This window comes from Streptomyces sp. CA-288835 (assembly GCF_050936385.1).
Lineage (GTDB): Bacteria > Actinomycetota > Actinomycetes > Streptomycetales > Streptomycetaceae > Streptomyces.
This window is the reverse complement of the sequence record NZ_JBNJMW010000001.1, coordinates 7678263-7735933: the sequence shown is the minus strand read 5'-3', so window position 1 is coordinate 7735933 and position 57671 is coordinate 7678263. Positions and strand designations below refer to the sequence as shown.

Here is a 57671-nt window from a genome sequence, read left to right as displayed (position 1 = left end):
CCGGTGGTGTTCCTGGCGATCGTGATCGTCATCAGTACGGCGGCGCACCTGGTCCTGCAGTCCCGCTCGGCCCGCTCGTCCGTCCTGGTCCCGCTGGTGGCGGCCGCCGCCGTCGGCGTCGGCGTCAACCCGGTGTCGGCCGCGATCGCCTCCACCGCCGCCGCGGGCTTCTGCCACACGCTCCCCGCCTCCGCCAAGCCGGTCACGCTCTTCTCCCAGATCCCCGACGTGCCCACCTACACCCCGCGCGACCTCCTGCGGCTGTCCTCCTTCCTGGCGCCGCTGACCGCCGCGCTCGTCCTGCTCTTCGCCGTCGCGGTCTGGCCGCTGCTCGGCGTATCCGTCACCCGCTGATCCGTCACCTGTTCCCGCTAATCCGTCACCCGTTAAAGGAGCCCTCATGCTGACCCGTGTAGTCGTAGCCCCCAGTGGTTTCAAGGAGTCCCTGTCCGCGGAGGCCGCCGCCGACGCCATCGCGGCCGGCGTACGCCGTGTCCTGCCCGACGCCGAACTCGACCTCGTCCCGCTGGTGGACGGCGGCGAGGGCACGGCCGCCGCCCTGGCCGCCGCGACCGAGGGCCGGGTGATCACCCTGTCCGCCACCGGCCCCGTAGGGGAGATCCTCGGCACCCACTTCGCGCTGCTGGGCGGCGGGGACACCGCGGTGGTGGAGATGGCGGCGGTCGCCGGCCTCTCCCTGGTCCCGCGCGATCTACGCGACCCGGGCGCCACCACCACCTACGGCGTCGGCGAACTGATCGGCGCCGCCCTCGACATGGGCGTACGGCGCATCCTGGTCGGCTGCGGCGACTCGGGCACCTCGGACGGGGGCGCGGGCGCGCTCCAGGCACTCGGGGCCCGGCTGCTGGACGAGGACGGTCTCGAACTCGGCCCCGGCGGGCTGGAGTTGAACCGGCTCCACCGTATCGACCCGTCCGGTCTCGACGCCCGGCTGAAGGACGTGGAGCTGCTCGTCGCCTGCAACCCGTACAACGTGCTGTGCGGCGAGCGCGGCGTGGCCCGGGTCTTCGGCCCGCAGAAGGGCGCGACGCCCGAGCAGGTCGAGGAGCTGTCGGCGGCCCTGGAGAACTGGGCCTTCGTCCTCACCCGCGACGTGGCCGTCCCCGACACCGACCTCCGCAACGGCCCCGGCACCGGAGCCTCCGGCGGCCTGGGCGCCGGCCTCGCCGCCCTGGGCGCCCGGCTCCTACCCCGCTTCGAGGTCCTCCTCGAACGCCTCGACCTGGACGCCCGCCTGGCCCGCGCCGACCTGGTGATCACCGCCGAGGGCGCGCTGGACCTCCAGACGCCGCGCGGGAAGGTCCCGGCCGAGGTGGCCCGCCGCGCCAAGCAGTACGGACGGCCGGTCCTGGCCCTCGCGGGCACCCTCGGCGAGGGCGCCCACAACGTGCCGGGCGTGGACGCCTACCACGGGATCATGCCCTACCCGATGCCCCTGGCCGAGGCCATGGACCGAGCCACCGAACTCCTCACGGACGCCACCGAACGCGCCCTGCGGATGATCGCCCTCGGGGCCCGGCTACCGGTGGCTGACGGAGAGGTGCCCGCTCAGGCCGAGGTGTCGGGAACGCAACGCCCGTCCTCCGTACGGTAGTTCCACTTCGCGCCGTCCCGCACGAGCTCCTTCACGGCCTGCACGAACCGCTCCACGTGCTCGTCCGGCGTCCCCGCACCGAAGCTGACCCGGATCGCGTTGAGGGACTTCTCCCCGGGTGCGGCCTCGGGGGCCCCGCACTCGCCCTGCGACTGCGGGTCGCTCCCCAGCAGCGTGCGCACGAGCGGATGGGCGCAGAAGAGCCCGTCCCGTACGCCGATGCCGTACTCGGCGGAGAGCGCGGCGGCGAAGTGCGAGCTGTTCCACCCCTCGACGACGAAGGAGATGACGCCGACGCGGGGAGCGTCATCGCCGAACAGGGAGAGAACCCGCACCTCGGGCACGTCGGCGATGCCCTCCCGCACCCTGCAGATCAAGTACTGCTCGCGGGCCACAAGCGCATCGAACCCCGCCTCGCTGAGCGCCTTGCAGGCGGAGGCGACGGCGTAGGCGCCGATGACGTTGGGCGACCCGGCCTCGTGGCGGGCGGCACTGTCATGCCACTCCACATCGACGCCGCCGTCCGTACGCCGGGTCACCTTGCGGCTGGCCCCGCCGCCCGCAAGGTACGGCTCGGCCGCACGCAGCCAGTCGGAACGCCCCGCCAGCACGCCCGTCCCGAACGGCGCGTACAGCTTGTGCCCCGAGAAGGCGACCCAGTCCACGTCCAACTCCCTTACGGAGACCGGGTGATGAGGCGCCAGCTGCGCGGCGTCGAGCACGATCCGCGCACCGTGCGCATGCGCGGCCGCCGCAAGCTCCTGTACGGGCCACAGCTCGCCGGTGACGTTCGAGGCGCCGGTGACGCAGACGAGGGCCGGTCCCTGGGGCTCGCGTTCGGCGAGCGCGCGCTCGAGGGTGGCGACGGCCTGCGCGGGCGTGCGCGGCGCGTCGAGATACGTGACGCGGGCTTCCCGCCAGGGCAGCAGTGAGGCGTGGTGCTCGGTCTCGAAGACGTAGACCTGGCAGTCGGCGGGGAGGGCGGCGGCGAGCAGGTTCAGCGAGTCGGTGGTGGACCGGGTGAAGACGACCTGGTCCTCGTCGCGGCAGTCGAGGAACTCGGCGACGGTGTTCCGGGCGTTCTCGAACAGGTCCGTGGACAGCTGGGACAGGTAGCCGGCGCCGCGGTGCACGCTTCCGTAGTACGGCGCGTACGCGGCCACGTCGTCCCATACGCGCTGCAAGGCCGGGGCGCTGGCGGCGTAGTCGAGTGCGGCGTACGTGACTTCGCCGCCGGTTACGAGCGGGACGGTGACGTCCCGTCCCAGGACGGCCAACGGCTCGGCAACGGACTGCTCGGCGACGGCGGTGTTGGCAGACATGACACTCCCTCAAGACCAGGACCCCTGATCTGTGCGAGGGGTCCGCGCTTGTCGTAGGCCTTGCTGCCTACGACCTGGTCTTCACCCGGGGCACCCCGCCACGGACGGAGGGTTGCCGGACAGCCGGCCGGGGCCTTTTGGCTGTCACTCATGACCTGGTGTCGAACCTAAGCGGTCTGATCGTCCGCCCGCAACTCGGGTCCGGATCCCGGACGGTGCCGTTAACGAGCGGGCGGTTCCTTTCCCCAGCCCCGCCCCTTCCCGAAACTGGGGGCTCCGCCCCCAGGCCCCCTGCCTCCGGCGGGTGGGTGGGGTGCCTTCGGCGGGTGGGCGGGGGGTCTGTCGCGGGTGGGTGGGGTGCCTACCGGGGTGGGGGGTGACAGTCGTGTCGCGGCTGCGGGTGCGTTGTGGCTGGTCGCGCAGTTCCCCGCGCCCCTAAAAGCAAAAGCCTGCGACTGCCGGCACCCGGAAGGCGCCTGCGCCCCGAGCAAGCCCGCGGCTTGGTAAGCCCGCCCGGAGGGAGCCCGCACCCCCATGGCCCCGCGCCCGCCCACGGCGGCAAGGGGACGGGGCGGGGGTGTGCGCCCGCAGCGGCCGGCGCGCCAACACCGGCACCCTCTACCAGCCAACAGCAACGCGCGCCGGTCCGAGGACGGACACCCCCGACGCGGCCCCGCACCCACCACCCACCCAAGCGGCGCGAGGCTGTCACATATGCGGCTCCGCCGCGTGGGCGCGAGCAACCACAACGAACCGTCAGCTGTTGCTGACCGCCACCCAGCGGTCAAGCGTCCGCTTCGCCGCGCCCGAGTCAATCGCCTCCGCAGCCCTGCCCATCCCCGCACGCAGCTGGTCCGCCAGCGGGCCGTCGCCCGGTGACAGAGCCACCAACGCCGCCGCCGAGTTCAGCAACACAGCGTCCCGTACAGGACCCGTCTCCCCACCCAACAGCCGTTGCGCGACATCCGCGTTGTACGACGCGTCAGCGCCCCGCAACGCCTCCACCGGTACCAACTCGATCCCCACATCCCGCGGATCGAAGGTCTCCTCGTGGACCTTGCCGTCGCGGACCACCCACACCCGCGACGTGGACGTCGTCGTCAGCTCGTCCAGGCCGTCGTCGCCGCGGAACACCAGCGACGAGTTGCCGCGCTCGGCGAGGACGCCGGCCATGATGGGCGCCATCCGTGCGTCGGCGACCCCGACGGCCTGCGACCTCACACGGGCGGGATTCGTGAGCGGCCCAAGGAAGTTGAAGGTCGTGCGGATGCCCAACTGCCCCCGCGCGGCCGCCACATGCCGCAGCGCCGGATGGAACTTCACCGCGAAGCAGAAGGTGATCCCGGCCTCCTCGGCCACCTCGGCCACCCGCTTCGGTGTCAGCTCCAGATTGACCCCGAGCTTCTCCAGCACGTCCGAGGCACCGGACGCCGACGAAGCCGCCCTGTTGCCGTGCTTGACGACCTTCGCCCCGGTCCCGGCGATGACGATCGCCGACATCGTGGAGATGTTGACCGTCTTGGCCCCGTCACCACCCGTGCCGACGATGTCGACCGTCGCTCCTGGCACCTCGATCACGTTCGCGTGCTGGTACATCGTTCGCACGAGTCCGGCGAGCTCGTCGACGGTCTCCCCCTTGGCCCGCAGCGCCACCGCGAACCCGGCGATCTGCGCGTCGGTCGCCTCGCCGCGCATGATCAGGTCCATCGCCCAGGCGGTGTCGTCCGCGCTCAGGTCACGCCCGTCGAGCAAGCCGTTCAACAGCGCAGGCCAGGAACGACCCGCCGCGGTGTCGCCTCCAGCGGGGATCACAGCGCTCATAAGCCGCTCCTGGGTTCCGTCCCGGATCAGGGACTCCATACAACGATGGGAAACACCCTATCCAGCCCCGGACACGGCAAAGAGCCCCGTCCATGCAATGGACGGGGCTCTTTGGAACCGCGTGGCGAACGATCGGAGATCAGTGGTGGCCGTGACCGCTCGTAATCTCCCGGTACTCCTCAGCCGTCGGCTTGGGGATCTGGCTGTCCTCCCCGTAGTACGCCTTGCTGAGCTTGGACCGCAGCTTCTGCGGAGCCTTCACCTTGCGCTCGACGCCGTTCTCGTCGACCGTCGGGCCGATCTCGGCCGGCTGGTACTGCTCGTGCGTGGTGAGCACGTGCAGCTGCTCCTGACTGAGCGGCTCGTGGATCTCGATGAACTCACCGTGCGGCAGGCGCTTGATGATGCCCGTCTCGCGGCCGTGCAGCACCTTCTCCTTGTCGCGGCGCTGCAGGCCGAGACAGATCCGCTTCGTGACGATGAACGCGATGACCGGTCCGACGAAGAACCCGATCCGGACGAACCAGGTGACCGCGTTGATCGACAGATGGAAGTGCGTGGCGACGATGTCGTTGCCACCGCCGATCAGCATGACCATGTACGCGGTGATCCACGCGACACCGAAAGCCGTCCGGGTCGGCGCGTTGCGCGGCCGGTCCAGGATGTGGTGCTCGCGTTTGTCCCCGGTGATCCAGGACTCGATGAACGGATAGAGCGCGATCACTCCGAGGAAGAGACCGAAGAGCACCAGCGGGATGAACACGCCCAGGACGAGCGTATGGCCGGCGAAATTGATCTCCCAGCCGGGCATGGCGCGGATCAGTCCCTCGGCGAAGCCCATGTACCAGTCGGGTTGAGCACCCGTGGACACCTGATCCGAGCGATACGGCCCGAGCACCCAGATCGGGTTGATGGTCGCGACCGCGGACAGCATGGCGATGAAACCGAAGACCAGGAAGAAGAAGCCTCCGGCCTTGGCCATGTAGACCGGCAGCAGCGGCATGCCGACGACGTTCTTGTTGGTGCGGCCGGCCCCCGCGAACTGCGTGTGCTTGTGGTAGAAGACCAGGATCAGGTGGCCGACCACGAGTCCGAGCATGATGCCCGGCAGCAGCAGGATGTGGATCGAGTAGAACCGCGCGACGAAGTCGCCGCCCGGGAACTCCCCGCCGAACAGGAACATCGAGATGTACGTGCCCACGATCGGCGTGGCCAGGATCGCACCCTGGGTGAAGCGGACACCGGTGCCGGAGAGCAGGTCGTCCGGGAGCGAGTAGCCGGTGAAACCGGTGAACATGCCCAGGACGAACAGCAGGAAGCCGAACAACCAGTTGATCTCACGCGGCTTGCGGAAGGCGCCGGTGAAGAAGACGCGCATCATGTGCACGAACATGCCGGCGAGGAAGATGATCGCCGCCCAGTGGTGGATCTGCCGGATCAGCAGACCACCGCGGACGTCGAAGCTGATGTCCAGCGTGGAGGCGTACGCCTCCGACATCAGCTGGCCCTGCATCGGCACGTAACTGCCGTGGTAATGGACCTCGTTCATCGACGGGTGGAAGAACAGCGTCAGATACACACCCGTGAGGATGATGATGATGAAGCTGTAGAGGCAGATCTCACCCAGCATGAAGGACCAGTGGTCCGGGAAGATCTTGCGCATATTGGCCTTGGCCAGGCCGTAGATGCCGAGTCGGCCATCAGCCCAGTCGGCGACCCGCTCGCCCGCGGGTGCCTTGCGGCGGTCGTCAGATGCAGTGCTCATCCGCGCTCCCAGAAAGCAGGACCGACGGGCTCTTCGAAGTCGCCGAGCGCCTCGAGGTAGCCCTCGTCGTTCACGGCGATCCGCAGCTGCGGAAGGGCGTGACCAGCGGGGCCGAAGATCACTCGGGCACCGTCGGAGAGGTCGAAGGTGGACTGGTGACAGGGGCAGAGGACGTGATGCGTCTGCTGCTCGTACAGGGAGATCGGGCAGCCGACGTGGGTGCAGATCTTCGAGTACGCGACGATGCCCTCGTGGGACCACTCGAGTTCGCGCTTGTCCTTGATGTCGTCCGGCTGGATCCGGACGATCATCAGGGCCGCCTTGGCGATCTCGACCTGGAACTCGTGGTCGTCCTCCTCCAGGCGCTCGGGCTTGGCGAAGGTCAGTGAACCGACCGCGATGTCGGAGGGACGCAGCGGCTCGTTCGTGTTCATGTTGACGAGCAGCTCGCCCTTGCGCCACATCGTGTGCCGCAGCTTGGTCTCAGGCAGCGGACCGAGGTCGCGCAGCAGGACGACGCCGGAGAGCGGGAACAGGGCCAGCGCGCCGAACATCGTGTTGCGGATCAGCTTGCGGCGGCCCAGGTCGGAGTCCTTGGCACCCTGCCGGAAGTCCTCCATGACCTTGGCCTTGACCTCGGGCGTGGCCTCGATCGCGTGCCGCTCGTCGACGAGTTCCACGTCGGACATCAGGGTGCGGGCCCAGTGGACCGCGCCCGCGCCGATGCAGAACAGCGCGCTGCCGAGGGTCATACCCAGCGCGAAGTTCAGCGCGCTGATGTGGCCGAGCGGCCAGATGTAGACCGTCTTGTCGACCGGGATCGTCACGAACGCGGCGATGAAGCCGATCGTGGACAGCATCGACACCGTGAACAGGAAGGCGACCGTACGCTCGGACCGCTTGGCGGCCCGCTCGTCGATGTCCTGGATGCGGTGTTCGTGGGGCGGCAGCCCCGGGTCCGCGAACGGGTTCTTCTCGCCGGGAACGGCTACTTCGCCGTTCTTGTCGGCGGCCTGCTCAGCGGGCAGGTTCTCTTCTGGAGTTTCTTGGCTGCTCATGACTTCCTGGCCTTTGCGGTCCGGGCGGCCACCCACACGGCGACGGCGATCAGTCCACCGAGACCGAAGATCCAGCCGAACAGGCCTTCACTGACCGGCCCGAGGCCGCCCAGCTCGAGTCCGCCGGGGCTCTTCGACTTGTCGCTGTTGACCTCGTCCAGGAAGGCGATGATGTCCTTCTTGTTCTGCTCCGTCAGCGTGGTGTCCGGGAAGGACGGCATGTTCTGCGGGCCGGTCTGCATGGCCTCGTAGATGTGCTTCGGATCGACGTCTTCCAGCGTCGGGGCGTACTTGCCGTTGGTCAGCGCGCCGCCCTTGCCGGTGAAGTTGTGGCACTGCGCGCAGTTGGTACGGAAGAGCTCGCCGCCCTTGGCGATGTCCGCGCCCTCCGGGCTGTACTGGTTCTCGGTCGGCACGGAGGGACCGGCACCCAGCGAGGCGATGTACGCCGCGAGCTGGTCGATCTCGGCCTGCGAGTAGATGTTCTTCTTCTTGGGCACCTGCGCGCCGGGCTGCTGCGCCGGCATCCGGCCGGTGGCGACCTGGAAGTCGACGGCCGCGGCGCCCACACCCACCAGGCTCGGACCGTCGGTGGTGCCCTTACCGCCGGTGCCGTGGCAACTGGCGCAGCCGACGGCGTAGAGCTTCTGGCCCTCCTCGATGGTGAGGGACTGGGCGGTCTCATCGGCCACGGCCTTGTCCGGGGGCGCGACCAGGGTGTAGATCCCCCCGGTGGCCGCCAGCGCGATGAGTAGGACGACGACCGCCGCCAGCGGATGGCGTCGTCGTGCGGAGAGCTTTTTCACGGATTACCCCGGTGTCAGGATCTTCTGCGTCGATGCTTCTGGGAGGTGCGCCTGTGGAGCGCGCGGGAGCGGGCCCGGTTACTTGATCATGTAGATCGTGGCGAAGAGGCCGATCCAGACGACATCGACGAAGTGCCAGTAGTAGGACACGACGATGGCGGCGGTCGCCTGCTCGTGCGTGAACCTGTGGGCCGCGTACGTACGCCCCAGGACCAGCAGGAAGGCGATGAGGCCACCCGTCACGTGCAGGCCGTGGAAGCCGGTGGTCAGGTAGAACACCGAGCCGTACGGGTCGGACGAGAGCGAGAGGCCCTCGTGCTTGACCAGCTCCGTGTACTCGAAGACCTGACCGCCGATGAAGATCGCACCCATGATGAAGGTGACGATGAACCACATCCGGAGCTTCTTCACGTCCCCGCGCTCGGCCGCGAACACGCCGAGCTGGCAGGTGAGGGAGGAGAGCACCAGGATCGTGGTGTTGGCCGCCGAGAACGGGAAGTTGAGGAGGTCGGCCTTCTCCGACCAGAACTCGGGACCGGTCACCGATCGCAGGGTGAAGTACATCGCGAAGAGGGCCGCGAAGAACATCAGCTCGGAACTCAGCCAGATGATGGTTCCGACGCTGGTGAGGTTCGGCCGATTGACCGACGGGTGCGCGTGCCCGGTATCTACTGTCGTTGCTGTCGCCACGACCGACATTATGTCGGTCGCTTATCCCGCCCTCACTCCGGGGGGTGCCGTTCGGAGTGTCTGTCCGCTGTGGGCTGCTCGGATGGGTCAGGGAAGGGGGTACGGACCGGTGTGGATCAGGTGGTCGAGGGAGTAGCATCCGCGCATCGGGCCATGCCTGCCCGTATGGCCCATGGCCGTTTGACCTACGTCCGTACGACGTCCTTACGACGCGAGTCCCGAAGTAACGGAGGAACAATGCAGGCGACCGCCACGGTGCTGGTCTACAGCGACGACTCCAACACGCGGGAGCAGGTGCGGCTCGCCACGGGGCGTCGGCCGGCGACTGATGTTCCTCAGGTCGAGTTCATCGAGTGCGCTACTCCTGCGGCGGTTCTGAAGGAGCTGGACCGGGGTGGGATCGATGTGTGCGTGCTGGACGGGGAGGCCGTTCCCATGGGTGGCATGGGGATGTGCCGGCAGATCAAGGACGAGGTGTTCAACTGTCCGCCTGTGCTTTTGCTGATCGGGCGGCCTCAGGATGCGTGGCTTGCCACGTGGTCTCGGGCCGATGCGACGGCAATCCTGCCGGTTGAGCCTGTTGACTTCGCGTCGGCGTTGGCTTCTCTGCTGAGGCAGAGGGCGCTTAGCGCCTGAGAGCTCGGTCGGGTTGGTGGTTTGGCGACTGCCGGTCCGTTGTGGTTGATCGCGCAGTTCCCCGCGCCCCTGACGGGGCGCCCCAGTGAGCGTCGCTTACACCGGCACTGTTACGCCGATACCGGGCTCAAGCGTGCTCTCTCCTCCGGGCTTGGGCCCTCTACCAATGCGCTGCCCTTTTGCCAGTTTTGCCAGTCGAGGTTCCATTCGCCGTGGCCGTTGCCGAAGGCGGGCATCATCTCGCCGTTTGAGTTGATGACCTTGACCAGGTCGCCGGGGCGGACCGTCTTGAAGAACCAGGCGGCGTTCTCGGTGCTCATGCCGGTGCAGCCGTGGCTGACGTTGGCGGAGCCCTGGGAGCCGGTGGACCAGGGGGCGGCGTGGACGTACTCGCCGCTCCAGGTGACGCGGGTGGCGTAGTACACGGGCAGGTCGTAGTTCTCCGAGCTGCCCTCGGCGATGCCGATGCTGGTGCCGCGCATCCGTACGAAGTACTCCTTGCCGAGGACGACCTTGACGCCGTTGCGGGTCTCGAAGCCCGGCTTGCCGGTGGTGACGGGGATCTGCTTGATCTCCTTGCCGTTCCGGTAGACCGACATCGAGTGGGCGGCGGCGTCCGTGACGGCCTCGACGCGGTCGCCCGTGGTGAGCTTCAGCGGCTTGGTCTTGCCGCCCCAGAGCCGTTCGGCGATCTTTATGCCGTCGAGGTTGCTGGACGCGCGGATGGTGGCGTGGGCGGGCCAGTACTCCTTGGGGCGGTAGTGCAGGGTCTTGTTGTCCACCCAGTGCCAGCCGCCCTGTACGGCGGGCTGTGAGACGACCTTGAGGGCGCGCTCGACGACCTTGCGGGCCGCCTTGTCCTTGAGGGGCGCGCTGAGTTCGGCCGTGACGGGCTGGCCGACGCCGTACGTACCCGCTTGTGGGCCGAACTTGACGCCCAGCCGCTTCTTCGTGGTGGGCCTGCCGGTGTCGAAGGTGAGCACCTTGCGGCCGGGCGCCCCGTCGCCGTTCTCCGTGCTCACCCGCACCGTGTAGCGGGCGCTCGCGGCCAATGGTGAGGTGCTGTGCCAGCGGGAGCCGTCCGCGGAGAGTTCGCCCGCCACGTACCGCCCGGTGGCGTCCGTGGCCGTCACGTCGGTGATGCGGCCGCCGGAGTCCTCGGCGGTGATCTCCAGGGGCTTGTCCGGGTCGGCCTTCTTGCCGTCGCCTACCGGGGCGTTGAAGGAGACCTGGTCCGTGGCGTCGTACGGACTGGCCGAGAGCGGGTGGCCGTCGGAGGTGCAGGCCGTGATGCCCGCGCCCAGGGTGACCAGTAGCAGTGCACAGCTGGTTGCGGTGCGGTTTCGCGGTGAGAGGCTCATGCGTTCAACGTAGGAACGCATGACCACGGTGGCGCGGCGGGTGGCCCGTGTGAGGGACGCGTTGTCCGGCAAACGAGGGAGCCCGGACCCTCCGTGACGGAGTGTCCGGGCTCCAGAGCGCTGAGCGCGTGTTACTGGGTGCGGTTCTCGCCGTGGTAGTACTCGAAGACCCAGCCCCACAGGCCGATCATGATGATCGGCACCGAGAAGTACAGCAGCCACCAGCCGAAGACGACGCCCATGAAGGCGAGCGCGCCACCGATGCCGAGGGAGAGCGGCTGCCAGCTGTGCGGGCTGAAGAAGCCGATCTCACCGGCGTCGTCCGCGACGTCGGCCTCCTTGTCGTCCTGGGCGCCCACGTCGACCCGCCGGGCCGTGAAGGCCAGGTAGTAGCCGATCATGATGCTCAGGCCGAAGCCCAGGAAGAGCGCCGTGGTACCGGCCGGTTCCTTCGACCAATAGCCATAGACGATCGCCATGGCGAGGATGAAGACGGCCAGCCAGATGAACATCTTGCCCTGGATCTTCACTTACCGGCCTCCTTGCCACCAGCGAGGGACTTCTCGGGGGGACCGACGTTCTCGAGCTGGTCGAGGGCGGCGATCTCCGGGTGGTGCAGGTCGAACGCCGGGGATTCACTGCGGATCCGCGGCAGGGTGAGGAAGTTGTGCCGCGGCGGCGGGCAGGACGTGGCCCACTCCAGCGAGCGGCCGTAGCCCCACGGGTCGTCGACTTCGACTTTCTTGCCGTACTTGGCGGTCTTCCACACGTTGTAGAAGAACGGCAGGATCGACAGGCCGAGCACGAACGAGCTGATCGTCGAGATCGTGTTCAGCGCGGTGAAGCCGTCGGCCGCGAGATAGTCCGCGTACCGCCGTGGCATGCCCTCGGCACCCAGCCAGTGCTGGACGAGGAACGTGCCGTGGAAGCCGATGAACAGCGTCCAGAAGGTGATCTTCCCGAGGCGTTCGTCGAGCATCTTGCCGGTCATCTTCGGCCACCAGAAGTGGAAGCCGGAGAACATCGCGAACACCACGGTGCCGAACACCACGTAGTGGAAGTGCGCCACCACGAAGTACGAGTCCGAGACGTGGAAGTCCATCGGCGGCGAGGCCAGGATGACACCGGTCAGACCACCGAAGGTGAAGGTGATCAGGAAGCCGGTGGCCCACAGCATCGGGGTCTCGAAGGACAAAGACCCCTTCCACATCGTTCCGATCCAGTTGAAGAACTTCACGCCTGTTGGCACGGCGATCAGGAACGTCATGAAGGAGAAGAACGGCAACAACACACCGCCGGTGACGTACATGTGGTGCGCCCACACGGTGACCGACAGGCCGGCGATCGCGATGGTCGCGCCGATCAGGCCCATGTAGCCGAACATCGGCTTGCGGGAGAAGACCGGGATGACCTCGGAGATGATGCCGAAGAACGGCAGGGCGATGATGTACACCTCTGGGTGGCCGAAGAACCAGAAGAGGTGTTGCCACAGCAACGCGCCGCCGTTGGACGCGTCGAAGATATGGGCGCCGAACTTTCGGTCCGCCTCCAACGCGAAGAGCGCGGCGGCCAGCACCGGGAAGGCCAGCAGCACCAGCACGGCGGTGAGCAGCACGTTCCACACGAAGATCGGCATGCGGAACATGGTCATGCCCGGGGCGCGCATGCAGATGATGGTGGTGATGAAGTTGACCGCGCCGAGGATGGTGCCGAATCCGGAGAACGCCAGACCCATGATCCACATGTCCGCCCCGATGCCCGGCGAGCGGACCGCGTCGGACAGCGGCGAGTAAGCGAACCAGCCGAAGTCGGCGGCGCCCTGCGGGGTGAGGAAGCCGCCCACCGCGATCAGCGAGCCGAACAGGTACAGCCAGTAGGCGAACATGTTCAGCCGCGGGAACGCCACATCGGGGGCGCCGATCTGCAGCGGCATGATCCAGTTCGTGAAACCGGCGAACAGCGGCGTCGCGAACATCAGCAGCATGATCGTGCCGTGCATCGTGAACGCCTGGTTGAACTGCTCGTTCGACATGATCTGGCTGCCGGGGCGGGCCAGTTCGGCGCGCATCAGCAGCGCCATCACGCCGCCGATGACGAAGAACGCGAACGACGTGACCAGGTACAGCGTGCCGATCGTCTTGTGGTCCGTGGTGGTGAGCCACTTGACCACGACGTTGCCGGGCTGCTTCCGCCTTACCGGGACCTCGTTCTGGTACGTGTCTTCCGGCGCGGCGCCCTGAGGTTCATTGAGGATGCTCACAGCTGCTTCGCCTCCCGGTCCTTCTCGTGGTCCGTCTGCTCGATGCCCGCCGGTACGTAACCGGTCTGGCCCTTCTCCGCGAGCTCCTTGAGGTGCTGCTCGTAGCGCTCGGGGGAGACGACCTTCACGTTGAAGAGCATCCGGGAGTGGTCGACGCCGCACAGTTCGGCGCACTTGCCGAGGAAGGTGCCCTCCTTGTTGGGGGTCACCTGGAAGGCGTTGGTGTGGCCCGGGATGACGTCCTGCTTCATCAGGAACGGCACCACCCAGAAGGAGTGGATGACGTCACGCGAAGTGAGGACGAAGCGGACCGTCTTGCCCTTGGGGAGCCAGAGGGTCGGACCGGGGTTGTTCGTCTGGGGGTTCCGCTGGCCCGGGGTGCCGACGTCGTAGACGCCGCCGGCGTTCGCCGGGAAGTCGTCCTTGAACCGCTTCGGAATCGCGTCCAGGTTCTCGTCGGTCTTCGCGTCGCCGTTCGAACCTTCGACGTTCTCGACGTAGTTGAAGCCCCAGCTCCACTGGTAGCCCACGACGTTGATCGTCACATCGGGCTTCTTGGAGGTGTCGAGGAGCTCCGACTCGTCGCGGGCGGTGAAGTAGAACAACACCGAGACGATGACGAGCGGGACCACCGTGTACAGCGCCTCGATGGGCATGTTGTACCGGGTCTGCGGGGGAACCTCGACCTTGGTGCGGCTGCGCCGGTGGAAGATGGTGCTCCACAGGATCAGACCCCACACCAGCACGCCGGTAGCGAGCGCGGCAGCCCAGGAACCCTGCCACAGGGAGAGGATCCGCGGAGCCTCTTCCGTGGTCGGGGTCGGCATACCAAGGCGGGGGAAGTCTTCCCAGTTGTACGAGCAGCCGGAGGCTGTCGCCAGGACCAGGCCCACAGTCAGTGCCTGCAGCAGCTTCCGCCGGAGCGGGCGCCGCGACGTGGGGGTACCGCCCGCGCCCCCCGGGGCGTGGGGGAGGTCGGAGCCGTTGGGACTCACGTAGCGCCTTCCCGAGAGTCTCGCCCGCGCGTGATTGGCTGCGGCCTTCTCGGTGGTCGGTCGCCGCCCTGCGACGGGCAGGGGTTTGGATGTTTATGCGGACCAAACCCTAGCCGACGCCCTCCGGGGGTTCGCGGGGAGGGGGCCCCTCCGTGCCGCCGGTCAGCCGAAGGCTCTTTTGGGGCGCCTATTAGCTCGGGGGTGCTGCTTTGACTGCGTCTGCGGGTGCGTTGTGGTTGAGCGCGCCCCGCGGCGCAGCCGCAAATGTCACAGCCCCGCGCCCCTTACGTCTGCTGCCCTCAGGTCCGCTGCCCTGCGGAAGTAGCGTTACTGTGTGGCCTACTTTGACGCTGCTTCCAGCGCTCCCCTCCATCCTGTTGCTCGGCAGGCTCTTGTTGCTGCGCTCGATGAAGGGTGGGCCGATCCCGCTCGGCTTTATCGCGAGGGGCGGCGGGCCCGGCTGCTTCTCGATGCGGCTCGGGAGGCTGCTGCCGAGGCTGTTGGGTGTCGGGCTGACGAGTTGGTGTTCACCTCGTCCGGTACGTCGGCCGTGCACTCGGGGATCGCGGGGGCGCTGGCGGGGCGTCGGCGCGTTGGGCGCCACCTGATCGTGTCCGGGGTCGAACACTCTTCTGTGCTGCATGCGGCGGAGGTTCACCGGAGTGAGGGCGGGTCGGTGACCGAAGTGGGCGTACTGCGTACGGGGGCCGTGTCCCCGGACTCGTACGCCGCCGCGCTCCAGGCCGACACCGCGCTGGCCTGTCTGCAGTCGGCCAACCATGAGGTGGGTACGGAGCAGCCGGTGGCCGTGGTCGCCGACGCGTGCCGTGAGGCGGGCGTGCCGCTGCTCGTCGACGCGGCGCAGTCGTTGGCGTGGGGGCCGGTCGAGGGTGAGTGGTCGGTGCTGACGGGCAGTGCGCACAAGTGGGGCGGGCCGTCGGGGGTCGGGCTGCTCGTCGTACGCAAGGGGGTGCGGTACGCAGCTCAAGGCCCCGTCGACGAGCGGGAGTCGGGGCGCGCTCCCGGCTTCGAGAACATCCCCGGCATCGTCGCCGCGGCGGCCTCGCTGCGGGCGGTGCGCGCGGAGGCCGCCGCCGAGTCGGCCCGGCTGCGGGAGTTGACGGACCGGATCCGGGCGCGGGTGCCCGAACTGGTCCCGGATGTGGAGGTGGTGGGCGACCCGGTGCGCCGGCTCCCCCATCTGCTCACCTTCTCCTGTCTCTATGTCGACGGAGAGACACTGCTGCACGAGCTCGACCGCGAGGGCTTCTCCGTGTCGTCCGGATCGTCCTGTACGAGCAGCACGCTGACGCCGAGCCATGTGCTGAAGGCGATGGGGGTGCTGACGGAGGGCAACGTCCGCGTGTCGTTGCCCCTGGGCACGACCGAGCAGGACGTGGACCGCTTCCTCCAGGTCCTCCCGGCCGCGGTCTCGACGGTCCGCCAGAAGCTGGGCGCTCCGGTCCACACGCCGAGAGCGTCCGCGGCCGAAGAAACCCTCACCGTGGACGCCCTCGGCAGGCGCTGCCCCATCCCGGTGATCGAACTCGCCAAGGTCATCGACGACGTTCCCCTGGGCGGCACGATCCGGGTCCTGTCGGACGACGAGGCGGCCCGCCTGGACATCCCGGCGTGGTGCGCGATGCGGGGCCAGGAGTACGTGGGAGAGGAGCCGGCGGACCACGGTTCTGCTTACGTGGTCCGCCGTACGTCGTAGTTGAGGGTGGCCGTCAGCCCAGGTGGGACTGGACCTCCGCCGCCGCCTCATGCCCGTACGCCTTGGTGAAGCGGTCCATGAAGTGGGTGCGGCGCAGCTCGTACTCCTGGGTGCCCGTGGTCTCGATGACCAGCGTGGCGAGCATGCAGCCGACCTGGGCGGCGCGCTCGTGCGAGACGCCCCAGGCCAGGCCCGAGAGGAAGCCCGCGCGGAACGCGTCACCGACGCCGGTCGGGTCGACCTTCGCCGTCTCCTCGGCGGTGCCGACCTCGATGGTGTCCTCGCCGACGGCCTCGATACGGACGCCGCGCGCGCCGAGCGTCGTCACACGGTGGCCGACCTTGGAGAGGATCTCGGCGTCGGTCCAGCCGGTCTTGGACTCGATGAGCCCCTTCTCGTACTCGTTCGAGAAGAGGTACGTCGCGCCGTCCAGCAGTATGCGGATCTCCTCGCCGTCCATGCGGGCGATCTGCTGGGAGAAGTCGGCCGCGAAGGGGATCCCCCGGCTCCGGCACTCCTCGGTGTGCCGGAGCATCGCCTCGGGGTCGTCCGCGCCGATGAGGACGAGGTCGAGCCCGCCGACGCGGTCGGCGACCTTCTTGAGCTCGATGAGCCGGGCCTCGCTCATGGCGCCCGTATAGAACGAGCCGATCTGGTTGTGGTCGGCGTCCGTGGTGCAGACGAAGCGCGCGGTGTGCAGCACCTCGGAGATGCGTACGGAGGCGGTGTCGACGCCGTGCCGGTCCAGCCAGGCCCGGTACTCGTCGAAGTCGGCGCCCGCGGCTCCGACCAGGATCGGCGAGGAGCCGAGCTGACCCATGCCGAAGGCGATGTTGGCGCCCACACCTCCCCGGCGTACTTCGAGGGAGTCGACCAGGAACGAGAGCGAGACCGTGTGCAGCTGGTCGCCCACCAGCTGGTCGGCGAAGCGCCCGGGGAAGGTCATCAGGTGGTCGTTGGCGATGGAGCCGGTGACTGCGATACGCACGGCTAGGACACACTCCTGCGAGGAGGGAGATTGACAGTTCACGCTATCGGGTCGGCCCCGCGACTTCGAAGCGGGCAGATCTACCCGATAGTAGGGCTTTTGCCGTATGCCTTGCGGTGCTTACGGTTCCAATATGACGAACCTCAAGATCCACGGCTCCGCTCCGCTCGGCCTCGAGGGCTCTCTCGACCTCGACGGCGGCCTCGCGGAGCTGCGCGGCGACTGCGCCAGGATGGTGCCGCACTGGCCCGCATCCGCCCGGATCACTCCCCACCCGGTGTCCCCGTCACTCATCCACGGGGTAACGGTTCCGCCGACATCGGCTCGGCTGCTGGACGCGATGTCCGACTACGGCGACTGATCGCCCCTGAAGGGGCGCGGGGCTGTGACATATGCGGTTCCGCCGCGATGGGGGTCCCCCCGCGCGAGCTCGATTCGAGCGTGGGGGAGCGAGCAACCACAACGAACCGGCACTCGCTCAGCCGCCGGAGGCACCCGCGGGGAACTGCGCTGAGCCGTGAGTGGGTGGCGACCAGCCCCTGACGAACCGCGGCATTCAGTCCGCCTCCCTCCCGGAGGGAACCGAGCGCTCCCCCGCCGCGTCCCATGGCTGTCCCCCGTAAAGGGGAGACGGGATACGACCCTGCTGCGCCCTGCCCTGTCAGGGCTGGGTCTCATGGGACCGCGGTGCGGTAGAAGGAGCGATGCGGTGAACACCGAGCGACCCGATGACGATGCCGTCCGGGAGGACGCCGCCCCGGAGGAAACGGTCGGGGCGGAGGCCACCACGGACGAAGCGGTCACGGATGAGGCCGTACGAGCCGACGCCGCGCCCGGCGAAACGGCCGGGGCCGAGGCTGAGCGGGACGATGCCGCCGCCACGGACGAGGCCGTCCGGGCAGAGGCCGCCACGGACGAAGCCGTCGCGGACGAGGCCGTACGGGCCGAGACCGCGCCCGGCGAAACGGTCGCAGCGGAAGTCTCCGCGGCCGAGGCAGCGCCGGAGGCAACGGTCCCGAACGAGACGGCCGGGGCGAAGGCCGCCATGGACGAAACCGTCACGGATGAGGCCGTCCGCGCCGAGACCGCGCCCGGCGAAACGGCCGGGGCCGAGGCCGAGCGGGACGAGGCCGCCCCGGGTGAAGCCGTCCGGGCAGAGGCTGTCCCAGCCGAAGCCGGCGGGGCCGAGGCCACGCCAGACGAGACGGCCGGGGCGAAGGCCGTCACGGACGGAGCCGTCAGGGCCGCAGCCGCGCCGGACGGGAACGTCCGGGAGGAAACAACCCCGGACGAAACCGCTGCGGCCGAGGCCGGCCGGGATGAGGCCATCCGGGAGGAAGCCTCACTAGGCGAAACCGTCGCGGCCGAGGCCCACCCGGACCAGGCTGCCCCGGACGAGGTCGTCCGGGACGAAGCTGGCCGCGACGAAACCGGCCATCCGCGCCGGAGGCGCTCCATGGCGGTCGCCGCCTCGGTCGTGGCCGCTGTGCTGCTCGTCGGAGGCGGCGGCGCGTACTTCGCCACGACCGCTTCGGACGGCGGTGGCGCGGATGACCGGGGCGGAGCCGGTGCGCCGGGAGGGCAGGCCGAGCCGCCGCCGCTCGCTCTGGACGGCTACACCGGGAGCGGTTCGGGCGAGCCGAACGGCGTCGCGCCCGGCGAGCCTGACCCGAACGGCACGAAGTACCGCCTCGCGGGCAAGGCCCCCGACGGCCCCGACTCCGCGCCCGTGTACCGCACGAAGGGCGAGGTCACGGCCGCCGAGGTGACCGACCTCGCCAAGGCCCTCGACGTGCCGGGCAAGCCGGTGGCGGAGGGCGAGGCCTGGAAGGTCGGGGCCGCCGAGGTCGGTACGGGACCGAGCCTTCAGGTGAACAAGAAGGCGCCCGGCAACTGGACGTACAGCGAGGGCAACGCGACCGCCGAGGACGCCAAGGCCGACCCGGTGAGCGTGGACGCCGCGAAGAAGGCCGCCGCGCCCGTACTGAAGGCGATCGGCCAGGACGACGCGAAGCTCGACGCGAGCCAGCTCATGGGCGCGAAGCGCGTGGTGAACGCCGAGCCGGCGTTCGGCGGGCTGCCGACGTACGGCTGGACGACCGGTGTCCAGATCGGCGCGGACGGTCAAGTGGTGGGCGGCAGCGGCCAGTTGAAGCCACCGGTGAAGGGCGACACGTACCCGGTGCTCGACGCGCAACAGACGCTCGACCTGCTGAACCAGTCCGGAGCGGGCGACGGACGCGTGGGCATCGGCGGCTGCGCCACCCCCGCACCCCTGGAGGAGGGGACGGAGAACGCCCCGTGCGAGCCGTCGATCTTGAAGGCCACGCCGACTGAGGTGGTCGAGAAGGCCACCTTCGGTCTGGCGTCGCAGTTCGTGGACGGGCAGCAGGCGCTGGTGCCGTCTTGGCTCTTCGAGGTACGGACCGAAGGCGCCGAGCAGACCTACACGGTGACCCATCCGGCGGTCGAACCCACCTACCTGACCGCTCCGGCCCCGAAGCCCGAGAACCCCGGTGGCGACCCGAGCGCCGCGCCTGAGCGGCAGAACGTCAAGGTCGAGGGCTACAGCGCTGACGACAGCAAACTGACCGTGCGCTTCACGGGCGGCGTCTGCAGCGACTACTCGGCCTCGGTCGAGGAGGCGGGCGACACCGTGACGGTCAAGGTGACCGAGACACCGTGGAAGGACAAGGTCTGCATCATGATCGCGAAGACCTTCCACAAGACCGTGGACCTGAAGGAACCGCTCGGGGACCGCAAGGTCGTGGGTACGGACGGCAAGGCGCTGCCCCTGGAGAAGGACCTGCCGAAGGTCACCGAGTAGGCCCCGCCGGGCAGGACCGACAGCACGCGAAGGCGGCGCCCCGTTGGAGGGGGCGCCGCCTTTCTGCGTACACCGCGGCCTTCTGTACTGCCTGTACTGGCTGTCCTGGGACGGACGTACGAGGCCGGGCTCGGCGTCAGTTGAAGGAGTCGCCGCAGGCGCAGGAACCCGACGCGTTCGGGTTGTCGATCGTGAAGCCCTGCTTCTCGATCGTGTCCACGAAGTCGATGGAGGCGCCGCCCAGGTACGGAGCGCTCATACGGTCGGTGACGACCTTCACACCGCCGAACTCCTTGACGACGTCGCCGTCCAGGGAGCGCTCGTCGAAGAAGAGCTGGTACCGCAGGCCGGAGCAGCCGCCGGGCTGAACGGCGACGCGCAGCGCCAGGTCGTCGCGGCCTTCCTGGTCGAGCAGGGCCTTGACCTTGGCCGCGGCGGCGTCCGACAGGAGGATGCCGTCGCTCACGGTGGTGGTCTCGTCCGATACGGACATCTGCTTCTCTCCCGGGTTGTACGGAGACTGCTTGCCGACGGTTGCAACCGGCGGGGCCGCGGATTCATTCCGGGCCGAGGGCGTGTCTTTCGCTTGCTCCTTCATGCTCGCACATGCGGTCGGCACCGGAAAATGTCCTGTGGACAACCCTGGAGCCGCGCCCGGAGCCGCCGGGGCCTGTGGACAAGCCCGGCACCCCCAGGACGTACGCCTGGCCAGGACGCCGACCGCACATCTCGCCGTACGCCTTCTCGCAACCTGCCCTTCCGCCGCCTCTCACCGCTTTCTCACCAGCTGGGAACGAGACGGGATTCACGTCACATCGACAATATGGGCATCGTCAAACTGACACGAAGCGGTTATGATAGATAACGTCATTTCGACGAAAAGGCTTGTCCTGCTTGATCGTTCCAGGTGATTCAAGCGAGCCGCAGAACAGAAAGGGTGCGTGTTTCGTGACCACCGCCCAGACCCAGGAGCTCGACGTACAGCCGACGCCCCTCGCCCTGCTGCTGCTCGGCCGCGAGGCCGACCCGAGGAGCGAGCGCGGCGTCGAGTGTCCCGGTGACCTGCCCTCGCCGTCCGACCCGAACCTGGTCGAGCGCGCCCGCGCGGCCAAGGAGAAGCTCGGGGACAAGGTCTTCGTGCTCGGCCACCACTACCAGCGCGACGAGGTCATCCAGTTCGCGGACGTCACCGGGGACTCCTTCAAGCTGGCCCGGGACGCCGCCGCGCGTCCGGAGGCCGAGTACATCGTGTTCTGCGGCGTGCACTTCATGGCCGAGTCGGCGGACATCCTGACGTCCGACGACCAGAAGGTCGTCCTGCCCGACCTCGCCGCCGGCTGCTCGATGGCCGACATGGCGACGGCCGAGCAGGTCGCCGAGTGCTGGGACGTACTGACCGAGGCCGGGATAGCCGAGCAGGTCGTCCCCGTCTCGTACATGAACTCGTCCGCGGACATCAAGGCGTTCACGGGCAAGCACGGCGGCACGATCTGCACGTCGTCCAATGCCAAGCGGGCCCTGGAGTGGGCCTTCGAGCAGGGCGACAAGGTGCTCTTCCTGCCGGACCAGCACCTGGGGCGGAACACCGCGGTGCGGGACATGGGCATGTCGCTCGACGACTGCGTCGTCTACAACCCGCACAGGCCGAACGGCGGCCTGACCGCGGAGCAGCTGCGTGACGCGAAGATGATCCTTTGGCGCGGCCACTGCTCGGTGCACGGCCGCTTCAGCCTGGAGTCGGTCGAGGACGTACGGGCCCGGATCCCCGGCGTGAACGTCCTCGTCCACCCCGAGTGCAAGCACGAGGTGGTGGCCGCGGCGGACTACGTCGGTTCCACCGAGCACATCATCAAGACCCTGGAGGCGGCTCCGGCGGGCTCCAAGTGGGCCATCGGCACGGAGCTGAACCTGGTACGCCGCCTGGCGAACCGTTTCGCACCCGAGGGCAAGGAGATCGTCTTCCTCGACAAGACGGTCTGCTTCTGCTCGACCATGAACCGCATCGACCTCCCCCACCTGGTCTGGGCGCTGGAGTCCCTGGCCGAGGGCAACCTGGTCAACCGCATCGAGGTCGACCGCGAGACGGAGCAGTTCGCGAAGCTGGCGCTGGAGCGGATGCTGGCGCTGCCGTAGGTCGTGTCGTAGGCCCTTTGCTCACCCCGAGACGGGTTTCCGGTTGGGGTGAGCGGGGTCGAGGGCGAAGATGTCACCGTCCCCGGTGGTGACCACCAGGGTGCCCTTGTGGAGCAGCACCCGTGCATGCCCCCAGCCCTTGTTCGTCACCCGCTGGGTATGCGGCAGGGTCTCCCACAAGGGCGTGCCCTTCTTCGTGTCGAGGGCGGCGACCCTGCCGCTGGCGCTGGACAGGTAGACAACGTGGGCGCGCGGGTCGTAGGTGAGGCTGCTCGGCTGCTCCAGGCTCGTCCGGGTCTGCCACAGCTGCTTGCCCGTCCGGGCCGACACGGCGGTGACCTGACCGGAGGACGTGGCGAACCACAGCGTGCCGTCCGCCAGCGTCGCGCTGCCCTCAACCCCCGCAGGCAGTTCCGTCGTACGGTCCTCACCGGTGTCCGAATCCACCAGCCGGATCCGGGAGAAGGCTTCCTTGTCCACGTCCTCGGCCGGATCGAGGAAGAGCAGGCGGCCGTCGAACCTCCCGAGGAGAGTTTCGCTACGGGGCATTGTCAGGCGCCGGACCGCGCCGTCGGCCCGGTCCAGTCCCAGAAGCAGCATGTCCTTCGAAGCCGTCTGTCCTGGGGCGCACTCGAGGTAGAGGTCCTCGCCGGTGTCCGCCCAGTTGCAGTACTGCCCTGTAGGCAGCGGCGTCGTCCACCTCTCGGCGCCGGTGCGCGGTGAGCGGGCGGTCACCGAACTGCCGCTGTCGTCCGGGACGATCACGAGGTCGCCGGACAGGTGCGGGCGCGCCTTTGTGGTGTTCAGCGTGCGATGCCAGAGCTGCTTTCCTGTCGCCGTGTCGAGGGCGGCGACCGAGACCTGGACATCGTCCCCCTGGTCGGGGTGGTACTGCTGCTCGACCACCATCGCGCCGTCCGCGACACCGAGCAGCCAGAAGATGTACGAGCCCTCGCCCTGGGCGGGCGGCACGACATCGGCACGCCAGGCGGCCCGTCCGGTGAGCCCGTCGAGGCGCATGGGCAGGATCCCGTTGCCCGCACAGTAGACGGCGCCCTTGTACTCCTGGCACTCCGGGCCGCTGCCGAAGCCGATGTCGCTGATGTTCTGCCCCTTCTTCACGCCGCGTGCGGCGGTGGCCTCCACCGTCGTCTGCCAGGGCTTCCAGCCGGGCGGCACGGCCATCCACCGGGAGGGCGCGGACTCGGCGGTGCCCGCCCCCGCCTCGGAGTCGTCCTCCGCGAGTCCGGGTCCGAGCAGCAGGTACCCCATCAGGCCCAGAACGAGGGCGCCGACGGTCCCGGCCGTGGCCCACAGCCGACGGACACGGCTGCGCCGACGGACAGGGGCCATGTCACCCGGGTCGGCGGGCGCCGTGGGGCGCATCCGGACCAGGGCCATCTCGTCGGCGCGCTGCGTCACGGTGGCCTCGTCCTCCGCACCTGACTCCGGCAGCGCGGCCACGAACTCCCCTGCCAGTGCGGCCAGTTCGGGCCGGTCCGCCGGTTTCTTGGCCAGGCAGCGTTCCAGGACCGTGCGAAAGGGCTCCGCCACGCCGTCCAGGACAGGGGCTTCGTGGACCACCCGGTACGCCGTGAGGTAGTGGCTGTCCGCGTCGAAGGGGCCCCGGCCCGTGGTCGCGAAGACCAGCAGGGCGCCGAGGGAGAAGACGTCGGAGGCCGGGCCCACCGAGCGGGCGTCGGTGAGTTGCTCCGGGGACATGAACGGCGGGGTGCCGATCATCTGGCCGGTCTCGGTGAGGGTGTGGTGGTTCTCGGCCGCCCGCGAGATGCCGAAGTCGATGACGAGCGGGCCGTCCTCGGCCATCAGCACGTTCGCGGGTTTGAGGTCCCGGTGGACCACCCCCGCCCGATGGATGTCCCGCAGCGCCTCCACCAACCCGAGCGCCAGTCGGCGCAGTTCAGGTCCCCTGAGCGGACCCTGGTCACGGATCCGGGCGGCGAGCGAGAGCCCGGGCACGTACTGGGTCGCCATCCAGGGCCGTTCCGCTTCCGGGTCGGCGTCCACCACCGGTGCGGTGAAGGCGCCGCTCACCTTGCGGACGGCGTCGATCTCCTGCCGGAAACGGGCGCGGAAGACTGGGTCCGCAGCGTACTGGGCATGCACCACCTTGACGGCCACCTCGCGCCCCGAACGCGCCCTGCCTCGGTAGACGACCCCCATCCCCCCGGCTCCGAGCCGATCGACCAGCTTGTACCCGCCGACCGACTTCGGGTCGTCCTTGCGCAGTGCCACCGCCCGTCCCCCCATCCCCCGTAAGGCAGTTCGAGCCCACAGGATACGGAACAGAACACGAGGCGGCCGGGCGCCGGACCGTTGGGGTTCCTTCTATACAGCGGTCCTCTCCAGCCTGATTGTGGAGACGTCGCAGCCGGCCGAGACCGGAAGCTCTGCCCCTCGTCCCCGCAGCCCCGGGGTGGGGTATGCCGCGTGGTTGGCGGAGTCTCGATGAGTCTCCGTCGGGTGGACGAGACGAGGCGGCGGCCTCGTGGCCGTAGCTCTTCATCCTGAGCAGGTAGACGTCGGATTCGGGGCGAGATCGTTCCTTGGCTCCGTGGGGTGGACAGTGCGGCAGTAATGGATGTTGGGTCGATGAACGGAGCGCTCACGACGGGAGCCGGCCGGTCGTCCAGGCGAGGCGTAGCACGGTTGGGTGGGGACGGTCGGTACGGAAGCCGGTGAGGACGATGGCTCATCGACGAAGTCCCGGGAAGCTACCCAACGCGCAGAATCCATCCACGATTTCGGAACCGGGCTTCTCCTGTCCGGCGGGGTCGAAAACGGCGTACTCCGCGGATTCATCAGATGGTGTAGATCAACCCCCGTTTGGTCGTTTCGCCGTTCTTCTCCGCTGATGATCGGAGAGCGGCCGTCGCCTTCCGGGGGAACGGTGTCCGTGACGTTGGCATGCCTGGCCGCACGCACCATCCGACCAACAGAGACGAGTCATCGTGCATTTGACTCCGCATGAGCAGGAGCGCTTGCTGATCCACGTGGCGGCCGACGTGGCAGGCAAGCGCCGCGACCGGGGGTTGCTTCTCAACTACCCCGAGACGATGGCCCTGCTATCCGTTCACGTCTTCGAGGCGGCACGCGACGGTAAGACGGTCAGCGACATCATGGACTCGGGCCGACAGGTGCTCACCCGTGACGACGTGATGGACGGCGTCCCGGAGATGATCAAGAACGTCCAGGTGGAGGCAACCTTCCCGGACGGCACCAAGCTGGTCACGATCCACGACCCCATCCCGGAGGCCACAAAGAAGCCCGAGGTATACCCGGGCAAGGTCGAGCACCCCCAGCCGGCGCGCAGCCCGGAGTGCCCGGTCGACTGCGACGACACCGACTCGTCCGGCTGCTGCGAGGGGTGCGAGGACGCCGCGTCCTGGCACGAGGCAATCGAGTTCAACAAGCACCTGCAGGGCGACAAGAAGACGATCAAGGTCAGGAACGCGTCCGACCGTCCCATCCAGGTCGGCTCCCACTACCACTTCGCCGAGGTCAACCCCGGCCTCAAGGTGGTCGAGAACCCCGTCGGCACGCCCGTGACCGATGACGAGCTGTGGACCTGCGCCGAGGCGAAGGGGCGACGGCTCAACATCGCCGCGGGCACGTCCGTGCGGTTCGAACCAGGAGACGAGTGCTGCGTTGAGCTGGTGAAGATCGAGGGCGACGCCGAGAGCGACACCAGCAAGATCCAGGGACTGCGCGAGGGGATCGTCCGATGAGCAGCCAGCAGGAGCAGACGGGCCAGCAGAGGCCGAGCAACGTCCTGAAGCGGGCGGACTACACCGCTCTGTACGGGCCCACCACCAAGGACCGTGTCCGCCTCGCCGACACCGATCTCACCGTCGAGATCGAAGCTGACTGGAGCGGCGGACCGCAATACAGCGGCAACGAGATGATCTTCGGTGGCGGGAAAGTGATCCGGGAGTCGATGGGCATGTCCCACATCCCGAGGGACGGGGGCGGCGACGAGGATCGCCTTCCCATGGACACGGTCATCACGGGGGCGCTGATCCTCGACTGGTGGGGTGTGGTCAAGGCCGACGTCGGCATCAGGGACGGCAAGGTTCATGCCATCGGCAAGGCGTACAACCCCGAGACGATGAACGAGATCACGGCCTTCGAGATGCCCACCCGTCAAGAGTGGGACGAGCCGGAGCTACGGGTGCGGCCGGAGAACTTTGTGGTCGGCCCGAGCACCGAGGTCATCTCCGGCAACGGCCGGATCCTCACCGCGGGCGGTGTGGACACCCACGTTCACTTCATCTGCCCCGAGGAGATCCACGAGGCCCTGGCCTCGGGCGTGACCACGCTCATCGGCGGCGGCACCGGCCCCGCCGAGGGCAGCACGGCGACCACCGTGACCCCGGGCACGTGGCACATCACCCGGGTCTTCGAGGCGCTGGACGCGTACCCGGTCAACATCGGTCTGCTCGGCAAGGGCAGCACGATGAACAAGCAGGCTCTGGATGAGCAGGTGGACGCCGGTGTCATCGGTTTCAAGGTTCACGAAGACTGGGGTGCCACGCCCGCGGTGATCGACATGGCGTTGAAGGTCTGCGAGGACCGCAAGGTCCAGCTCGCCCTGCACGCCGACTCACTCAACGAGTCCGGTTTCCTGGAGGACACCAAGGCTGCCTTCAAGGACCGTTCCATCCATATCTTCCATGTCGAGGGCGCCGGAGGGGGCCACGCCCCAGACATGATCGAGCTGGTCAAGGAGCTGAACGTCCTGCCCGCCTCGACCAACCCCACCCGGCCCCTGACGGTGAACACCGTCAAGGAGCACGTCGACATGATGATCGTGTGCCACCATCTCAACCCGGACATTCCGGCGGACCTGGCCTTCGCGGATTCCCGTATCCGGCCGTCCACCATGGCGGCGGAGGACCTCCTCCACGACATGGGCGCCATCTCGATGATGTCCTCGGATGCCCAGGCGATGGGCCGCATCGGCGAGATGATCATGCGTACCTGGCAGACCGCGCACGTCATGAAATGCCGCTATGGCCCGTTGCCCGAAGACCTGAAGTACGCGAAAGTCCGAACGATCAAGCAGGACCCGGACCCCTCCACCTCCGCCTCTTCCGCCCACTCCTTCAACGCGAACGCGCTGAAGCCGAGCGACAACTACCGGGCGCGCCGGTACGTCGCCAAGTACACGATCAACCCGGCGATCACGCACGGCATCGCAGGTCACGTCGGTTCCGTGGAGACGAAGAAGCTGGCAGACCTGGTGCTGTGGGAGCCGAAGTTCTTCGGTGTGAAGCCGCACATGGTCCTCAAGGGCGGCCAGCTCGCCTACGCGCAGGTCGGCGACGCCAATGCGTCGATCACGACGCCGCAGCCCTACCTGCCGCGGCCGGTGTGGGGCTCCACCGGTCGTGCCCCGGGGAGTAATTCGGTGAACTTCGCCGCCCCAGGCGTGGCGGACAGGTTGAACACCCACGGCGCCACTACCGAGGCCAGCAGCAGCAACAAGGCCACGGAGGCGCAAACGGAGGGGCTCGGACTCAGCAAGAAGTTCGTCGAGATCACGGACACCCGGGGCGTCAAGAAGACCGGCATGCTGCTGAACGGCACGGTGCCCGAGAGCCTGGAAGTCGACCACAACAGCTTCGAGGTCACCATCGGCGGTGCGACGACGAGCGACGCCCGCACCGAACTCAACGGTGCGGCCGTACCGCGCTCCTACGTCACCGAAGTCCCCCTGGCACAGCGGTACTTCCTCTTCTGATCCGACACCTGCCCGGCCGTCGGCCCCGCCGCCACGGCCGGGCCCCGGGCGGGCCTGGTGCGCACGCCCGGCCCCCGACCCTGTGAAAGGCAGCCGCTCGCCCATGAGCCGCGCAGCCCTGCTCCTGCTGGCCGACGGCCGCTTCCCCGCCGGCGGACACGCCCACTCCGGCGGCGTCGAAGCCGCCGTCGCCTACAAAGCCGTACACGACACCGACAGCCTGGAGGCGTTCTGCCACGGGCGGCTGCACACCATCGGTCTGACGACGGCCGCCCTGGCCGCCGCAGCCGCCGGCGGACACGACCCGCTGCTGCTGGACGACGCCGCCGACGCACGCACCCCCGCCCCCGCACTGCGTGCCGTCGCCCGCAGGCTCGGCCGGCAGATGATGCGCGCAGCCCGCGCCACCTTCCCGTCCGCCGAACTCGACCACCTGGCCGCCGCGCGTCCCCAGGGCGCCCACCAGCCCATCGTGCTGGGCCTCGCCGCCCACGCCGCCGGGCTCACCCCGCTGGACGCCGCCTATGCCGCCGCGTACGAGAACATCGGCGGCCCGGCCACCGCAGCGGTGCGCCTGCTGAGCCTCGACCCGCTCGACGCCTCCGCGCTGCTGGCCCGCCTCGGCCCCGAAACCGACGACGTCGCACACGCCGCGGCCGACGCCGCGACCCGCGCCATGACCGAGGGCCTCAACGCCCTGCCGTCCGCCTCCTCGCCCCTGCTGGACATCACCGGCGAGCAGCACGCCGCCTGGACCGCCCGACTCTTCGCCTCCTGACCAACCTTCGAACCCCCCAGTTGCCAAACGGAGTTGTTATGCACCTCGACCACTCTCTGCCCCACCCGCACCTCCCCAGCGCCTCGGCGCCCCGGCCCGACGGCAGCCGCCGCGCGCTGCGCGTCGGCTTCGGCGGCCCCGTCGGCTCCGGCAAGACCGCGACCGTCGCCGCGCTCTGCCGCACCCTGCGCGATCGCTGGTGCATCGCCGCTGTCACCAACGACATCTACACCCGCGAGGACGCCGAGTACCTGCTGCGCGAAGCCGTCCTGCCGCCCGAGCGCATCACCGCCGTCGAGACCGGCGCCTGCCCCCACACCGCGATCCGCGACGACATCTCCGCCAACCTGGAAGCCGTCGAGCACCTGGAAGCAACCCTCCACCCCCTCGACCTGGTGCTCGTCGAGTCCGGTGGCGACAACCTGACCGCCACCTTCTCCAAGGGCCTCGTCGACGTGCAGATCTTCGTCATCGACGTGGCCAGCGGCGACGACATCCCCCGCAAGGGCGGCCCCGGCATCACCACCGCCGACCTCCTCCTCGTCAACAAGACCGACCTCGCCCCGCACGTCGGCGCCGACCTGGACACCATGGCCATCGACGCGAAACGACAGCGCGGCGACCTTCCCGTCATCTTCACCAGCCTCACCTCCGACGACGGCATCCGCGAAGTCGCCGACTGGGTCACCGGCCACCTCACCCAGTGGCGAGCCGGGACAGCCGCATGAGCTCCTCCTCCCAGCTCGCCCCCGCCCGCGCCACGTCCGACGTCGGCGTTCCCTCACCCGGTGTCCATGAGCCCGCCGGCCACCCCGACGGCGTACGGGCCACCGCCCGGATCCGCGCCGCGCACAACGGACGCGTCACCACCCTCCCGCAGTTGCGCAGCGACGGCCCCTTCCACCTGCGGCGCCTGCGCACCACCGGCAACGCCGCCACCGTGGGGATCATCGGCGCGATGAGCGCCCCACTCGGTGGCGACCGGCTCACCCTCGACATCACCGCCGAGGACCGGGCCGAGCTGGAGGTCACCACAGCTGCCGCCACGCTCGCCCTGCGCGGCCCCACCACCGAAGCAGCCACCTACGACGTGCGCCTCACCGCCAAAGAACACGCCCATCTGCGCTGGCTACCGCAGCCCCTGATCAGCGCCGCCGGCAGCAACCTGCACCAGACGTACACCGTCGAACTCGCCGCCACCTCACGCTTCGTACTGCGAGAAGAGCAGCTCCTGGGCCGGGCCGACGAGGAACCAGGCCACCTCGTCACCCGCATCCTGGTCCACAGCGCCGGGCGCCCGCTACTCGACCAACACACGAACTACGGAGCCCCAGAACCTGGCTGGGACGGCCCGGCCGTCCTGAACGGGCACCGCGCCGTCGGCCAACTCCTGGTCGTGGACCCACGCCTCAACGTCCGACGAGACCCCGTGCTCCTCGGCGAAGGCACCAAGAACGGGTGCGCCGTCCTCGCACCGCTGGCAGGCGGCCCGGCACTGCTCGCCACCGCCATCGCACCCACCACCTCGACTCTGCGGGAACTGCTCGACGAGGCACACGCACACACCCTCACCCGCTAGCACGGGCGAGCCGCCGCACCGGCATGCCACGGCCCACAGCGTCGGACCAGTCCCCACTGAAGTTTGTTCATCCTGAAGTTGCCGGTCATGGGCCTGGTGTGACTCGTGCACAACGCTCACTGCGCGGGATGCCGTGGCCCACGAATGAGACAAGACGAGAACATGCAGGCCGCCTCAACGGAACGGGACATTCCAATTGCGGGCCTACACCGCCCAACGGCACCGGTGGCACAAGCGGGAACGGCGGCCTCTTCGGCGGCACCGGCTGACCCACCAGGCCCTCCGCGGACTGATCGTGTGCTTGGGTGACCGCTCAGGCGTCGAGACTCTGGATGGTCTCCTTCACCAGACGGTTGCCCTTGGTCTCGCTCCACGAGGTGTACGACGACAGCTTGGCAACCGCCACACCCAGCCACTCGGGATCACCGAGCCGGTCCAGCGCCTTCGCCTCGGTGAGCTGGTCGAACAGCGCCTTCAGCACAATGACGTGGCCGACCGTGTAACGGCGCTCGTGATGCGTGTACCGCACCGACCACGGCTCGTACGGATGGCGCCGGATGCCGTGCAGGGAGCAGCCGTCGCGGCCCATGTCGGCACCGGGCTGGGCGGCCCCGTACAAGCCTCCGCCGGGGGTGGCATGCCACCCCCGGTAAGCGGCTCGCACCTTCAGCTCCATGAGTTGGGGCCGATCGATGGCGAGCAGCGGTGCCGCCTCCCCGCGCCGGCGGTGCTCCAGGCCCTCGGGCGTGAGCACGATGGACAGGCCGTCCTTCCGCGTCGGGTCCCCGACCACCCACCTGTCCCCGATCAGCTCCAGCGGCCCCAGGTGCTGTGCCATGGCCTCTCCCTCTGTCCTGCCGTCCATTCGCCCGGGACCATAACCGACGCCCGGACTGGCGTCCCAGGGCGACTGCCTCCGGGCCGTGCGCGCCGCAGCTCCACCCATACGTTGAGCGGTCAGCTCTCCGGTAGTCGCGCGCCCCGGCTCGCCGCGATGCGCAGTGCGTCTCCCAGCGCTTCGGCCAGTCGTACGCCCGCGAAGTGCAACTCTCGTTTCTCCGCGCCCGGTTCGTCGAGGAGTGACTTGGCTGCGTCCAGGACGTATGCGGCCGAGCCGAGTAGTTCCGTCTCCAACTCGTCCGCTATACGGGACAGTCGGCTGTCGGCGTCGTCCGTGCTGAGGTAACACGGGCGGCCGTCCGGCGTGGTCCAGGGCAGCAACCGCAAGGGGGTGCCCGTTCCATCGCGCATCATCTTCCGTCGCTCCTCCGAACCTGGCCTTCTGTCGGGCATGACCACCGGTGATTGAGCAGCGCCGCCATCGCGAGGGCGCGGGCCTGTCTCTCGTACAGCTCGCGGGGATCGTGAACTCCAGCAAGAGCACGCTCGCGCGAGTCGAAACGGCGGAGTTGATGCCACCGCCGGATCTGCCGGACCGGCTTGACGTCGCGTTCGGCACGGACCGGCACTTCCACGGGCTGTACGAACTGGCCAAGCGCGAGGCGCACCCGGACCAGTACCGCCGGTTCATGGACTTCGAGGCGCAGGCAGAGGTGTTCGAGAACTTCGGCGCCCAGGCTCTGCCCGGCTTGTTGCAGATCAGGGAGTACGCCGACGCCCTGCTCAGCCGCCAGGAGGACCTGACCCGGGAGCAGGTCGAGGAACGCGTCAACGCCCGCCTGTCCCGTCAGGATCGGCTGCGCTCGACCCAACCGCCCCTGCGCTGGGCGGTCATCGACGAATCCGTGCTCCGGCGACAGGTCGGCAGCGAGGAGTGCATGTAGAGACAACTGGCCTGGCTGCTCGAACAGGTGGATACTCCGGACAGCAAAGTCCAGGTGATGCCCTTCAGCGCCGGTCCACACTCGCTGATGGGCGGCGCCCTGACCCTGCTCACCCTTCCCAACGGCTCCAACGTGGCCTACGAAGAGGGCATCCAGGTCGGTCACCTCTACGAGGACCGGGACTCGGTGAAGAAGTGGCGACGACAGTACGACGTACTGCGCGCCAATGCCCTCCCACCGGCGGCTTCGGCGGAGCTGATCCGAGACGCGATGGAGGACCACAAGCCATGCAGCACACCCCCGAGCTGAACTCCGCCCGGTGGCGCCGGAGCAGCTACAGCAACACCAACGGGGGCGAATGCGTCGAGATCACCGACGACTTCCCCGGCGTCGTCCCCGTCCGCGACAGCAAGAATCCCCGCGGCCCCGTACTCGTCGTCCCAGCCGCCGCTTGGGACGAGTTCGTCAACTTCCTGAAGGCGTAACGCACGATGGTGCCCCGTACGCGAACGTACGGGGCACCATCGATCCGGCACCATCAACCCATCAGACCCCCGCCGGCTCCGGCTCCCCGGACTCCGCCTCTGCGGAGGACTCGGACGGCGGAGCCGCCCGCTTCGCCGCCCTCTTCTTCGCCCGCCGCTCCTTGCGGAGTTCCACCATCGCGTACAGCGTCGGGACAAGGAGCAGCGTCAGCAGCGTCGACGTGATCAGGCCGCCGATCACCACCACTGCCAGCGGCTGGGCGATGAAGCCGCCCTCGCCCGTGATGCCCAGGGCCATGGGGAGGAGGGCGAAGATCGTCGCCAACGCCGTCATCAGGATCGGGCGGAGGCGGTGGCGGCCGCCCTCCAGTACGGCCTCGACCACTCCGTAGCCCTGCCTGCGGTACTGGTTGATCAGGTCGATCAGGACGATCGCGTTCGTCACCACGATGCCGATGAGCATCAGCATGCCGATCATCGCCGGTACGCCCATGGGGGTGCCCGTGGCGACCAGCAGACCGATCGCGCCCGTCGCCGCGAACGGGATCGACACCAGCAGGATCAGCGGCTGGATGAGGGACCGGAAGGTCGCCACCAGCAGCATGAAGACGATCGCGATCGCCGCGAGCATCGCCAGGCCGAGGGAGGCGAACGCCTCGTCCTGGTCCTGCGAGACACCGCCGATCTCCGCCGTCGCCCCGTCGGGGAGCTTCAGCGCGTCGAGCTTCGTCGTGAGGTCCGCGCTGACCGCGCCGGTGTTCTCGCCCGTCGGCTTCGCCGTGATCGTGGCCGCGCGCTGACCGTCGATCCGGGTCATCGAGACCGGGCCGTCGACCAGTTCCACCGTGGCGATGTCACCGAGTACCACACCGGGGCCGAGCTGGAGTTTCTTCAGCTCGTCCAGTGTCTGGGCCGGCTTCGCCGACTTGATGACCACGTCGCGCTCGGTGTCGTCCAGGATCGCCTTGCCGCTGGGGGTGCCGCGTACCGCCTGGGCGACGGCGGCGCCGAGCGTCGTGTCGTTGAACCCGGCCGCGGCGGCGTCGGAGTTGGCCTTGACGGAGATCCGCGGTACGGACTGGGCGAGGTCGCTGGTCACGTCCGTGACGTCGTCGAGCCCGGCGACCGCGTCCCGCACCTCCTCCGCGGCCTCGCGCAGCACCTCGGCGTCGGCGGACTTGACGACCACGCTCAGCTCCTGGGCGCCGAAGCCGTCTCCGGCCGAGATCGTCGTCGTACCGATCCCGGAGAGCTTGCCGAGCCCCTCCTCGATCCGGTCCTGGACGTCGTCGTACGAGGCCGAGTCCGCGACCTTGACGGTGTACGAGGCCTGGTTGGTGTCCGTGCCCCCGCCGAACGCGGCCAGGAAGCCGGACGAGCCGACCGTGACCTGGTAGTCCTCGACGCCCTGCACACCGTCGAGCAGCTGCTCGACCTTCTTGGCCTGCGCGTCGGTCGCCGCCAGGCTGGTGCCGGGCTTCAACTCCTGCTTGACGGTGAGGACTTCCTGCTCGCCCTGGTCGAAGAAGTTGGTCTTCAGCAGCGGCGCCATGGCGAACGTACCGATGAGGACGACGACCGCGATGGCCACGCTGGTGAGGCGGCGCCGGGTGGCGAACCGCAGGACAGGGACGTAACTGCGCTGGAGTCGGCTGCGGGCCTCCTTCTCCTCGGCCTTGCGGCGTGCCTCGTCGGCGTCCGCGGGCGTGCCCTTGGGGGCGCGCAGGAACCAGTACGAGAGCACCGGTACGACCGTCAGCGAGACGAGCAGCGAGGCCAGCAGCGCCGCCGTCACCGTCAGGCTGAACGAGCCGAACAGCTCGCCGACCATGCCGCCGGTCAGGCCGATGGGGAGGAAGACGGCGACCGTCGTGAGGGTGGAGGACGTGACCGCGCCCGCGACCTCCCGTACCGCCTTGAGGATCGCCTCCTGGCGCTCCTCGCCGTAGCCGAGGTGGCGCTTGATGTTCTCCAGGACCACGATCGAGTCGTCGACGACGCGGCCGATCGCGATGGTCAGGGCGCCCAGCGTCAGCATGTTGAGCGAGAGGTCCCGGGTCCACAGGACGATCAGCGCGAGGACGACCGACAGCGGGATCGAGACCGCGGTGACGAGGGTCGAACGGACCGAGGCCAGGAAGACCAGGATGATCACGACCGCGAACAGCAGGCCGAGCGCGCCCTCGGTGGTCAGGCCCGAGATGGACTTGGAGACCGCCGGGCCCTGGTCGCTGACCACGGTGATCGTCGAGCCGGAGCCGAGGTCTTTGCGCAGGTCGGGCAGCTTGTCCTGGACGGCGTCGGAGATGGCGACCGCGCTGCCGTCGTGGTCCATCGTCAGCGCCACGGACAGGCTGGGCTTGCCGTCGGTGCGGGTGATGGACTGCGCCGTGGCGGGCTGCTCCTCGACCGTGGCGATGTCCCCGAGGCGTACGGGCTTCTTGACGCCCTCGCCGGTGACCATCAGGTCCTGGATCTGCTTGAGCGAGGTGAAGCCGCCGCCGACCTGGACGGTGCGGTTGCTGCCGTCCTCGTCGAAGGAGCCGGCCGGGACGGTCGCGCCGCCTGCCTGAAGTGCCTGGCCGAGGACGGCAGGGTTGACCCCCGCGCGCGCCATCTCGGCGTCGTCGGGCGTGACGGTGACCTCGAGGTCCCGTACGCCGTCGACCGTGACCTGGCCCACGCCGTCGATGTCGCGCAGCTCAGGCACCACGGTGCGGTCGAGCTGGTCCGAGAGGGCCTGCTGGTCCTTGTCGGAGGTGACGGCGAGCACGACGGTCGGGATGTCGTCCGTGGAACCGGCGACGACCTGCGGGTCCACGTCGTCCGGGAGCTGGACGCGGGCGCGGTTGACGGCCTGCTGGACGTCGGCGACGAGCTGCTCGGTGTCGTTGCCGTAGTCGAAGGACGCCATGATCAGGGCGTTGCCCTCGCTGGCGGTGGAGGTGACGCCGGAGATGCCGTCGACGCCTTCGAGGTTGTCCTCGATGGGCTCGACGACCTGCTTCTCGACGACGTCGGGGGACGCGCCCTGGTACGGCGCGAGCACCGACACCATGGGCAGTTCGATGGTGGGCAACAACTGCTGCTTGAGCTGCGGGATCGCTATCGCTCCGAAGGCGAGCGCGACGATCGACATCAGCCCTATGAGGGCCCGTTGTGCGAGGCTGAACTTGGACAGCCAGGACATGGGTGGCGGATCTCTCTTCTGTGGCTGGGGTTGCTGGAGCGGCCAGAAGGGCGCATGCGAGCGCCCACCCCTACACCCTGAGCCACCGTCGAGAGCCGATCCGTCGCTCCCAGGTCTCGTTCCTTATCCGGCCCCTACTGCGAGCGCAGTACGGGCGGACGGGGCTCACTCCACCCTTGGACGTACCAGCCCCGACTCGTAGGCGATGACGACCAGTTGGGCCCGGTCGCGGGCGCCCAGCTTGGCCATGGCGCGGTTCACGTGGGTTTTCACGGTGAGCGGGCTGACTTCGAGGCGTTCGGCGATCTCGTCGTTCGAGTGGCCGCCCGCGACCTGGACGAGGACTTCGCGTTCGCGGCCGGTGAGCGCGGCGAGGCGTTCGGCTCGGGCCGGGTCCCGGTCGTCGTCCGCTCCGTCGCCCTGCGCGAGGAACTTGGCGATCAGCCCCTTGGTGGCCACCGGCGACAGCAGTGCCTCGCCGCTCGCCGCGACCCGGATGGCGTTGAGCAACTCGTCCGGCTCGGCCCCCTTGCCGAGGAAGCCGGAGGCCCCGGCACGCAGGGACTGCACCACGTACTCGTCGACCTCGAAGGTCGTCAGCATGACGACCCGTACGTGTGTGAGGCCGGGGTCGGCGCTGATCAGCCGGGTGGCGGCGAGACCGTCCGTGCCGGGCATGCGGATGTCCATCAGGACGACGTCGGCCCGCTCCTCGCGCGCGAGCCGCACCGCCTCGGCGCCGTCCGAGGCCTCGCCGACGACCTCCATGTCGGGCTCGGAGTCGACCAGCACGCGGAACGCGCTCCGCAGCAGGGCCTGGTCGTCGGCGAGCAGGACGCGGATGGTCATGCGGGGTCCCCCGTGGGTGCCGTTCTCCTGGATGCCGCAGTCGTTTTCGGTACGTTCGCCGAGGCGGTGTCCCCGGCCGTGTCGGCGGTGCGGCTCTTGACCGGCAGGATCGCATGGACGCGGAAGCCGCCTCCGTAGCGGGGTCCGGCGGTGCAGCTGCCGCCGAGTGCGCCGACCCTTTCCCGCATGCCGAGCAGCCCGTGCCCGCCGTTCTTGTCCAGCCGGGCCTCGGCGTCGTCGCCGGGCCCGTTGTCCAGCACGGTGATCTCGACGTTCGGACCCACGCGTACGACGCTGACCTCGGCCTTCGCCTCCGTACCCGCGTGCTTCTGCACATTGGTGAGGGCTTCCTGGATGACGCGGTACGCGGCCAGGTCGACGGCCGCGGGCAGGGCCGTGCCCTCATCGGTGCGGGCCACCTCGACGGGCAGGCCCGCGTTGCGGAAGGTGCCGACGAGTTCGTCGAGCCGGTTCAGGCCCGGGGCCGGTTCGGTGGGCGCCTCGGGGTCGCCGGACTGCCTCAACAGGCCGACGGTGGCGCGGAGTTCGTTGAGCGCGGAGCGGCTGGCCTCGCGTACGTGCGCGAGGGCTTCCTTGGCCTGGTCGGGGCGCTTGTCCATGACGTGGGCGGCGACTCCGGCCTGGACGTTGACCAGAGCGATGTGGTGGGCGACGACGTCGTGCAGATCGCGGGCGATGCGGAGGCGTTCTTCGGCGACGCGGCGGCGGGCCTCTTCCTCACGGGTGCGCTCGGCGCGTTCGGCGCGCTCTCTTATGGCGTGTACGAAGGCGCGGCGGCTGCGCACCGCGTCGCCCGCGGCGGCCGCCATGCCCGTCCAGGCGAAGATGCCGATGTTCTCCTGCTCGTACCAGGGCATGGAGCCGGCGAGCATCGCGACGCCCGTCAGGACGGTCATGGTGAGCAGGCCGACCCGCCAGGCGGTGGGGCGGTCGGTCGCCGACGCCACCGTGTAGAGGGCGACGACGGCGGCCATGGCGACCGGGGTCCGCGGGTCGCCGCTGATCAGCTCGAGGAGGGTGAGGGCGCCCGTCACCGCGAGTACCGGGAGGGGGCCGCGGCGGCGGAAGACCAGGGCGACGGCGGCCAGCGTCATCAAGGTGACGCCCAGCGCGTCGGGTGCCTGCGTGCCCCACGTCTTGCCGTCGCCGTGCTCCTCGGGGGCGGCGAACGACGCGACGATCATGATCGCCAGTACGGCTGCCGCCAGCGCGCCGTCTGCTGCCAGCGGGTGGGCTCGCAGCCAGGTTGCGGTGCGCTTGATTGTGCTCACGCTTGTTTACGGTACGGGGCCACTGCGTTCGGCGGAACTGGTGGCAACGGTCACCCGGGGGTTGGGGGCGCCTACCGGGAGGATGGGTTCGGTTCGCGGGCGACTGCGGGCCCGTCGTGGCTTGTCGCGCAGTTCCCCGCGCCCCTGTGGCAGGGGCTGCGCCCCGCCACAGGGAGCGCGGTCCAGCGACCGCCCGCTCAGTCGAAAGCCAAGCTGCTCAACCCGGAATCAGGCCGTCCTCGGTCAGCATCTCCCTGACTTCCTCCAGGGTTGCGCCGGGGGACGGGAGGATGAGCTCCGAGGGTTCCAGGGTGTCGTCGGGGAGGGGGGTGCCCAGGCGGCGTACTGCTTCGAGGAGTGCTCCCAGCGTGCGCCGGAAGCCCTCTTCGTCGCCGGACTCCATCTCCGCGAGGAGTTCGTCGTCCAGCTTGTTCAGTTCGGCGAAGTGGGCGTTGTCCAGCTTCACCTGTCCCTCCCCCATGATCCGTACGATCACGACGCCCTCCTCAAGGCGTGGGACTGCTACGGCGTGGGACTCACTGCTTGTCGAAGCGCGGGGTGTCCCGAGGCTGGTCCTGTGACCCTGACTGCGACTGGTCCTGGGACTGCGCCTGCCCCGAAGTATTGCCCGTGCCGCCCTCGATCGCCTGCTGGGGCGAGGAGGGGCCGGCCAGCTCCGCCTTCATGCGCTGGAGTTCCAGCTCCACGTCCGTGCCGCCGGAGAGACGGTCCAGCTCGCTCTGAATGTCGTCCTTGGCCAGCCCGGAGGAGTCGTCGAGGGCACCGGAGGCGAGCAGTTCGTCGATGGCGCCGGCGCGGGCCTGAAGCTGCGCCGTCTTGTCCTCGGCGCGCTGTATGGCCAGGCCGACGTCGCCCATCTCCTCGGAGATCCCGGAGAAGGCCTCGCCGATCCTGGTCTGCGCCTGGGCCGCGGTGTACGTGGCCTTGATGGTCTCCTTCTTCGTACGGAAGGCGTCGACCTTGGCCTGCAGCCGCTGCGCGGCGAGCGTGAGCTTCTCCTCCTCTCCCTGGAGGGTCTGGTGCTGCGTCTCCAGGTCCGTGACCTGCTGCTGGAGCGCGGCACGGCGCGACAGCGCCTCACGCGCCAGGTCCTCGCGGCCGAGAGCGAGGGCCTTGCGGCCCTGGTCCTCCAGCTTCGAGGACTGGCTCTGGAGCTGGTTGAGCTGCAGCTCCAGGCGCTTGCGGGAGGTCGCCACATCGGCGACTCCGCGGCGCACCTTCTGCAGCAGCTCCAGCTGCTTCTGGTACGAGTAGTCGAGGGTTTCGCGCGGGTCCTCGGCCCGGTCAAGGGCCTTGTTCGCCTTCGCGCGGAAGATCATCCCCATACGCTTCATGACACCGCTCATGGGCTTCGCGCGCCCCCTTCTGACGGACTCCAGCTCCAGCGACTGCAACAGAACCCACGGTACGGGCTCTGCATCCATTACCGCACTGTTCGGGGACGGATGCGCTCATCCCCAAGGACGACTGTGTTCGGCACCGATCCGGCGTAGGGAGTAGATGCCTCCCAGGGTTAGGTACGGGACAAGGTCGGGATTACCTCAGGCGCACTGGGGGCGAACCGTCGGCAACGCCCTCTCTGTGTCCCCCCTGTGCCCCTACAGACGACCGGTGTTGCCGGATCGTTCCCCGCAGGACTGTGGTCCATGCCTGGTGACCCCTTACCCTTGGGTTTTGTGTTCCGTAGCCGTGCCAAGGAAGAGAAGGCCCTCGCCGACAAGGCGCCGGTGACCGACTCCAAGCAGCCCCGCGACCCGCAGGCCCCCAAGGGTCGGCCCACGCCCAAGCGCAGTGAGGCCCAGTCCCAGCGCCGCAGCGTCGCCCATACGCCGACGAACCGTAAGGAGGCGGCCAAGCGGCAGCGTGAGGACCGCCGTGCCGCCCTTGCGAAACAGCGCGAGGCGCTGGCCAGCGGCGACGAGCGCTATCTGCCCGCCCGCGACAAGGGCCCGGTGCGGAAGTACGCGCGCGACTTCGTCGACTCGCGGTTCTGCGTCGCCGAGTTCTTCCTGCCGATGGCCGTGGTCATCCTCGTACTGAGCATGGTGCAGATCCCGCAGCTGCAGAACATCGCTCTGCTGCTGTGGCTCTTCGTCATCGTGATGATCGTGGTCGACTCGATCGGCATCGCGATCCGCCTGAAGCGGCAGCTGAACGAGCGCCTCCCGGACGAGTCCAAGCGCGGCGCCGTCGCCTACGCGCTGATGCGCAGCCTCCAGATGCGTCGCCTCCGGCTGCCGAAGCCGCAGGTCAAGCGCGGAGAGCGGCCCTGAGCGCGCAGGCTTTCGCGGGTGGTGCGGCGGATGCCTGGCTGAGCAAGCTCGGCGGATTACGGGATGTCGTACGGCAGGAACTGGTCGCCCGGCAGCTCGATGAGCAGATAGCCGGGCGGTTCCCTGTGGGGCAGCGGCTGCGGGTGCTCGACGTGGGCATGGGCCAGGGCACCCAGGCGCTCCGCCTGGCGCGGGCCGGGCACAAGGTCACCGGGCTCGAGCAGGACCCGAAGATGGTCGCGACGGCCCGCGAGGCGCTCGCCGCCGAGCCGGAGGGGATACGCAGCCGGGTGCGGCTCTTCGAGGGGGACGGGCGGGAGACCGGCGTCCACTTCCTGCCGGGCAGTTTCGATGTGGTGCTGTGCCACGGCGTGCTCATGTACGTCGAGGAACCCGACGCCCTGGTCGCAGGCCTGGCCCGGATGCTGGCCCCCGGCGGACTGCTCTCGCTGCTCGTACGGAACGGCGACGCCCTCGCGATGCGGCCCGGCCTCGCCGGTGACTGGGCCGGAGCACTGGCCGCGTTCGGCACCAGCGCGTACACGAACCGACTCGGCCTCGACGTACGCGCGGACCGGCTCGACGCGCTCACCGGCACGCTGGCCGGGATCGGGGCGCCGTTGCACGCCTGGTACGGGGTGCGGGTCTTCACGGACCTGGCCGCGGACGACGCGCCCGTTCCGGACAACGTGGAGGCGCTGCTGGCCGCCGAGGAGCGGGCGGGGCGGACGGATCCGTATCGGGGGGTGGCGGCGTTGCTGCACTTGTGCGGGGTGCGGGGCTGAGGGCACCTGCGGAACCTGGGGCACCTTGAAGCGCTGGTGGCCGCGACCATTCGTACGGTCGCGGCCACTTTGCTGATCGCGGTACGTCTACGAATCTTCGTCTACGACTCTGCGAAGAGGCGACTCTACGAAGAGGCCTCCGCGTGCAGGCTCATCGGGCCGTAGATCTCCGTGGCGTCCTCGAACAGCCGGACCTGGTCCGCTCCCCCGTCGGCCAGCGCCTTCCAGTGCTCACCGAGCCAGGACTCGGCGTCGCCCTGCGTGGTGAACTCCTCGGGCTGTACCGCGGGCTGGACCTCCGCCCCGTCGGCCTTCTCGAACCGCCACGTCCATGCCGCCATGTCGCCTCCCAAGTACCGAACCAGTACCTAACCAGTACCGAGCAAGATCGGGTTACGGCCCAGACTAGGCGCTCCGCCGCGGGTTCGGGGTTCGGGCCTCCAAAGGGTGCGTCTCCATGGAGACTGTCAGGGTGCGTCTCCAAGGAGACTCTCAAGGGACCCCTGTCGCGCATGCGGTGGCCGAGGCGGAAAAATCAACCCCGTGGACATCACTCTGCTCGGGACCGGTGCTCCCGATGGCCTGCCCCGCCCCGGTTGCCCGTGTGCCGCCTGCGCGGCCGCGCTCGGGCGGGATGCGCGGGCCGCCACCGCCGTTCTCGTCGACGGCACGTTGTTGCTCGACCTGACTCCTGGGGCGGCGTTCGCGGCTGCCCGGGTGGGGCGGTCGCTGGCCGGTGTACGGCAGGTGCTGTTGTCGCATCCGCACGACGGGCCGGCGGTCGAAGTGCCCGCGGGGCTGCCGCAGCCAGGGCGGGTGCCGGACGGGCGGGAGCTGGCGCTGCTCACCGGGCACCGGGTGCGGGCGGTGGCGCTGGACGCGCCCGGGACGGGGTACCTGGTGACCGGGCCCGACGGACAGCGGCTGCTGTATCTGCCGCCGGGGGCCGCGCCCGCGGGGCTCGAGGTTACGGGCGAAGCGGCGGACGAGTCGTACGACATGGTCGTCGCCGATGTGCTCGGGCGGCCGGACGCGCTGGCCCGGTTGCGTGCGGCCGGGGCCGCCGGGCCCGCGACCGATGTGATCGCGGTGCATGTCGACCACGATGTGCCGCCGGGTCCGGAGTTGCGGCGGCGGCTCGCGGCGGCGGGGGCGCGGGCGGTTCCGGACGGTACGACGCTGACCGTCGGGGTGTACGAGGACGTCCCCGACGTACCGCGCCGGACGCTGGTCCTCGGCGGGGCGCGGTCCGGGAAGTCCGTGGAGGCGGAACGGCGGCTGGAGGCCTTCCCGGATGTGCTGTACGTGGCGACCGGTGGCACCCGCGACGGGGACGGCGAGTGGGCGGCCCGGGTGAGCGCCCATCGTGAGCGGCGCCCCGGTTCCTGGCGTACCGCCGAGACCTGCGACCTCGTACCGCTGCTGAAGGAGGACGGCCCGCCGCTGCTCATCGACTGCCTGTCGCTGTGGCTGACGGATGCGATGGACTCCGTCGACGCCTGGGACGACGACGAGTGGGCGGGCGGGGGCGAGACCGCCCTACGGGCGCGGGTCGAAGAGCTGACGTCCGCGGTCCGGGTGACCCGCCGCACCGTCGTGGCCGTCTCCAACGAGGTGGGGTCGGGGATCGTCCCGGCGACGCCTTCCGGCCGCCGTTACCGGGATGAGCTGGGGCGGTTGAACGCGGGGTTCGCGGCGGAGTGCGAGCACGTTTTGTTGGTGGTGGCGGGGCAGGCGGTGGCGTTGCGGGGGTGAGGGGCGGGGCACGGCTCAGCGCCGGGCGATCACGCGGTACGCGTTGGAGAAGCGGGTGCGGCGCAGCAGCGGGGCGAGCGCGTGGTCCAGGGTGAAGGGAACGGCCAGCGCAGGTGCGAAACGGCCGGCCGAGCGGAGCGCAAGCGCTCCGGTGAGGTCGTACGGGACGTGCGGCGCGCGCCGGTCGACGCAGACCACCGTGCAGCCCAGCGCGTCGAGTTCGCCGAGCAGGTTGCTCAGCGGCACGAGGTGCAGGTGCCGTGGCTGCCCGTACGACAGCCACCACTTGCCGAGCAGCGGGCCGAACGCGCAGCCGGGGTCCGGGACTTCGACCAGCAGATGCCCGCCGGGCCGGAGTACGGCGAGCGCGGCGCGCAGTTCCTCGCGCGGGTCGGGGCTGTGTTCCAGGTGGTGGAGCATGCTCACCACGTCGTAACGGGCCCGCAGCCGGTCCACGAGGTCGGGCAGCCGGCCGCGGTACGCCTCCTCGATACGGCCCAGCGCCCGCGCCCGCTCGACGCGTGCACCCAGGTCGGTCCCGTCGAAGGCCGTGTACGGGTGCACCTCCCTGGCGGCGGCCGGGAACCGGCCGTATCCGGTGCCGACGTCCAGCCAGCTCTCGGGCTCGGGATACGGAAGCATCGCGCGGGCCACGGCGAGGTGACGTCCGCGTCCGGACCGGGTGCGGAGGATGCGTACCGGCAGGGTTTCGTGGGGGAAGTCCCGCTGGTAGTAGGCCAGGCCCTCGGCGGTGAGGCGGGGGTTCTGGAAGACGTGGGCGCAGTCCTGGCATTCCTCGAGGACGAAGGTGCCGGGCTTGTGCTGGAGCAGGTCCGGCGTACGCAGCAGGGTGCGCAGCCGCCGTGAGCCGCACCAGGGGCAGTCGGGTCTGCGGGGTTCGTGGAACTCACCGGTTTCCAGGGCGAGTTCGGTGGGATACGTGGCGCGGTGGGCGGCACGATGTGAGGCGCTGGTCTGGGGTGTGGTGGGCAGCATGAGGTGCTCCTGCGGGGAAGGAACGGCGCGGTACGACCCGTACGGGCGGAACATCCGGTGCAAACCGGAACGTATGGGATCACCCCTGCCGATGCAATGACGTTGCGGAGTCGTCTCCTCACGTGCTGCAACAAGGGTGTTGACGGTGCTGGCCGGGGGCCATGTCGTACGGGCGGACCGTCCAAGGTCGGCTGCGGACGCTGCCGGTACTGTTCGGCGAATGAGCTCGCTTAATCTCGACGACTTCTCCGATCTGATCGAGCGTCCCGACGGCGGGGTGCGCCGTGACGCCGAGGCGCGCCGGGAGCGGCAGATCGTGCCGCCTGGGTCCCTCGGGCGCCTCGACGAACTGGGTGAGTGGCTGGCGGCCGCGCAGTCGGCCGTGCCGGTGCGGGCGATCGAGCGTCCGCGTGTGCTGTTGTTCGCGGGTGACCACGGGGTGGCCGAACTCGGTGTCTCCGCACGGCCGCCCGGCAGTGCGGACCAGCTGGTGCGGGCCGTACTCGACGGCGCGAGCCCTGGCGCGGTGCTGGCCCGGCGGCTGGGCGTGCCCGTACGGGTGGTCGACATGGCGCTCGACTGCGAGCCGGACTCGCTGCCCGACGAGGTCGTACGGCATCGGGTGCGGCGTGGCTCCGGGCGGATCGACGTGGAGGACGCGCTGACCCTCGAGGAGGCGGAGGCGGCGTTCCGGGCGGGGGTCGCTCTCGCGGACGCGGAGGCGGACTCCGGGACCGATCTGGTCGTCCTCGGGGATGTGAGTGTGGGCGGGACGACGGCTGCGGCCGTGCTGATCGCTGCGCTGTGCGGGACCGATGCGTCCGTGGTCACCGGGCGCGGTGGGCGGGCGATCGATGACCTGGCGTGGATGCGTAAGTGTGCGGCCGTACGGGACGCGCTGCGGCGGGCGCGGCCTGTGCTCGGGGATCAGTTGCAGCTGCTTGCGACGGTGGGCGGGGCGGATCTTGCCGCGATGACTGGTTTTCTGTTGCAGAGTGCGGTGCGGAAGACGCCAGTGATTCTTGATGGCGTTGTCTCGGCTGCGTGCGCGTTGGTGGGTCAGCGGGTTGCTTTCCGTGCGCCGGACTGGTGGCTTGCGGGGCAGAGCAGCGGGGAGCCGGCGCAGGCGAAGGCCCTTGATCGGATGGCCCTTGAGCCGCTGCTTGACCATGGGGTCACGGTGGGCGAGGGCGCGGGGGCGCTGCTGGCTCTGCCGCTGGTTCAGGCGGCGGCTGCGCTGGCTGCTGAGCTGCCGGAAATGCCGGAGGCTGAGGAGCCGAAGGGGTTGGAGGACCCGGAGGATCCTGAGCGCGCCGCTCCGCTGGGTTAGGCAGTTTCGAAACTGCGGGTCCGTTGTGGCTGGTCGCGCAGTTCCCCGCGCCCCTAACGGGGCCTGCGGCCTCCCTGGGGGCGCGGTGCCGCACCCTGTCTTCGGGAAGTCCGCCTAACTTTCGGTGAGCCGCTTCGGGGTCGGGTCCGGTCTGCCGCCGATCCAGTCCTCCAGTTTGCGGCGGGGGACGGACCAGCGGCGGTCGTGGCGGTAGGCGCGGAGGCTTGATCTGGCTCGGGCGCGGGGGCGGTTGCGGTAGAAGCGTTTGGCCCAAGGGGAGCCGGGGCGGGCCAGGCGGACGGCGCCGATCAGGGCGATAAGCGGGACGATCACGCCGAAGATCGCGAGACGGGCCTTGCCCTTGGCGAGGGCGAGCAGGGCGATGAGGAAGTTTCCCGCCACGGTGCTGATGGCGGCACCGCGGTCCTGGAGTTCGTTCTCGTTGAGGTCGTTGACGCCGAACGGTACGAAGCCGAGGAGAACCAGGCCGACCAGCGCCGCCGTGACCGCCACGACCTCGACGCTCTTGCGGCCCTGCTCGCTCCAGTAGACGTCGTCGAGATGCAGGATCAGCGCGAACTCGTCGAGCACCAGGCCCACGCCCATCCCGAAGAGGACCGCGCACAGACCCGAGCCGAAGCCGTGCCCTCCGCCCGCCACGGAGCCGAAGCCGCCGACGACGGTCAGGATCACTCCGGGGACGACGTGGTGGACGTGTACGCCGCCGGTCTTGACGTTGCCGAACGGACCTTTGCCCGCGCGGATGAGCCGGGTGATGACCCGCGTGATCACGAAGGTGAGCACGAACGCGGCGAGCGCCAGTAGCAGGGGGAGTTTCCCCGGCTCGTAGATGTTCCGGTACCACCAGTCACCCATGTCCCCATCCTGCGACCGGATCGGGGCCGCTGCCTGCTGTGCCGTACTCTGCGGCGCGTGTCCAAGCCGGAGAACGAACCCGTGTACGACTCCGAGAACGAGCCGGAGAAGCAGCCTGCGTCCGAGGCGTCCGGGATGGCTGGGGCCTCCGGGATTTCCGGGGCATCCGGGGCATCCGGGGCTTCCGGGGCGTCCGGGACTCCCTGGCCGGACGGCCTCCGGTTCGCGTTCGGCACGCTCACCGTGTTTCCCGTCGCGGTGTCCCGTTGGGACCGTGAGGCCGCCCGGGCGGGCATGCTCTGCGCGCCCGTCGCGGGGCTGGCCGTCGGGCTGTGCGCGGCCGTGGTGGGCGGGCTGTTGCTGCTCCTGGGCGCCGGTCCGCTGCTTGCCGCCGTGGCCACCGTCGCGGTGCCCGCCGTGCTCACGCGCGGGCTCCATCTCGATGGGCTTGCTGATACGGCGGACGGGCTTGGCAGCGGGAAGCCTGCGGGGGACGCGTTGCGGGTCATGAAGCAGTCGGATATCGGGCCGTTCGGGGTCATCACCCTGCTTTTCGTGCTGCTGGCGCAGGTGGCCGCTCTTTCCCAGGCGTACGGGGCTTCCTGGGTCGGCGGCATGTTCGCGGCCGTCGTTTCGGCGACAGTTGCGCGGCTTGCGCTGACGCTTGGCGCTCGGGCCGGGACGCCTGCGGCTCGGCCGGAGGGGCTGGGCGCGGCCGTCTCGGGGACGGTTCCCCTGCGGGGGGCGTTGCTCGTGGGGGGCGTTGTCACGGCCGTCGGTGCGTTCCTGGGGGCATACGGCGGGATGTACGGCGTCGTGCGCGGCGCGCTCGCCGTACTCGTCGGCTGTGCGGTGGCCGAGCTTCTGCTGCGGCGCTGTGTCCGCCGCCTCGGCGGTGTCACGGGGGACGTGTTCGGCGCGCTGGCGGAGGCGGCGGCGACGGCTGCGCTGGTCGTTCTGGTGCTGGGCTGAGGGCGGGGTTTTTCTCGCCCCCGCCGCCCCTACCCGTCCCATCCTCGGGGCGTTGCCCCGAACCCCACCTGGGGCTCCGCCCCTGGACCCCGCTGGGGCTGCCGCCCCAGACCCCGCTATCGGCCTGGCGGCCTCGTCCTCAAACGCCGGACGGGCTGACTGATGCGGGCCTGCGCTGACAAGGCTCGGCCGCCCCAATCAGCCGTCGGGCGATGGCCGCGCAAGCTCCGCGCTTTGGGCAAGCGTCGCGCACGCTCAGCCCTTCGGCGAAGCGCCGCGCAACACAGTCCCCCCGGCCAGACGCCGCGCAACAGTCCCTCCGGCGAGTGCCGCGCAAAATCAGCCCGTCCGGCGTTTGAGGACCGGGGGTCCGGGGGCTGGCCCCCGAACGGGGTCCGGGGCGGAGCCCCGAAATGGGGTCTGGGGGCGCAGCCCCCAGCGGGGTCCTAGGGGCGGAGCCCCTAGGTATGGGACGGGTAGGGGCGGCGGGGGCGAATCATCCCTCACCCAGCCGCAGCGCATGCGGCAGCGTCCCCCACGGGTGCGCACCCATGCCCGATACCGCGCAGTGGACAGTGGCACCCCGCGCATGCGCCAGCTCGCCCACACGGGCGCCCGCCGGCACTCCGTACACCAGGTGGCACAGGCGCGTGCGCGAACCGCCCTGCCAGGGTTCGGGCCGCAGCGTCCGGTACGTCTCCCAGGAGCCCTCGAACGTGACCAGGACATCGGCCAGCCTGCCGTACGCGACATGCGGCGGCGCCCCGTGGTTGAAAACCAGGGTGTCGCAGCCCGCACCCCAAGCGGCCGTGGCCAGCCGCTGGTAGTGGCCGAACTCGCCCAGCCCGGTGGCTACTTGGTCGAGGAACGCGCCGTTCGTGCCGTACCAGTCGCGGTATCGGGTCAGGTCGGCGGCGACCTCGGCACGCGGGCGGCGGCCGTAGGCGGTGTCCACGTACCCGAAGACCCGCACCTCGGCCGCTCGCAGCCGACGCGCGATCTCCGCGAACGCCGGATCGGGCACCTCCCCGGGCCCACTGGCCGGGTTCAGCACAACCCCGTAAAGGCGGGGCGCCGCGGCGACGATCGCCTCCCATTCGGCGGGGCGGATGGACGGGTGCTCGTAGTACGGGACCAGCAGACGCGTCACCGGTGGGCCGTCGCTCTGCCCAGCAGCCAGCACACCAAGGACGCCAGGACCCCAGCCGCCGTGGCGTACACCACGAGGCCGATCAAGTGCGGGTCCGCACCGTCCACCAGCAGCGCCACGCTCTGCGCAAGCCCCGCCGCGCAGCAGACCACCGCCGCGCTCAGGACCGCACCGAACGACTGGAGCAGCAGGCCCGTCCACAGGACCACACCGAGAAGCAGCAGGGCCGTGAGCCGTACGCCGCCCAGGCCGGGCGCGTCGGGCCAGAGCGCGGCGGTGGCGATGCTGAGCAGGAACAGCGCCGCGAGATAGCCGCTGAGGCACTTCACGAGGGTGACCGCCGTGATCCGCCAGAACGCGCGGGACGTACGGCTGGAGCGCAGCCCGGCGAGGCTGCCGCTGCGAAACCGGTACAGCAGCCACTCCGCAGGTCCCATGCTCAGCGTGAGCGCCACCGCGGCCGGCGCGGCGATCGCGGCGTCCGAACCGGCGCCCTCGGCGAGGACGTCGCCAAGGGCCACGTACACCACGAGTACGCCGCTACCCACCCCGAAGAAGGCGTACGGCAGGGAGGCACCGAGCCACGGTGCTGCGCCGGGGCGGGATCGCTTCCCGTCGCCTCGGAAAGGCAGCAGCGCCGCAAGCCCTGCCCGCCAGCTGACCCGCTTCCCGTCCTCCCCCGACTCCCGTACCGCCGGAGCCACTTCACGCACCGCCAACGCCGACACCGCCGCCAGCGAGCCCAGCAACAGAACCAGCCGCGCGGCGTCCGGCACCGGCCGCGCCAGTGCCACCAAGGCACCCGCCGTCATGGGCAGCAGAGCGGCCAGCAGGGCCCGTTCGCGGCCCATCACCAGCAGCACGGTGGCCGCCCCGAGGTAGCAGGACTGCCCGGCCGCGAAGGCGACCGCGCCCAGGTGATCCGCGGCGACGGCCAGGGCGACCAGGGAGCCGAGCAGGGCGCCCGCCGGAGCGCCGAGGAGGAGCGAGCGGCGGGAGGCGGTGCGGTCGCCCAACCCCAGCCAGGAGTACGCCCGATGGGCCAGGCCCTGGTTCCAGGCCCAGCCGCACAGAGCGCCGGCCAGCAGCGGCGCCGTACCGGCCGGGAGGTTTAGGCCGTCCTCGGGCCCGGCGAGGAGAGGTCCGCCCAGGACGTAGCCGAGTCCGGGCAGCGCGAAGACGACGCCTCGGAGCAGGCAGCCCAACAGGCCTATGCGCCAGGGGTCGTGGGGCGGACCCGCCGGTTCGGGGTGGCGGCGCTCGGCGCGTGCGTACAGTTCCTCGGCTAGCGAGAACGAGTCCTTGCAGCCGTACTTCTCGCGTATCTGGTCGTCCGACATGCCGTCGGACTCCAGGAGCGCGGCGATCTCGTCGGGGTGGACGGCGGCGGCGATGAACTCGTCGAGGCGCGTGGCGAGTTCGTCCACCGGGTCGGGTTCCGCCCAGCTGGGCCGGCGCCGGCGCGGTACGGCGGGCAGGGTGTCGGGGGGCGCGCCGGGCGGCATCGAGACCGAACCGCTCACCAGTCCGTCCCGTCCGTGGCGACGGCCTGGTACCAGGGGTCGCGCAACTCGGCGGTCCAGTCGACGACGGTCTCGACGGTGGGCTCGTACACCTCGGGCAGGCCCGCGAGCTCGTGATAGATGGTGCGGAAGGCGTCCACGGAACGGCGAAGCGTGAACCGGTCGATGACGCGCTGCCGCGCCAACCGGCCCATTGCCAGGCGCCATTCGTCGTCCTTGAGGAGGGTGAGCGCCGCCGCGGCCATCTTCTCCGGCTCGCGCGGCGGCACGACCAACCCGGTGTCGCCGACCGCCTCCTTCACCCCGCCTACATCGGTGGAGACCGTGGTCCGCCCGCACGACATGGCCTCGATGATCGAGAAGGGGAAGCCCTCCGAGATCGACGACAGCATCACCACATGCCCGGCCGCGTACGCGCGCCACACCTCGCTGATCCGCCCCTCGAAGCTGATCCCGTCCGTCACACCGAGCTCGGCGGCGAGCTTCTCCAGCTTGGTCTTGTACGCCTCTCCCCCGGGCGGCACGGGACCGAACAACCGCAGCCTGGTCTCGGGGAGTTCGGCGCGCACCATGGCGTACGCGCGGATCAGTGTCTCCAGGTCCTTGATGGGGTCGATACGGCCGCACCAGGTGAGCGTGGGCACCTCGGGCTCGGGTCCGGCGTGCGGGAAGGCGCCCGGGTCGACGCCGTTGTAGACGGTACGGATCTTGTCGGGGTCGGCGCCGCCGCGTTCCTCCCAGCGGCGGTTGTACTGGTTGCACGGCGTGATCAGGTCGGCTGATTTGTAGCCGAGAGTGTTCAGCTCGCGGTAGAAGCCGAGCATGAAGGCCTTGACGGGCCAGCGCTGTTCCTCGCTGCGGTAGCCGAGGTAGCGCTCGCGCAGATAGATGCCGTGCTCGGTGAGCAGGAAGGGGATGCCGTCCAACTCCCTTGCTGCCAGGGCCGGGAGGGTGGCGAGGCCGCTTCCCGTGGAGTGCGAGACGGAGCCTTCGGGGAGCCGTACGCCGAGCGGGCGCAGCGCGTGTTCCAGCAGGTCGGTCGCGGTCAGCGCGTCGTGCACGGTGGGCCGGGCGGCGGCGGTCGGCAGATGCGGCAGGGTCCATATCGCCATGAGCGAGCGCAGCGCGGCCTCGGTGCGCAGGGCCGCCGACAGCCTTCCCTCGCGGGCGAGTTGGGCCAGTTCGTAGAGCGCCTCGCCGAAGTCGCAGTGCGCGCCGGGGTCGAGGAAGGACAGCAGGAACCGTTCGTAGGTCTCGAGGAAGCGGCGGCGGGCGCTCCCGCGTGGTGGGCGCCGGGAGCCGGGGCGCCTGCCCCACAGGGGTACGGATATGTGCTGGTAGACGTTGGACGGCAGCTCCCAGGTCACGGGTTCGCGACCGCTGCCGGCGAGCGATATGAGGTTGAACTCGACTTCGGGCATGCCCTTCACGAGCTGGTCGCACCAGGTGCTGACCCCGCCGTGGACCAGCGGATACGTGCCCTCCGTGAGCAGGGTGACATGACGGCCGGTGGTGCCGGTGGTCATCGTGGGGTTCCCCCTGGAACAGGTCTACGGCTCGATGGACGGGCGTCTGCTGTGCGCTGCGCTGCTCTCTCGTCAGGCGGACACTCGTATGGGCGTCGTTATGCGGGCAGTCTCAGCGTGAGGGCGTTCTGCGAGCTTTCCGGAGTGGTCCAGGCCGAGCGTTCACCCGCGTACGGAGTGCCGAACTCGGCCGTACCGCCCGGGAGTTGCTTGAGCGTGCCCTCCGGCGCTGTCACCGGGATCTCGGTCCCGGACGGGGCCGTGACGGTGACCGTGTCGCCGACCCGGTACGCCGTGACGTCACCGTCCGCGACGGCCTGCTGCCAGGCGGCGCGGCGCTTGAACTCGGCGCCGATCGTGCTCTGCCGCGGGTTCTCCAGCGGAGTGTTGTCCGCGAACAGCGCGCGATAGTCGACGAGCACCTTGTCCAGGACCGGGTAGAGCAGCCGCTCCTCGGCCAGGTTGGACTGGTGGACGTAGTGCGGGCGCGGGTCGTTGTTCACGGCGTGCCCGAGGGCGATACGGGCCTCCTGGGGGACGATGTACGACTCGAAGCCGGTGGCCGGGTCGAGCGGGTCCTCCAGGCAGGTGGACGTGGGGTTGTTCTCGCAGACGCCGCTGCCGCCGTCGGCCTTGGACGTGTAGACCCAGTTGTACTCGTCGGTCATCTCGGCGGCCGTACCGACGTTGTAGTACACGTTCATCGGATGGCGCGGCACGGTCAGCGCGGCGCCCACCGAACGCTGCTGCGGTTCACGTGAGTTGTCGGAGGCGATCCACTCGATGCCGGTGTCGGCGAGGGCGCCCGCGAGGTTCGGGTTGTCGTCCGGCTGTTGGGGCAGCGTCTTCAGACCCGAGTGCTCCCCGGTCACCAACTCGGTGGAGTCGACCGGGAGTCCGTGGCTCTCCACCCACCGCTGGTTGTCGCTGATCTGCGCCGCGATCTCGGCACGGCTCATGTACTGGGTCGTGCCGTCGGGGTTCTTGGCGCAGCTCCACGGCACGGTGCTGGTGTCCTGGACGCAGCCCAGGAAGGGGTGCGTGTACGTGTGGTTGATCCAGCGGTACTCGCCCTTGTCGGCGAGGAGTTGGTCGGTCAGCGCGTCCGTGCCGCCGTTCTCGGCCTTCCACTCCTCGCCGGCGCCCGCGTTGTAGACCATGTCGAGCGTGAAGTCGCTGCTCTGCTGCCATTGCGCGGCGTACACCGCGTCGTCCGCGGTCATCCGGATCGGTGTGGTTCCCTCACCGTCACCCCCGACGCAGTCGAAGTCGCCCGGTGTGCAGTTGCGTTCGGTGTCCCAGCGGCTGTCGGGGGCGAAGACGTCGTCGACATGGACGGAAAAGTAGTTCCTGCTCTGCCCGAGGTGTACGCCCTGAGTCAGCCATTCGACGATGCCACGGGCCAGCACCCGGAACTGCTGCTGGTCGTCGTTATACGCGAAGGTCACGACGAGTTCGCGGCGGCCGTCGTGGGCGTACTCGCCGACCAGGCTGCCGCGGCCTTCTCCGCCGGGCACGGCGATGTCGACGTAACTGGTGAAGCCCTCGCGGGGCCGGGCCACGTACCCGTAACTCTCCTGAATGGAGCCGGAGTTGTCCTCGAACTTCAGCGGCCCGTCGAGGTAGCCGAAATAACCCGCCTGCCCGGCCTCGGTGACCGAGGCCTCCCGGCCGTCGAGCGTGCCGGCCCAGCCGCCCTCGTTGGTGTAGTCGAGGCCGACGCCGGGGTGCGCCCAGGTGTAGGCGTCGACCTGGGGGATGCCGAAGGTCCGCTCGTACGACTCCAGGGCGACCTGCTCGGCCGAACCCGCCCCGAACGGCGCCTCGTTGGGCAGCACGACGCCCTGATACTTCGCCCGCGGGGCACCATCCACTGTGTCACTGAGGAACGCCTCGTCGATCGTCGGGCGGTCCGCGTCGTCGAGGTCGACCGTGGTGTACGGGATGCCGGTGCTCTTCAGTTCCTCGGTGATGGCCTCGACGGGGCTGTCACCGTTGTCGACGACCAGCACCCGGAGATCGATACGCGGCACCTCGGCCGCGGACGCTCCCGGTGCTCCGAGGCCCAGCGCCAGCATGCCCGTCGCCGCCAAGCCAACGGCTACGGTTCTCCAACTGCGCGCGCTCTGCGGCACGGTGACTTCCTCCCCTGACGGATCCTCATGTGGTCAGCTGAGGGAGGATCCGTGGAAATCATGCAAAGCGAAGAGCGGATCACTCACACCGAATGCGGCCAGTGTGACTCAAGTCATCTCCTGTGAGGGCCGAGAAATGGCCACGTCGCCACGGCGGCATGAACGGCTGCTGGAATGAGCGAAACCCGCCACCGAGCGTAGGCTCATGTCCGGTACTCCCCCGGTCCGGTCCAGCCTGCCGATCAGCCGTCTCCTAGGCTCCTTCGTCGGGCCCGGCCGAGCCACCCCTCTCGGCCCCGCAACTCAATGGAAGCGAGATTTCACCACCGTGACTGCTCTCACTCTCAGCACCGCCGCAGCGCCCGGCCTGCGAGCCGACGCGATCGTCGTCGGTGTCGCCAAGGGCGGCTCCGACAAGGGCGGCTCCGCCAAGTCCGGGGACCTGGTCGTCGCACCGGGCGCGGAGGCCGTGGACAAGGCGTACGACGGCGGGCTCGCCGGCGTTCTGGAGACCCTCGGCGCCTCCGGCGGCGAGGGCGAGGTGACGAAGCTGCCGGCACCGTCCGGCTTCAAGGCACCGGTCGTGCTGGCGGTCGGTCTCGGTGCGCAGCCCGACAAGGACGCCTCGTTCGGCACCGAGACGCTGCGCCGCGCCGCCGGTGCCGCCGCCCGCGCGCTGGCCGGCTCGAAGAAGGCCGCGTTCGCCCTGCCGGTCACGGACGCCGCCGACGCGGGCGCCATCGGCGAGGGCGCGCTGCTCGGGGCGTACTCCTTCGACGTGTACAAGGAGAACGCCAGCAAGGACGCCAAGAAGGGCGCGAAGAACGGCAAGGCCCCGCTCGCCGAGGTCGCGCTGCTCGGCGGGAAGCCCCGCGACAAGGCGTACAAGGCGGCCGTCGAGCGCGCCATCGCCGTCTGCGAGGAGCTCAACCGCGCCCGCGACCTCGTCAACACCCCGCCGAACGACCTGAACCCGGAGGCCTTCGCCGCCGTCACGCAGGCCGCGGCCAAGGAGCACGGCATCAAGGTGCAGGTGCTCGACGAGAAGGCCCTGGAGAAGGGCGGGTACGGCGGCATCCTCGGCGTCGGCGCCGGCTCCGCGTCCGCTCCCCGCCTGGTGAAGCTCTCGTACACCTCGTCCAAGGCGAAGAAGCACCTGGCCTTCGTCGGCAAGGGCATCACGTACGACTCGGGCGGCATCTCGCTGAAGCCCGCGGGCCACAACGAGACGATGAAGTGCGACATGAGTGGCGCGGCTGCCGTGTTCGCGGCCGTCGTCGCCGCCGCGCGGCTCGGCCTCGAGGTGAACGTCACCGGCTGGCTGGCGCTCGCCGAGAACATGCCGTCGGGGTCGGCCACCCGGCCCGGTGATGTGCTGCGGATGTACAGCGGCAAGACCGTCGAGGTGCTCAACACCGACGCCGAGGGGCGGCTCGTCCTCGCCGACGCGCTGTGGAAGGCGTCCGAGGACAAGCCGGACGCGATCATCGATGTGGCGACGCTGACGGGCGCGATGATGCTCGCGTTGGGCAACCGTACGTTCGGTGTCATGGCCAACGACGACGCGTTCCGCTCCGCTGTGGTCGAGGCCGCGGAGGAGGCCGGTGAGGCTTCGTGGCCGATGCCTCTGCCGGATCACCTGAAGAAGGGGATGGACTCCCCTACCGCTGATATTGCCAACATGGGTGAGCGGATGGGTGGGGGGCTGGTTGCCGGGCTGTTCCTGAAGGAGTTCGTCGGGGAGGGCATCACCTGGGCCCATCTCGATATTGCGGGCCCGGCCTTCAACGACGCCGGTCCCTTTGGCTACACCCCGAAGGGGGGCACGGGGTCGGCTGTGCGCACGTTGGTGCGGGTTGCCGAGCTGGCGGCTTCGGGGGATCTCGGCTGAGGGCGCCTGAGAGCTCGGGGAGCGCGGGCTGGTGCGCGACTGCGGGTCGGCCGTGGTTGATCGCGCAGTTCCCCGCGCCCCTATCGGGGCGCTGTCCTGCACGTCACGATAGAGGTTGACGTCTCACACACCGGCCCGGCGTCCACGTTCCCGCGGACAAGTGCAAAGATGGGGTCTCGGCAGGACAGGGCCCCACCACAGGGCCGAAGAAAGAGCGGCCGGACACCAGCCGCCGCCCGGTCGGGAGACCGGCGTACGGCGCACATGCATGGAGGACGTGACGTGGCGAACGACGCCAGCACCGTTTTCGACCTAGTGATCCTCGGCGGCGGTAGCGGCGGCTATGCCGCGGCCCTGCGCGGAGCGCAGCTGGGCCTTGACGTCGCCCTGATCGAGAAGAACAAGCTCGGCGGTACCTGCCTGCACAACGGCTGCATCCCCACGAAGGCCCTGCTGCACGCCGGCGAGATCGCCGACCAGGCGCGTGAGGCCGACCAGTTCGGCGTGAAGGCCACCTTCGAGGGCATCGACATCGCGGCCGTCCACAAGTACAAGGACGACGTGATCAGCGGCCTCTACAAGGGCCTGCAGGGTCTCGTCGCCTCCCGCAAGGTGACGTACATCGAGGGCGAGGGCCGGCTGTCCTCCCCCACTTCTGTCGACGTGAACGGCCGGCGCGTACAGGGCCGTCACATCCTCCTGGCGACCGGCTCCGTGCCGAAGTCGCTGCCGGGCCTGGAGATCGACGGCAACCGCATCATCTCCTCGGACCACGCGCTGACGCTGGACCGCGTACCGCAGTCCGCGATCATCCTCGGCGGCGGCGTCATCGGCGTCGAGTTCGCCTCGGCCTGGAAGTCCTTCGGTACGGACGTCACGGTCATCGAGGGCCTCAAGCACCTCGTGCCGGTCGAGGACGAGAACAGCTCCAAGCTTCTTGAGCGCGCCTTCCGCAAGCGCGGCATCAAGTTCAACCTCGGTACGTTCTTCGAGAAGGCCGAGTACACGCAGGACGGCGTCCGTGTGACCCTCGCCGACGGCAAGACCTTCGACGCCGAGGTGCTCCTGGTCGCCATCGGCCGCGGCCCGGTCTCGCAGGGCCTGGGCTACGAGGAGCAGGGCGTCGCGATGGACCGCGGCTATGTCCTGGTCGACGAGTACATGCGCACGAACGTCCCGACCATCTCGGCCGTCGGTGACCTGGTCCCCACGCTCCAGCTCGCCCACGTCGGCTTCGCCGAGGGCATCCTGGTGGCGGAGCGTCTCGCCGGTCTGAAGACGGTGCCGATCGACTACGACGGTGTGCCGCGGGTGACGTACTGCCACCCGGAGGTCGCCTCCGTCGGCATCACCGAGGCCAAGGCCAAGGAGGTCTACGGCGCGGACAAGGTCGTCGCTCTCAAGTACAACCTCGCGGGCAACGGCAAGAGCAAGATCCTCAAGACCGCGGGCGAGATCAAGCTCGTCCAGGTCAAGGACGGTGCCGTCGTCGGCGTCCACATGGTCGGCGACCGCATGGGCGAGCAGGTCGGCGAGGCCCAGCTGGTCTACAACTGGGAGGCGCTGCCCGCCGAGGTCGCGCAGCTCATCCACGCTCACCCGACGCAGAACGAGGCGCTCGGCGAGGCCCACCTGGCCCTGGCCGGCAAGCCGCTGCACTCGCACGACTGACAGCCCTCGGGCGCGACGACACAGACTTCCGCAATTCGTAAGGAGCAACAGAAACCATGGCGGTTTCCGTAACCCTTCCGGCGCTCGGCGAGAGCGTCACCGAGGGCACTGTCACCCGCTGGCTGAAGGCCGAGGGCGAGCGCGTCGAGGCCGACGAGCCGCTGCTCGAGGTGTCGACCGACAAGGTCGACACCGAGATCCCCTCGCCCGCCGCCGGCGTACTGGCGTCCATCAAGGTCGCCGAGGACGAGACGGTGGAGGTCGGCGCCGAGCTGGCCGTCATCGACGACGGCACCGGTGCCCCCGCTGCCGCCCCGGCCCCGGCCGTCGAGGAGGTCGCCGCACCTCCGGCTCCCGAGCCGGCCCCGCAGGCCGCCCCGTCCACCGAGGCCGCCGCTCCGGCTCCGGCCCCGACCGCTCAGGCCGCCACCGGTGGTGGCACCGCCGAGGGCACCGACGTGGTCCTCCCGGCGCTGGGCGAGTCCGTCACCGAGGGCACCGTCACGCGCTGGCTCAAGGAGGTCGGCGAGTCCGTCGAGGCCGACGAGCCACTGCTCGAGGTCTCCACGGACAAGGTCGACACCGAGATCCCGGCGCCCACCTCCGGTGTGCTGCTCGAGATCACCGTCGCCGAGGACGAGACCGCCGAGGTCGGCGCCAAGCTCGCCGTCATCGGCGCCCCGGGCACGGCTCCGGCCGCCGCCCCGGCTCCGGCACAGCCCGCCCCGGCCGCGGCACCCGCCGCTCCGGCTCAGCCCGCTGCCCCGGCCGCACCTCCGGCCCCTCCGGCTCCGGCGGCGCCCGCCGCCCCGGCCGCCGCGGCTCCGGCTCAGCCCGCCGCTCCGGCTCCCGCGCCGGCCGCGCCCGCTCCCGTCACTCCGGCTCCGGCTGCCCCCGCCGCCGCGCAGCCCACCGACGAGGGCGCGTACGTCACCCCGCTGGTGCGCAAGCTCGCCGCCGAGAACGGCGTCGACCTGGCCACCGTCAAGGGCACCGGCGTCGGCGGCCGTATCCGCAAGCAGGACGTCATCGCCGCCGCCGAGGCCGCGAAG

General features: G+C 69.7%; 48 protein-coding genes, 2 pseudogenes and 1 riboswitch (2 of these 51 cut by a window edge). Of the genes and pseudogenes, 23 read left to right on the top strand and 27 right to left on the bottom strand.

What is annotated here, in order from left to right; genetic code table 11:
• Together ACQEVY_RS34880 and ACQEVY_RS34875 are read left to right on the top strand one after the other, a co-directional pair.
• Positions 1-354, top strand: the 3' end of a protein-coding gene (locus tag ACQEVY_RS34880; protein ID WP_432953345.1) for an SLC13 family permease. 1062 nt of this gene lie to the left of the window's left edge; 354 of the gene's 1416 nt are visible here — the last part of the coding sequence; its start codon lies beyond the left edge, outside the window; it ends in the stop codon at positions 352-354.
• A 46-nt stretch (positions 355-400) separates the two neighbouring features.
• Entirely contained in the window at positions 401-1615 is a 1215-nt protein-coding gene (locus ACQEVY_RS34875; protein WP_432953344.1) for a glycerate kinase, read from the top strand.
• Here ACQEVY_RS34875 and ACQEVY_RS34870 read toward each other — a convergent pair.
• The 6 genes from ACQEVY_RS34870 to ctaE all read right to left on the bottom strand — a co-directional run bounded on the left by ACQEVY_RS34870 (position 1570) and on the right by ctaE (position 9086).
• Complete coding sequence (locus tag ACQEVY_RS34870) at positions 1570-2937, bottom strand: aminotransferase class V-fold PLP-dependent enzyme (RefSeq protein ID WP_432953343.1); 1368 nt, start codon at positions 2935-2937, stop codon at positions 1570-1572. The two genes, ACQEVY_RS34875 and ACQEVY_RS34870, sit on opposite strands and share 46 nt — an antisense overlap.
• A 39-nt stretch (positions 2938-2976) precedes the next feature.
• Positions 2977-3093, bottom strand: a riboswitch (SAM riboswitch).
• 600 nt (positions 3094-3693) lie between these two features.
• Complete coding sequence (gene trpD, locus ACQEVY_RS34865) at positions 3694-4758, bottom strand: anthranilate phosphoribosyltransferase (protein WP_432953342.1); 1065 nt, start codon at positions 4756-4758, stop codon at positions 3694-3696.
• A gap of 139 nt (positions 4759-4897) precedes the next feature.
• Positions 4898-6523 carry a cytochrome bc1 complex cytochrome b subunit gene (gene qcrB / locus ACQEVY_RS34860; protein WP_432953341.1) on the bottom strand — a complete coding sequence of 542 codons (1626 nt, stop codon included), beginning with the start codon at positions 6521-6523 and terminating at the stop codon, positions 4898-4900.
• Positions 6520-7581: a cytochrome bc1 complex Rieske iron-sulfur subunit gene (qcrA, locus tag ACQEVY_RS34855; protein ID WP_432953340.1), complete on the bottom strand. Its 1062-nt coding sequence runs from the start codon at positions 7579-7581 to the stop codon at positions 6520-6522. The genes qcrB and qcrA overlap by 4 nt, the downstream gene beginning before the upstream one ends.
• The gene (qcrC, locus tag ACQEVY_RS34850) at positions 7578-8387 is read right to left on the bottom strand and encodes a cytochrome bc1 complex diheme cytochrome c subunit (protein ID WP_432953339.1); all 810 of its coding nucleotides are present in this window, start codon (positions 8385-8387) and stop codon (positions 7578-7580) included. Before qcrC ends, qcrA begins: the two co-directional genes overlap by 4 nt.
• 78 nt (positions 8388-8465) lie before the next feature.
• Positions 8466-9086, bottom strand: a complete 621-nt coding sequence (gene ctaE, locus ACQEVY_RS34845; RefSeq protein WP_432953338.1) for an aa3-type cytochrome oxidase subunit III — start codon at positions 9084-9086, stop codon at positions 8466-8468.
• A 228-nt stretch (positions 9087-9314) separates the two neighbouring features.
• Here ctaE and ACQEVY_RS34840 point away from each other — a divergent pair, with 228 nt between their 5' ends.
• A complete protein-coding gene (locus ACQEVY_RS34840) occupies positions 9315-9713 on the top strand; it encodes a hypothetical protein (protein WP_432953337.1) in 399 nt (132 codons plus the stop codon).
• A 110-nt stretch (positions 9714-9823) separates the two neighbouring features.
• Here the strand turns inward: ACQEVY_RS34840 and ACQEVY_RS34835 are convergent, their stop codons facing one another.
• The 4 genes from ACQEVY_RS34835 to ctaC all read right to left on the bottom strand — a co-directional run bounded on the left by ACQEVY_RS34835 (position 9824) and on the right by ctaC (position 14329).
• Positions 9824-11074, bottom strand: a complete 1251-nt coding sequence (locus tag ACQEVY_RS34835) for an Ig-like domain-containing protein (protein ID WP_432953336.1) — start codon at positions 11072-11074, stop codon at positions 9824-9826.
• A gap of 131 nt (positions 11075-11205) precedes the next feature.
• Positions 11206-11604 (bottom strand): cytochrome c oxidase subunit 4, encoded by a 399-nt coding sequence (locus ACQEVY_RS34830; RefSeq protein WP_432953335.1) that lies wholly within the window; start codon positions 11602-11604, stop codon positions 11206-11208.
• On the bottom strand, positions 11601-13334 hold the full coding sequence (gene ctaD, locus ACQEVY_RS34825) for an aa3-type cytochrome oxidase subunit I (RefSeq protein ID WP_432953334.1): 1734 nt from the start codon (positions 13332-13334) through the stop codon (positions 11601-11603). Before ctaD ends, ACQEVY_RS34830 begins: the two co-directional genes overlap by 4 nt.
• Positions 13331-14329: an aa3-type cytochrome oxidase subunit II gene (gene ctaC, locus ACQEVY_RS34820; RefSeq protein WP_432953333.1), complete on the bottom strand. Its 999-nt coding sequence runs from the start codon at positions 14327-14329 to the stop codon at positions 13331-13333. Before ctaC ends, ctaD begins: the two co-directional genes overlap by 4 nt.
• A 334-nt stretch (positions 14330-14663) precedes the next feature.
• Here ctaC and ACQEVY_RS34815 point away from each other — a divergent pair, with 334 nt between their 5' ends.
• Positions 14664-16046 (top strand): cysteine desulfurase/sulfurtransferase TusA family protein, encoded by a 1383-nt coding sequence (locus tag ACQEVY_RS34815; protein ID WP_432953332.1) that lies wholly within the window; start codon positions 14664-14666, stop codon positions 16044-16046.
• Positions 16047-16059: 13 nt separating this feature from the next.
• On the opposite strand, the gene ACQEVY_RS34810 is transcribed toward ACQEVY_RS34815, so the two are convergent.
• Positions 16060-17034 carry a carbohydrate kinase family protein gene (locus tag ACQEVY_RS34810; RefSeq protein WP_432953331.1) on the bottom strand — a complete coding sequence of 325 codons (975 nt, stop codon included), beginning with the start codon at positions 17032-17034 and terminating at the stop codon, positions 16060-16062.
• Positions 17035-17167: 133 nt separating this feature from the next.
• On the opposite strand from ACQEVY_RS34810, the gene ACQEVY_RS34805 reads away from it, so the two are divergent.
• Together ACQEVY_RS34805 and ACQEVY_RS34800 are read left to right on the top strand one after the other, a co-directional pair.
• Positions 17168-17395: a hypothetical protein gene (locus ACQEVY_RS34805; protein WP_432953330.1), complete on the top strand. Its 228-nt coding sequence runs from the start codon at positions 17168-17170 to the stop codon at positions 17393-17395.
• A 348-nt stretch (positions 17396-17743) separates the two neighbouring features.
• Positions 17744-19861, top strand: coding sequence for a hypothetical protein (locus tag ACQEVY_RS34800; protein ID WP_432953329.1), 2118 nt, complete (start codon positions 17744-17746; stop codon positions 19859-19861).
• Positions 19862-19997: 136 nt separating this feature from the next.
• On the opposite strand, the gene ACQEVY_RS34795 is transcribed toward ACQEVY_RS34800, so the two are convergent.
• Positions 19998-20354, bottom strand: a complete 357-nt coding sequence (locus ACQEVY_RS34795; protein WP_119104832.1) for a HesB/IscA family protein — start codon at positions 20352-20354, stop codon at positions 19998-20000.
• A gap of 455 nt (positions 20355-20809) precedes the next feature.
• Between ACQEVY_RS34795 and nadA the strand changes: the two genes are divergently transcribed.
• The gene (nadA, locus tag ACQEVY_RS34790) at positions 20810-21994 is read left to right on the top strand and encodes a quinolinate synthase NadA (RefSeq protein WP_432953328.1); all 1185 of its coding nucleotides are present in this window, start codon (positions 20810-20812) and stop codon (positions 21992-21994) included.
• Between the two features lie 21 nt (positions 21995-22015).
• On the opposite strand, the gene ACQEVY_RS34785 is transcribed toward nadA, so the two are convergent.
• Positions 22016-24250, bottom strand: coding sequence for a serine/threonine-protein kinase (locus tag ACQEVY_RS34785; protein ID WP_432953327.1), 2235 nt, complete (start codon positions 24248-24250; stop codon positions 22016-22018).
• A gap of 716 nt (positions 24251-24966) precedes the next feature.
• Between ACQEVY_RS34785 and ACQEVY_RS34780 the strand changes: the two are divergent.
• The 6 genes and pseudogenes from ACQEVY_RS34780 to ACQEVY_RS34755 all read left to right on the top strand — a co-directional run.
• Positions 24967-25263, top strand: a pseudogene (locus ACQEVY_RS34780) (urease subunit gamma); the annotation flags it as partial.
• The gene (locus ACQEVY_RS34775) at positions 25240-25743 is read left to right on the top strand and encodes an urease subunit beta (RefSeq protein ID WP_432955569.1); all 504 of its coding nucleotides are present in this window, start codon (positions 25240-25242) and stop codon (positions 25741-25743) included. The pseudogene ACQEVY_RS34780 and the gene ACQEVY_RS34775, both read left to right, overlap by 24 nt.
• A complete protein-coding gene (locus ACQEVY_RS34770) occupies positions 25740-27758 on the top strand; it encodes an urease subunit alpha (RefSeq protein WP_432953326.1) in 2019 nt (672 codons plus the stop codon). The genes ACQEVY_RS34775 and ACQEVY_RS34770 overlap by 4 nt, the downstream gene beginning before the upstream one ends.
• A gap of 103 nt (positions 27759-27861) precedes the next feature.
• The gene (locus tag ACQEVY_RS34765) at positions 27862-28536 is read left to right on the top strand and encodes an urease accessory protein UreF (RefSeq protein ID WP_432953325.1); all 675 of its coding nucleotides are present in this window, start codon (positions 27862-27864) and stop codon (positions 28534-28536) included.
• Positions 28537-28574: 38 nt separating this feature from the next.
• Positions 28575-29264, top strand: coding sequence for an urease accessory protein UreG (ureG, locus tag ACQEVY_RS34760; protein WP_432953324.1), 690 nt, complete (start codon positions 28575-28577; stop codon positions 29262-29264).
• Complete coding sequence (locus ACQEVY_RS34755; RefSeq protein WP_432953323.1) at positions 29261-30115, top strand: urease accessory protein UreD; 855 nt, start codon at positions 29261-29263, stop codon at positions 30113-30115. The genes ureG and ACQEVY_RS34755 overlap by 4 nt, the downstream gene beginning before the upstream one ends.
• A 313-nt stretch (positions 30116-30428) precedes the next feature.
• Here ACQEVY_RS34755 and ACQEVY_RS34750 read toward each other — a convergent pair whose 3' ends face one another.
• Together ACQEVY_RS34750 and ACQEVY_RS34745 are read right to left on the bottom strand one after the other, a co-directional pair.
• The gene (locus ACQEVY_RS34750) at positions 30429-30953 is read right to left on the bottom strand and encodes a hypothetical protein (RefSeq protein WP_432953322.1); all 525 of its coding nucleotides are present in this window, start codon (positions 30951-30953) and stop codon (positions 30429-30431) included.
• Positions 30954-31072: 119 nt separating this feature from the next.
• Complete coding sequence (locus tag ACQEVY_RS34745) at positions 31073-31369, bottom strand: hypothetical protein (RefSeq protein WP_432953321.1); 297 nt, start codon at positions 31367-31369, stop codon at positions 31073-31075.
• Between the two features lie 47 nt (positions 31370-31416).
• On the opposite strand from ACQEVY_RS34745, the pseudogene ACQEVY_RS34740 reads away from it, so the two are divergent.
• Positions 31417-32208: pseudogene (locus ACQEVY_RS34740) on the top strand (helix-turn-helix domain-containing protein).
• Positions 32187-32384 (top strand): DUF397 domain-containing protein, encoded by a 198-nt coding sequence (locus ACQEVY_RS34735; protein ID WP_432953320.1) that lies wholly within the window; start codon positions 32187-32189, stop codon positions 32382-32384. Before ACQEVY_RS34740 ends, ACQEVY_RS34735 begins: the two are co-directional and overlap by 22 nt.
• Before the next feature lie 61 nt (positions 32385-32445).
• Here ACQEVY_RS34735 and ACQEVY_RS34730 read toward each other — a convergent pair whose 3' ends face one another.
• The 5 genes from ACQEVY_RS34730 to ACQEVY_RS34710 all read right to left on the bottom strand — a co-directional run bounded on the left by ACQEVY_RS34730 (position 32446) and on the right by ACQEVY_RS34710 (position 39082).
• The gene (locus ACQEVY_RS34730; protein ID WP_432953319.1) at positions 32446-35574 is read right to left on the bottom strand and encodes an efflux RND transporter permease subunit; all 3129 of its coding nucleotides are present in this window, start codon (positions 35572-35574) and stop codon (positions 32446-32448) included.
• Between the two features lie 165 nt (positions 35575-35739).
• Positions 35740-36423, bottom strand: coding sequence for a response regulator (locus tag ACQEVY_RS34725; protein WP_033325451.1), 684 nt, complete (start codon positions 36421-36423; stop codon positions 35740-35742).
• Complete coding sequence (locus ACQEVY_RS34720; protein WP_432953318.1) at positions 36420-37715, bottom strand: sensor histidine kinase; 1296 nt, start codon at positions 37713-37715, stop codon at positions 36420-36422. The genes ACQEVY_RS34725 and ACQEVY_RS34720 overlap by 4 nt, the downstream gene beginning before the upstream one ends.
• A 217-nt stretch (positions 37716-37932) precedes the next feature.
• Entirely contained in the window at positions 37933-38211 is a 279-nt protein-coding gene (pspAA, locus tag ACQEVY_RS34715; RefSeq protein ID WP_432953317.1) for a PspA-associated protein PspAA, read from the bottom strand.
• Between the two features lie 40 nt (positions 38212-38251).
• On the bottom strand, positions 38252-39082 hold the full coding sequence (locus ACQEVY_RS34710; protein WP_432953316.1) for a PspA/IM30 family protein: 831 nt from the start codon (positions 39080-39082) through the stop codon (positions 38252-38254).
• 300 nt (positions 39083-39382) lie between these two features.
• On the opposite strand from ACQEVY_RS34710, the gene ACQEVY_RS34705 reads away from it, so the two are divergent.
• Positions 39383-40009 (top strand): DUF3043 domain-containing protein, encoded by a 627-nt coding sequence (locus ACQEVY_RS34705; RefSeq protein WP_432953315.1) that lies wholly within the window; start codon positions 39383-39385, stop codon positions 40007-40009.
• 38 nt (positions 40010-40047) lie between these two features.
• The gene (locus tag ACQEVY_RS34700; protein WP_432955567.1) at positions 40048-40794 is read left to right on the top strand and encodes a class I SAM-dependent methyltransferase; all 747 of its coding nucleotides are present in this window, start codon (positions 40048-40050) and stop codon (positions 40792-40794) included.
• Positions 40795-40919: 125 nt separating this feature from the next.
• On the opposite strand, the gene ACQEVY_RS34695 is transcribed toward ACQEVY_RS34700, so the two are convergent.
• Positions 40920-41135: a hypothetical protein gene (locus tag ACQEVY_RS34695; RefSeq protein ID WP_165339726.1), complete on the bottom strand. Its 216-nt coding sequence runs from the start codon at positions 41133-41135 to the stop codon at positions 40920-40922.
• Positions 41136-41337: 202 nt separating this feature from the next.
• Here ACQEVY_RS34695 and ACQEVY_RS34690 point away from each other — a divergent pair, with 202 nt between their 5' ends.
• Positions 41338-42549 carry a bifunctional adenosylcobinamide kinase/adenosylcobinamide-phosphate guanylyltransferase gene (locus ACQEVY_RS34690; RefSeq protein WP_432953314.1) on the top strand — a complete coding sequence of 404 codons (1212 nt, stop codon included), beginning with the start codon at positions 41338-41340 and terminating at the stop codon, positions 42547-42549.
• A 15-nt stretch (positions 42550-42564) separates the two neighbouring features.
• Here the strand turns inward: ACQEVY_RS34690 and ACQEVY_RS34685 are convergent, their stop codons facing one another.
• Positions 42565-43545: a class I SAM-dependent methyltransferase gene (locus tag ACQEVY_RS34685; RefSeq protein ID WP_432953313.1), complete on the bottom strand. Its 981-nt coding sequence runs from the start codon at positions 43543-43545 to the stop codon at positions 42565-42567.
• A gap of 220 nt (positions 43546-43765) precedes the next feature.
• On the opposite strand from ACQEVY_RS34685, the gene cobT reads away from it, so the two are divergent.
• Positions 43766-44875 carry a nicotinate-nucleotide--dimethylbenzimidazole phosphoribosyltransferase gene (gene cobT, locus ACQEVY_RS34680; protein WP_432953312.1) on the top strand — a complete coding sequence of 370 codons (1110 nt, stop codon included), beginning with the start codon at positions 43766-43768 and terminating at the stop codon, positions 44873-44875.
• A 114-nt stretch (positions 44876-44989) separates the two neighbouring features.
• On the opposite strand, the gene ACQEVY_RS34675 is transcribed toward cobT, so the two are convergent.
• Positions 44990-45751 (bottom strand): hypothetical protein, encoded by a 762-nt coding sequence (locus ACQEVY_RS34675; protein WP_432953311.1) that lies wholly within the window; start codon positions 45749-45751, stop codon positions 44990-44992.
• A 135-nt stretch (positions 45752-45886) separates the two neighbouring features.
• Between ACQEVY_RS34675 and ACQEVY_RS34670 the strand changes: the two genes are divergently transcribed.
• Entirely contained in the window at positions 45887-46723 is an 837-nt protein-coding gene (locus tag ACQEVY_RS34670) for an adenosylcobinamide-GDP ribazoletransferase (protein WP_432955566.1), read from the top strand.
• Positions 46724-47219: 496 nt separating this feature from the next.
• Here the strand turns inward: ACQEVY_RS34670 and ACQEVY_RS34665 are convergent, their stop codons facing one another.
• The 4 genes from ACQEVY_RS34665 to ACQEVY_RS34650 form a co-directional block, all read right to left on the bottom strand.
• Entirely contained in the window at positions 47220-47873 is a 654-nt protein-coding gene (locus ACQEVY_RS34665; RefSeq protein WP_432953310.1) for a spherulation-specific family 4 protein, read from the bottom strand.
• Entirely contained in the window at positions 47870-49396 is a 1527-nt protein-coding gene (locus ACQEVY_RS34660; RefSeq protein WP_432953309.1) for a hypothetical protein, read from the bottom strand. Before ACQEVY_RS34660 ends, ACQEVY_RS34665 begins: the two co-directional genes overlap by 4 nt.
• Positions 49393-50922, bottom strand: coding sequence for a GT4 family glycosyltransferase PelF (gene pelF, locus ACQEVY_RS34655; RefSeq protein WP_432953308.1), 1530 nt, complete (start codon positions 50920-50922; stop codon positions 49393-49395). Before pelF ends, ACQEVY_RS34660 begins: the two co-directional genes overlap by 4 nt.
• Before the next feature lie 98 nt (positions 50923-51020).
• Positions 51021-53000, bottom strand: coding sequence for a hypothetical protein (locus ACQEVY_RS34650; RefSeq protein WP_432955565.1), 1980 nt, complete (start codon positions 52998-53000; stop codon positions 51021-51023).
• Positions 53001-53385: 385 nt separating this feature from the next.
• On the opposite strand from ACQEVY_RS34650, the gene ACQEVY_RS34645 reads away from it, so the two are divergent.
• The 3 genes from ACQEVY_RS34645 to sucB form a co-directional block, all read left to right on the top strand.
• Positions 53386-54948 (top strand): leucyl aminopeptidase, encoded by a 1563-nt coding sequence (locus ACQEVY_RS34645; protein ID WP_432953307.1) that lies wholly within the window; start codon positions 53386-53388, stop codon positions 54946-54948.
• A 282-nt stretch (positions 54949-55230) separates the two neighbouring features.
• Positions 55231-56619, top strand: a complete 1389-nt coding sequence (gene lpdA, locus ACQEVY_RS34640; RefSeq protein ID WP_388678223.1) for a dihydrolipoyl dehydrogenase — start codon at positions 55231-55233, stop codon at positions 56617-56619.
• Positions 56620-56675: 56 nt separating this feature from the next.
• On the top strand, positions 56676-57671 hold the 5' portion of the coding sequence (gene sucB, locus ACQEVY_RS34635) for a 2-oxoglutarate dehydrogenase, E2 component, dihydrolipoamide succinyltransferase (protein ID WP_432953306.1). 801 nt of this gene lie beyond the right edge of the window; 996 of the gene's 1797 nt are visible here — the first part of the coding sequence; the start codon lies at positions 56676-56678; the stop codon falls past the right edge of the window.

Coding starts and splice junctions, on each gene's coding strand:
- ACQEVY_RS34875 (WP_432953344.1), top strand. CDS start 401: ATGCTGACCCGTGTAGTCGTAGCCCCCAGTGGTTTCAAGGAGTCCCTG.
- ACQEVY_RS34870 (WP_432953343.1), bottom strand. CDS start 2,937: ATGTCTGCCAACACCGCCGTCGCCGAGCAGTCCGTTGCCGAGCCGTTG.
- trpD (WP_432953342.1), bottom strand. CDS start 4,758: ATGAGCGCTGTGATCCCCGCTGGAGGCGACACCGCGGCGGGTCGTTCC.
- qcrB (WP_432953341.1), bottom strand. CDS start 6,523: ATGAGCACTGCATCTGACGACCGCCGCAAGGCACCCGCGGGCGAGCGG.
- qcrA (WP_432953340.1), bottom strand. CDS start 7,581: ATGAGCAGCCAAGAAACTCCAGAAGAGAACCTGCCCGCTGAGCAGGCC.
- ctaE (WP_432953338.1), bottom strand. CDS start 9,086: ATGTCGGTCGTGGCGACAGCAACGACAGTAGATACCGGGCACGCGCAC.
- ACQEVY_RS34840 (WP_432953337.1), top strand. CDS start 9,315: ATGCAGGCGACCGCCACGGTGCTGGTCTACAGCGACGACTCCAACACG.
- ACQEVY_RS34835 (WP_432953336.1), bottom strand. CDS start 11,074: ATGAGCCTCTCACCGCGAAACCGCACCGCAACCAGCTGTGCACTGCTA.
- ACQEVY_RS34805 (WP_432953330.1), top strand. CDS start 17,168: ATGACGAACCTCAAGATCCACGGCTCCGCTCCGCTCGGCCTCGAGGGC.
- ACQEVY_RS34795 (WP_119104832.1), bottom strand. CDS start 20,354: ATGTCCGTATCGGACGAGACCACCACCGTGAGCGACGGCATCCTCCTG.
- ACQEVY_RS34770 (WP_432953326.1), top strand. CDS start 25,740: ATGAGCAGCCAGCAGGAGCAGACGGGCCAGCAGAGGCCGAGCAACGTC.
- ACQEVY_RS34765 (WP_432953325.1), top strand. CDS start 27,862: ATGAGCCGCGCAGCCCTGCTCCTGCTGGCCGACGGCCGCTTCCCCGCC.
- ureG (WP_432953324.1), top strand. CDS start 28,575: ATGCACCTCGACCACTCTCTGCCCCACCCGCACCTCCCCAGCGCCTCG.
- ACQEVY_RS34755 (WP_432953323.1), top strand. CDS start 29,261: ATGAGCTCCTCCTCCCAGCTCGCCCCCGCCCGCGCCACGTCCGACGTC.
- ACQEVY_RS34750 (WP_432953322.1), bottom strand. CDS start 30,953: ATGGCACAGCACCTGGGGCCGCTGGAGCTGATCGGGGACAGGTGGGTG.
- ACQEVY_RS34745 (WP_432953321.1), bottom strand. CDS start 31,369: ATGATGCGCGATGGAACGGGCACCCCCTTGCGGTTGCTGCCCTGGACC.
- ACQEVY_RS34735 (WP_432953320.1), top strand. CDS start 32,187: ATGCAGCACACCCCCGAGCTGAACTCCGCCCGGTGGCGCCGGAGCAGC.
- ACQEVY_RS34730 (WP_432953319.1), bottom strand. CDS start 35,574: ATGTCCTGGCTGTCCAAGTTCAGCCTCGCACAACGGGCCCTCATAGGG.
- ACQEVY_RS34725 (WP_033325451.1), bottom strand. CDS start 36,423: ATGACCATCCGCGTCCTGCTCGCCGACGACCAGGCCCTGCTGCGGAGC.
- ACQEVY_RS34710 (WP_432953316.1), bottom strand. CDS start 39,082: ATGAGCGGTGTCATGAAGCGTATGGGGATGATCTTCCGCGCGAAGGCG.
- ACQEVY_RS34705 (WP_432953315.1), top strand. CDS start 39,383: ATGCCTGGTGACCCCTTACCCTTGGGTTTTGTGTTCCGTAGCCGTGCC.
- ACQEVY_RS34695 (WP_165339726.1), bottom strand. CDS start 41,135: ATGGCGGCATGGACGTGGCGGTTCGAGAAGGCCGACGGGGCGGAGGTC.
- ACQEVY_RS34685 (WP_432953313.1), bottom strand. CDS start 43,545: ATGCTGCCCACCACACCCCAGACCAGCGCCTCACATCGTGCCGCCCAC.
- cobT (WP_432953312.1), top strand. CDS start 43,766: ATGAGCTCGCTTAATCTCGACGACTTCTCCGATCTGATCGAGCGTCCC.
- ACQEVY_RS34675 (WP_432953311.1), bottom strand. CDS start 45,751: ATGGGTGACTGGTGGTACCGGAACATCTACGAGCCGGGGAAACTCCCC.
- ACQEVY_RS34670 (WP_432955566.1), top strand. CDS start 45,887: ATGGCTGGGGCCTCCGGGATTTCCGGGGCATCCGGGGCATCCGGGGCT.
- pelF (WP_432953308.1), bottom strand. CDS start 50,922: ATGACCACCGGCACCACCGGCCGTCATGTCACCCTGCTCACGGAGGGC.
- ACQEVY_RS34650 (WP_432955565.1), bottom strand. CDS start 53,000: ATGCTGGCGCTGGGCCTCGGAGCACCGGGAGCGTCCGCGGCCGAGGTG.